This window comes from Micromonospora sp. NPDC048843, assembly GCF_040649965.1.
In the GTDB taxonomy this organism is placed as follows: domain Bacteria; phylum Actinomycetota; class Actinomycetes; order Mycobacteriales; family Micromonosporaceae; genus Micromonospora; species Micromonospora hortensis.
The window spans coordinates 1-56,560 of the sequence record NZ_JBEZGJ010000008.1 but is presented as its reverse complement, the minus strand read 5'-3'; the positions used below and the strand labels follow the sequence as shown (position 1 = coordinate 56,560).

At 71.6% G+C, this 56,560-nt stretch carries 54 protein-coding genes and 1 pseudogene (1 of these 55 cut by a window edge); 26 read left to right on the top strand and 29 right to left on the bottom strand.

Annotation, left to right across the window (positions count from 1 at the left end):
• The 3 genes in view from AB0C20_RS03800 to AB0C20_RS03790 are tightly spaced (each overlapping or abutting the next) and all read right to left on the bottom strand, a layout consistent with a single transcriptional unit that may run on beyond the window.
• Positions 1-730 carry the start of a hypothetical protein gene (locus tag AB0C20_RS03800; RefSeq protein WP_357567253.1) on the bottom strand. It extends 1,295 nt beyond the left edge of the window, so only the first 730 of its 2,025 coding nucleotides appear in the window; it begins with the start codon at positions 728-730; its stop codon lies beyond the left edge, outside the window.
• On the bottom strand, positions 727-978 hold the full coding sequence (locus AB0C20_RS03795; RefSeq protein WP_238684662.1) for a hypothetical protein: 252 nt from the start codon (positions 976-978) through the stop codon (positions 727-729). The genes AB0C20_RS03800 and AB0C20_RS03795 overlap by 4 nt, the downstream gene beginning before the upstream one ends.
• Positions 975-1,268: a DivIVA domain-containing protein gene (locus tag AB0C20_RS03790; protein WP_357190747.1), complete on the bottom strand. Its 294-nt coding sequence runs from the start codon at positions 1,266-1,268 to the stop codon at positions 975-977. Before AB0C20_RS03790 ends, AB0C20_RS03795 begins: the two co-directional genes overlap by 4 nt.
• Positions 1,269-1,570: 302 nt before the next feature.
• Here AB0C20_RS03790 and AB0C20_RS03785 point away from each other — a divergent pair, with 302 nt between their 5' ends.
• Positions 1,571-2,665 carry an XRE family transcriptional regulator gene (locus AB0C20_RS03785; protein ID WP_357190749.1) on the top strand — a complete coding sequence of 365 codons (1,095 nt, stop codon included), beginning with the start codon at positions 1,571-1,573 and terminating at the stop codon, positions 2,663-2,665.
• Here the strand turns inward: AB0C20_RS03785 and AB0C20_RS03780 are convergent.
• On the bottom strand, positions 2,628-3,200 hold the full coding sequence (locus AB0C20_RS03780) for an NUDIX domain-containing protein (protein WP_357190751.1): 573 nt from the start codon (positions 3,198-3,200) through the stop codon (positions 2,628-2,630). The genes AB0C20_RS03785 and AB0C20_RS03780 overlap by 38 nt on opposite strands.
• A 154-nt stretch (positions 3,201-3,354) precedes the next feature.
• On the opposite strand from AB0C20_RS03780, the gene AB0C20_RS03775 reads away from it, so the two are divergent.
• Together AB0C20_RS03775 and AB0C20_RS03770 are read left to right on the top strand one after the other, a co-directional pair.
• Complete coding sequence (locus AB0C20_RS03775; RefSeq protein WP_357190753.1) at positions 3,355-4,686, top strand: AAA family ATPase; 1,332 nt, start codon at positions 3,355-3,357, stop codon at positions 4,684-4,686.
• An 88-nt stretch (positions 4,687-4,774) separates the two neighbouring features.
• A complete protein-coding gene (locus AB0C20_RS03770) occupies positions 4,775-5,269 on the top strand; it encodes an RloB family protein (RefSeq protein ID WP_357190755.1) in 495 nt (164 codons plus the stop codon).
• Positions 5,270-5,284: 15 nt separating this feature from the next.
• On the opposite strand, the gene AB0C20_RS03765 is transcribed toward AB0C20_RS03770, so the two are convergent.
• A complete protein-coding gene (locus AB0C20_RS03765; protein WP_357567251.1) occupies positions 5,285-6,112 on the bottom strand; it encodes a DUF3152 domain-containing protein in 828 nt (275 codons plus the stop codon).
• 177 nt (positions 6,113-6,289) lie between these two features.
• The gene (locus AB0C20_RS03760; RefSeq protein WP_357567250.1) at positions 6,290-7,462 is read right to left on the bottom strand and encodes an ROK family transcriptional regulator; all 1,173 of its coding nucleotides are present in this window, start codon (positions 7,460-7,462) and stop codon (positions 6,290-6,292) included.
• Between the two features lie 163 nt (positions 7,463-7,625).
• On the opposite strand from AB0C20_RS03760, the gene AB0C20_RS03755 reads away from it, so the two are divergent.
• The 6 genes from AB0C20_RS03755 to AB0C20_RS03730 are packed head-to-tail and all read left to right on the top strand — an operon-like array spanning position 7,626 to position 12,625.
• Positions 7,626-8,354 carry an amino acid ABC transporter ATP-binding protein gene (locus tag AB0C20_RS03755; protein ID WP_210781094.1) on the top strand — a complete coding sequence of 243 codons (729 nt, stop codon included), beginning with the start codon at positions 7,626-7,628 and terminating at the stop codon, positions 8,352-8,354.
• Positions 8,355-8,373: 19 nt separating this feature from the next.
• The gene (locus AB0C20_RS03750; protein WP_357004004.1) at positions 8,374-9,342 is read left to right on the top strand and encodes a glutamate ABC transporter substrate-binding protein; all 969 of its coding nucleotides are present in this window, start codon (positions 8,374-8,376) and stop codon (positions 9,340-9,342) included.
• A 16-nt stretch (positions 9,343-9,358) separates the two neighbouring features.
• Positions 9,359-10,003, top strand: coding sequence for an amino acid ABC transporter permease (locus AB0C20_RS03745; protein ID WP_112582064.1), 645 nt, complete (start codon positions 9,359-9,361; stop codon positions 10,001-10,003).
• Complete coding sequence (locus AB0C20_RS03740; protein ID WP_238684672.1) at positions 10,000-10,869, top strand: amino acid ABC transporter permease; 870 nt, start codon at positions 10,000-10,002, stop codon at positions 10,867-10,869. Before AB0C20_RS03745 ends, AB0C20_RS03740 begins: the two co-directional genes overlap by 4 nt.
• The gene (locus AB0C20_RS03735; protein WP_357567248.1) at positions 10,866-11,885 is read left to right on the top strand and encodes an asparaginase; all 1,020 of its coding nucleotides are present in this window, start codon (positions 10,866-10,868) and stop codon (positions 11,883-11,885) included. Before AB0C20_RS03740 ends, AB0C20_RS03735 begins: the two co-directional genes overlap by 4 nt.
• On the top strand, positions 11,882-12,625 hold the full coding sequence (locus AB0C20_RS03730) for a copper homeostasis protein CutC (RefSeq protein WP_357567247.1): 744 nt from the start codon (positions 11,882-11,884) through the stop codon (positions 12,623-12,625). Before AB0C20_RS03735 ends, AB0C20_RS03730 begins: the two co-directional genes overlap by 4 nt.
• A 71-nt stretch (positions 12,626-12,696) precedes the next feature.
• Here AB0C20_RS03730 and AB0C20_RS03725 read toward each other — a convergent pair whose 3' ends face one another.
• Complete coding sequence (locus AB0C20_RS03725) at positions 12,697-13,233, bottom strand: hypothetical protein (RefSeq protein ID WP_357567246.1); 537 nt, start codon at positions 13,231-13,233, stop codon at positions 12,697-12,699.
• A 46-nt stretch (positions 13,234-13,279) separates the two neighbouring features.
• The gene (locus AB0C20_RS03720) at positions 13,280-15,733 is read right to left on the bottom strand and encodes a glycoside hydrolase family 2 protein (protein WP_357567244.1); all 2,454 of its coding nucleotides are present in this window, start codon (positions 15,731-15,733) and stop codon (positions 13,280-13,282) included.
• A gap of 110 nt (positions 15,734-15,843) precedes the next feature.
• Between AB0C20_RS03720 and AB0C20_RS03715 the strand changes: the two genes are divergently transcribed.
• Positions 15,844-16,863, top strand: a complete 1,020-nt coding sequence (locus AB0C20_RS03715) for a LacI family DNA-binding transcriptional regulator (protein ID WP_357190770.1) — start codon at positions 15,844-15,846, stop codon at positions 16,861-16,863.
• Positions 16,864-16,869: 6 nt separating this feature from the next.
• Here AB0C20_RS03715 and AB0C20_RS03710 read toward each other — a convergent pair whose 3' ends face one another.
• Positions 16,870-19,242: a GGDEF domain-containing phosphodiesterase gene (locus AB0C20_RS03710; protein ID WP_357567242.1), complete on the bottom strand. Its 2,373-nt coding sequence runs from the start codon at positions 19,240-19,242 to the stop codon at positions 16,870-16,872.
• 217 nt (positions 19,243-19,459) lie between these two features.
• On the opposite strand from AB0C20_RS03710, the gene AB0C20_RS03705 reads away from it, so the two are divergent.
• Positions 19,460-19,852 carry a PH domain-containing protein gene (locus AB0C20_RS03705; RefSeq protein ID WP_357190774.1) on the top strand — a complete coding sequence of 131 codons (393 nt, stop codon included), beginning with the start codon at positions 19,460-19,462 and terminating at the stop codon, positions 19,850-19,852.
• Here the strand turns inward: AB0C20_RS03705 and AB0C20_RS03700 are convergent.
• Positions 19,846-20,772 carry a 2-hydroxyacid dehydrogenase gene (locus AB0C20_RS03700; RefSeq protein ID WP_357190776.1) on the bottom strand — a complete coding sequence of 309 codons (927 nt, stop codon included), beginning with the start codon at positions 20,770-20,772 and terminating at the stop codon, positions 19,846-19,848. The two genes, AB0C20_RS03705 and AB0C20_RS03700, sit on opposite strands and share 7 nt — an antisense overlap.
• Positions 20,773-20,958: 186 nt before the next feature.
• Between AB0C20_RS03700 and AB0C20_RS03695 the strand changes: the two genes are divergently transcribed.
• The 3 genes from AB0C20_RS03695 (at position 20,959) to AB0C20_RS03685 (ending at position 25,706) form a co-directional block, all read left to right on the top strand.
• On the top strand, positions 20,959-22,776 hold the full coding sequence (locus AB0C20_RS03695; protein WP_357567241.1) for a GAF domain-containing SpoIIE family protein phosphatase: 1,818 nt from the start codon (positions 20,959-20,961) through the stop codon (positions 22,774-22,776).
• 92 nt (positions 22,777-22,868) lie between these two features.
• Positions 22,869-24,041, top strand: a complete 1,173-nt coding sequence (locus AB0C20_RS03690) for a PQQ-dependent sugar dehydrogenase (protein WP_357567240.1) — start codon at positions 22,869-22,871, stop codon at positions 24,039-24,041.
• A 60-nt stretch (positions 24,042-24,101) separates the two neighbouring features.
• Positions 24,102-25,706, top strand: a complete 1,605-nt coding sequence (locus AB0C20_RS03685) for a metallophosphoesterase (RefSeq protein WP_357190782.1) — start codon at positions 24,102-24,104, stop codon at positions 25,704-25,706.
• A 33-nt stretch (positions 25,707-25,739) separates the two neighbouring features.
• Here the strand turns inward: AB0C20_RS03685 and AB0C20_RS03680 are convergent, their stop codons facing one another.
• The gene (locus tag AB0C20_RS03680; protein ID WP_357190784.1) at positions 25,740-28,097 is read right to left on the bottom strand and encodes a pyruvate dehydrogenase; all 2,358 of its coding nucleotides are present in this window, start codon (positions 28,095-28,097) and stop codon (positions 25,740-25,742) included.
• A 122-nt stretch (positions 28,098-28,219) separates the two neighbouring features.
• Positions 28,220-29,719: an Asp-tRNA(Asn)/Glu-tRNA(Gln) amidotransferase subunit GatB gene (gene gatB, locus AB0C20_RS03675; protein WP_238670992.1), complete on the bottom strand. Its 1,500-nt coding sequence runs from the start codon at positions 29,717-29,719 to the stop codon at positions 28,220-28,222.
• A 121-nt stretch (positions 29,720-29,840) separates the two neighbouring features.
• Between gatB and AB0C20_RS03670 the strand changes: the two genes are divergently transcribed.
• Both AB0C20_RS03670 and AB0C20_RS03665 read left to right on the top strand, forming a co-directional pair.
• Positions 29,841-30,086: a hypothetical protein gene (locus AB0C20_RS03670; protein ID WP_357567238.1), complete on the top strand. Its 246-nt coding sequence runs from the start codon at positions 29,841-29,843 to the stop codon at positions 30,084-30,086.
• Entirely contained in the window at positions 30,083-30,679 is a 597-nt protein-coding gene (locus AB0C20_RS03665; RefSeq protein WP_357567237.1) for a hypothetical protein, read from the top strand. The genes AB0C20_RS03670 and AB0C20_RS03665 overlap by 4 nt, the downstream gene beginning before the upstream one ends.
• A gap of 75 nt (positions 30,680-30,754) precedes the next feature.
• On the opposite strand, the gene gatA is transcribed toward AB0C20_RS03665, so the two are convergent.
• The 4 genes from gatA to ligA all read right to left on the bottom strand — a co-directional run bounded on the left by gatA (position 30,755) and on the right by ligA (position 37,653).
• A complete protein-coding gene (gatA, locus tag AB0C20_RS03660) occupies positions 30,755-32,248 on the bottom strand; it encodes an Asp-tRNA(Asn)/Glu-tRNA(Gln) amidotransferase subunit GatA (RefSeq protein ID WP_238684688.1) in 1,494 nt (497 codons plus the stop codon).
• Positions 32,245-32,550, bottom strand: a complete 306-nt coding sequence (gene gatC / locus AB0C20_RS03655) for an Asp-tRNA(Asn)/Glu-tRNA(Gln) amidotransferase subunit GatC (RefSeq protein WP_091393256.1) — start codon at positions 32,548-32,550, stop codon at positions 32,245-32,247. The genes gatA and gatC overlap by 4 nt, the downstream gene beginning before the upstream one ends.
• A gap of 145 nt (positions 32,551-32,695) precedes the next feature.
• Positions 32,696-35,362 carry an EAL domain-containing protein gene (locus tag AB0C20_RS03650; RefSeq protein WP_357190793.1) on the bottom strand — a complete coding sequence of 889 codons (2,667 nt, stop codon included), beginning with the start codon at positions 35,360-35,362 and terminating at the stop codon, positions 32,696-32,698.
• A gap of 155 nt (positions 35,363-35,517) precedes the next feature.
• Complete coding sequence (gene ligA / locus AB0C20_RS03645) at positions 35,518-37,653, bottom strand: NAD-dependent DNA ligase LigA (RefSeq protein ID WP_357567236.1); 2,136 nt, start codon at positions 37,651-37,653, stop codon at positions 35,518-35,520.
• 475 nt (positions 37,654-38,128) lie between these two features.
• Between ligA and AB0C20_RS03640 the strand changes: the two genes are divergently transcribed.
• Entirely contained in the window at positions 38,129-38,665 is a 537-nt protein-coding gene (locus AB0C20_RS03640; RefSeq protein WP_357190797.1) for a type II toxin-antitoxin system PemK/MazF family toxin, read from the top strand.
• A 291-nt stretch (positions 38,666-38,956) separates the two neighbouring features.
• On the opposite strand, the gene AB0C20_RS03635 is transcribed toward AB0C20_RS03640, so the two are convergent.
• From AB0C20_RS03635 to AB0C20_RS03605, 7 genes are all read right to left on the bottom strand, one after another.
• Positions 38,957-39,967: an ADP-ribosylglycohydrolase family protein gene (locus AB0C20_RS03635; RefSeq protein WP_357184693.1), complete on the bottom strand. Its 1,011-nt coding sequence runs from the start codon at positions 39,965-39,967 to the stop codon at positions 38,957-38,959.
• Between the two features lie 82 nt (positions 39,968-40,049).
• Complete coding sequence (locus AB0C20_RS03630) at positions 40,050-40,415, bottom strand: VOC family protein (protein WP_238684693.1); 366 nt, start codon at positions 40,413-40,415, stop codon at positions 40,050-40,052.
• A 36-nt stretch (positions 40,416-40,451) separates the two neighbouring features.
• A complete protein-coding gene (locus AB0C20_RS03625) occupies positions 40,452-41,456 on the bottom strand; it encodes a methionine synthase (protein ID WP_357567234.1) in 1,005 nt (334 codons plus the stop codon).
• Between the two features lie 37 nt (positions 41,457-41,493).
• Positions 41,494-42,567, bottom strand: a complete 1,074-nt coding sequence (gene mnmA, locus AB0C20_RS03620) for a tRNA 2-thiouridine(34) synthase MnmA (protein ID WP_357184685.1) — start codon at positions 42,565-42,567, stop codon at positions 41,494-41,496.
• Positions 42,568-42,802: 235 nt separating this feature from the next.
• Positions 42,803-43,978, bottom strand: a complete 1,176-nt coding sequence (locus tag AB0C20_RS03615) for a cysteine desulfurase family protein (protein ID WP_357184682.1) — start codon at positions 43,976-43,978, stop codon at positions 42,803-42,805.
• Positions 43,979-44,082: 104 nt separating this feature from the next.
• Positions 44,083-44,736, bottom strand: a complete 654-nt coding sequence (locus AB0C20_RS03610) for a class F sortase (protein WP_357184679.1) — start codon at positions 44,734-44,736, stop codon at positions 44,083-44,085.
• Positions 44,733-45,563, bottom strand: a complete 831-nt coding sequence (locus AB0C20_RS03605; RefSeq protein WP_357567232.1) for a DUF4397 domain-containing protein — start codon at positions 45,561-45,563, stop codon at positions 44,733-44,735. The genes AB0C20_RS03610 and AB0C20_RS03605 overlap by 4 nt, the downstream gene beginning before the upstream one ends.
• Before the next feature lie 230 nt (positions 45,564-45,793).
• On the opposite strand from AB0C20_RS03605, the gene AB0C20_RS03600 reads away from it, so the two are divergent.
• A complete protein-coding gene (locus AB0C20_RS03600) occupies positions 45,794-46,396 on the top strand; it encodes a sigma-70 family RNA polymerase sigma factor (RefSeq protein ID WP_357184673.1) in 603 nt (200 codons plus the stop codon).
• Entirely contained in the window at positions 46,350-47,207 is an 858-nt protein-coding gene (locus AB0C20_RS03595; RefSeq protein ID WP_357184670.1) for an anti-sigma factor, read from the top strand. Before AB0C20_RS03600 ends, AB0C20_RS03595 begins: the two co-directional genes overlap by 47 nt.
• 93 nt (positions 47,208-47,300) lie before the next feature.
• On the opposite strand, the gene AB0C20_RS03590 is transcribed toward AB0C20_RS03595, so the two are convergent.
• The 4 genes from AB0C20_RS03590 to AB0C20_RS03575 all read right to left on the bottom strand — a co-directional run bounded on the left by AB0C20_RS03590 (position 47,301) and on the right by AB0C20_RS03575 (position 50,450).
• On the bottom strand, positions 47,301-48,260 hold the full coding sequence (locus AB0C20_RS03590; RefSeq protein ID WP_357567231.1) for an electron transfer flavoprotein subunit alpha/FixB family protein: 960 nt from the start codon (positions 48,258-48,260) through the stop codon (positions 47,301-47,303).
• Between the two features lie 15 nt (positions 48,261-48,275).
• Entirely contained in the window at positions 48,276-49,055 is a 780-nt protein-coding gene (locus AB0C20_RS03585; protein ID WP_112582103.1) for an electron transfer flavoprotein subunit beta/FixA family protein, read from the bottom strand.
• 187 nt (positions 49,056-49,242) lie between these two features.
• Complete coding sequence (locus tag AB0C20_RS03580) at positions 49,243-49,656, bottom strand: hypothetical protein (RefSeq protein WP_210781064.1); 414 nt, start codon at positions 49,654-49,656, stop codon at positions 49,243-49,245.
• On the bottom strand, positions 49,653-50,450 hold the full coding sequence (locus AB0C20_RS03575; RefSeq protein WP_357567229.1) for a GNAT family N-acetyltransferase: 798 nt from the start codon (positions 50,448-50,450) through the stop codon (positions 49,653-49,655). The genes AB0C20_RS03580 and AB0C20_RS03575 overlap by 4 nt, the downstream gene beginning before the upstream one ends.
• A 42-nt stretch (positions 50,451-50,492) precedes the next feature.
• Here AB0C20_RS03575 and AB0C20_RS03570 point away from each other — a divergent pair, with 42 nt between their 5' ends.
• The 3 genes from AB0C20_RS03570 to AB0C20_RS03560 are packed head-to-tail and all read left to right on the top strand — an operon-like array spanning position 50,493 to position 51,625.
• Complete coding sequence (locus AB0C20_RS03570; RefSeq protein WP_357184657.1) at positions 50,493-50,885, top strand: DUF202 domain-containing protein; 393 nt, start codon at positions 50,493-50,495, stop codon at positions 50,883-50,885.
• Positions 50,882-51,187, top strand: a complete 306-nt coding sequence (locus AB0C20_RS03565) for a DUF202 domain-containing protein (RefSeq protein WP_357184654.1) — start codon at positions 50,882-50,884, stop codon at positions 51,185-51,187. The genes AB0C20_RS03570 and AB0C20_RS03565 overlap by 4 nt, the downstream gene beginning before the upstream one ends.
• Before the next feature lie 27 nt (positions 51,188-51,214).
• Entirely contained in the window at positions 51,215-51,625 is a 411-nt protein-coding gene (locus AB0C20_RS03560) for a PLD nuclease N-terminal domain-containing protein (RefSeq protein ID WP_357184651.1), read from the top strand.
• A gap of 48 nt (positions 51,626-51,673) precedes the next feature.
• Here AB0C20_RS03560 and AB0C20_RS03555 read toward each other — a convergent pair whose 3' ends face one another.
• Positions 51,674-53,296, bottom strand: a complete 1,623-nt coding sequence (locus tag AB0C20_RS03555; protein ID WP_357184648.1) for an acetolactate synthase — start codon at positions 53,294-53,296, stop codon at positions 51,674-51,676.
• Positions 53,297-53,418: 122 nt separating this feature from the next.
• Positions 53,419-54,192 (bottom strand): enoyl-CoA hydratase-related protein, encoded by a 774-nt coding sequence (locus tag AB0C20_RS03550; RefSeq protein ID WP_357567227.1) that lies wholly within the window; start codon positions 54,190-54,192, stop codon positions 53,419-53,421.
• 98 nt (positions 54,193-54,290) lie between these two features.
• Between AB0C20_RS03550 and AB0C20_RS03545 the strand changes: the two genes are divergently transcribed.
• The 4 genes and pseudogenes from AB0C20_RS03545 to AB0C20_RS03530 all read left to right on the top strand — a co-directional run.
• Positions 54,291-54,770 carry a DUF6232 family protein gene (locus AB0C20_RS03545; RefSeq protein WP_357567225.1) on the top strand — a complete coding sequence of 160 codons (480 nt, stop codon included), beginning with the start codon at positions 54,291-54,293 and terminating at the stop codon, positions 54,768-54,770.
• Between the two features lie 448 nt (positions 54,771-55,218).
• Positions 55,219-55,701, top strand: a complete 483-nt coding sequence (locus AB0C20_RS03540; RefSeq protein ID WP_357184641.1) for a DUF6232 family protein — start codon at positions 55,219-55,221, stop codon at positions 55,699-55,701.
• Entirely contained in the window at positions 55,698-56,087 is a 390-nt protein-coding gene (locus AB0C20_RS03535; RefSeq protein WP_357184638.1) for a hypothetical protein, read from the top strand. The genes AB0C20_RS03540 and AB0C20_RS03535 overlap by 4 nt, the downstream gene beginning before the upstream one ends.
• Before the next feature lie 46 nt (positions 56,088-56,133).
• Positions 56,134-56,560 (top strand): annotated as a pseudogene (locus tag AB0C20_RS03530) (hypothetical protein); the annotation flags it as partial.

The window sequence follows — 56,560 nt, the reverse complement described above, 5'->3', positions numbered from 1 at the left end:
ACTTGGCCACGTCGGTGCAGGCCAGCGACTCCGGCAGGTCCCGGCACCAGCCGGGCGAACCGAGCGGCACCGGGGAGCCGGGCACCTCGTACCGAATGGCCCAGCAGAACCCGGCATCCTGCCGGCGGGCCTCGACGACCAGGTCGAGCAGCAGCAGGTCGGCCAGCGCACACAGCCGGGCCAGCCGTGCGGCCGGGTCGACGGTCGCCGGGACGGTGGCTCGGCCGAGCACCAGCCGCCAGGGGGCGTGATCGGCCCGCAGGATGGCGTGAGCCTCCAGCTCGTGCCGAAGCGCTGCGGGCAGGTCGGGCTGCCACTGCCGGTCCAACCACAGCGAAGGCACATCGGCCTCGTCCAGGACCGCGCCGACGGTGGCGGCGAGTTCGCGTACCCGGGAAGCAAGGTCGACCACCCAGTGGCCCGCCGGGTCGCGGTGGGGGTCGAGGCCGCCGGGCACGACCTGGTGGGACGCGACAGCGCCGGTGTCCAGGTTCGCGACGGTGACCACGAGCTGCGCCCGCCGCCGGCCGCGCCGCCCGCAGCGATAACAGGGGTACGTGACGGTGCCCGCGCCGCGACACTGCTCGCAGCTCCGGTACGCCTCCCGGCGTGGCCCGAGCACGTCGGCGTCGGCGAGAAACCGGTCACCGTAGGTGGTGCACCGGCACGGCTCCAGCGTGAAGGTCATCCCGTCGCAGTCCGGGCAGACGACGACGGGCACGGCGGTCACCGACACCGCCGGGCCGCGCAGTCACCGTCGTGTTCCACCCGCCGCACGCACCGCCGACCGCCGTCGAGCGGCAGGTCGCAGAAGACCCGATGGCGTACGCCCTGGGCGTCCTCGGCGGACACCGTGGTCTCACCGGCGTCCACTTCGGTGAGGAAGCTCAGGGAGCGGGCCAGGGTGCCGGCGAACTGTTGGGCGGCCGGCAGGTCGGCGGCGGTGAACGGCAGGTGCGCCACCCAGCGGGCGCTCATCCGCGGGCCGCCGAGTCCTCGCGGGCGCGCCGTGACTGCCAGCACCTCAGCGCATCCTTGATCCGCTCGGTCTCCCGCCGGCTGCTGCCCAGCGCCGCGTACACCTCGGCCAGATCGTGGGCGACCCGGTCGAGGAACTCGGCGACCTCCACGGCGTCCACGCCACGCCTGCCGCGGCGGGTAAACCGGCGTCCGCGGACCTGCCAGGGCTTCAGAGGTACGTAGTTGGCCGCCCGATAGGGCGCCGGCCGGGGTGGCTCGGCCCGGAGATGACGGAGAAACGCGCGCACGACAGTGCCTTCCTCGGCAGGTGACCCTGGAGGCGACGTCGCCCGAGCAGCATCGCTCAGGCGACGTCGCCCACCCCATCGCCGTAGCTTGTTCAGCGGTACAGCGGCGGAGTGCTGCCCACAGCAGACCGGGTGTCATAGGACTGCGATAGACAACATGGGTTAACCCGCTGCTGTTAACCGCTGCCACTTGGAATAGGGACACGGTTACGGCAAGCTGAACCCGCCACCATCGATCGGCAGGGGCTATGGAAAATCACCTACGCCACGCTCGTCTTGCCAGGGGTTGGTCCCAGGCAAGGTTGGTCCATGAGATCGAGCAGTACGGCCGCCGACGCATGGTCTCGATCGCTTCCACCAACAGCCTTGGGGTATACGTCTCCGAATGGGAGAACGGCCGACGGAAAATCTCAAGCAGTTACGCGGCCATCCTGCGGAGCCTCCTCGGAACGACCGATGACGAACTATTTTCCGATAACGTGCCCGTTGACGACGACGGGAACGGTTACACACGATTGGTCGAACAACTCGAGGCCTCGCACTCGGTCGGTCAATCGATGTTGCACACCCTTCGGCATCAGACGGAGCTTCTTCGCACCATGGACCGTCAGCTCGGGGCGGCCCAGTTTGTCGACCAGATGCAGAGCCATCTGTCCCGTCTTCAGGAGAGCCTGTCGTTTACCGTGCTGCCATCTGCCAGGCAACCGCTCGCCCGCGCGCTGGCAGAAGCCGCATCGCTCGCGGCGTGGCAGGCCCTCGATGTCGGAGCGGCGGATCGCGCCTGGCGCCACTATGAACTGGCGAAGAGCGCCGCACGGGAGGCTGACGACCCGCTTCACCTCGCCCATGCCATGGGCGAGCAGGCATACGTCCTGGCCGATGCCGGTCGACCGGAGCTGGGTGCGCAGCTCGTGCAGGAAGCACAGACTTGCGGAGGAAGTCGGTTGTCGCCTCGACTGTCGTCCTGGCTGGCCGCCGCCGAAGCAGAGCTGTGGGCGCTCAGCCGACGCCCGGACGACTGCCGCCACTCCCTCGACCGAGCGAGCCGACATCTCTCAGGCGTCACAGGAGTTCGCGACCCCAATTTGCCAGGGATTTTCCTCGACGAAACTCACCTCCGCCGATGGCGGGGACATTCGCTGGCGCTGCTGGGCGACCCTCGGTCTATCGACGAGCTGTCGGCGGCTTTGGTAGCGATGGACGACACCTTCGTGCGAGCCGCGGCGGGAATGCGCTGCGATCTTGCGCAGGCGCATTTGGTTCGGGGAGAAGGTGAGGAGGCCCGCTCTCACCTACGGGAAGCATGCTCGCTGGTGAACCTGACCGGATCTGTGCGATACCGACGCCGAATAGATCGGATCAAGGGCTTGACGGTTTGGGCGTCAGGCCAGCAATGACGTGCAGGATGGCGACCAAGGTCCCCGACCCCGCCAACTCGCCGCGCGCCATCAGGTCCGGCATGTCACTCAGCGGCACCCACTCAACGCGACCGGCCTCCTCTGCGTCCGTTGGCGGGCCGACATAAGTGGCTCCACGCCCAACGAAGATCTCATGTGGCGAGTCGACCATGCCGATCATCGGCTGGTAGGTGACCACCCGGGTCAGAGACGAGGGCCGCCAGCCGGTTTCCTCCTCCGCTTCCCGGCTTGCCGCCGCTACCGCCTCCTCGCCCGGTTCGACGATGCCGCCGGGCAGTTCCCATCTCGTTTCGCCGGGAATGAATCGGTAGCGCCGCAACATCAGAACTCGATCGTGCTCGTCGAGCACGGCGACGACGGCGACACGATCCAGCCGAACGACATGGTGGGCGAAGGGTTCGAGTCCTGGCGGCTCCACGTCGACCAGATCAAGTCGCAGCCAACGGTCCTCATACACCGTCCGCTCGCCCAGAATCCGCCATGGCCCCGGCTCGCCCGTCGTATTCTCGTGCACCCCGTGAAGCTACCGTCGCCCACCACACCGGTACGCCGTGACCAAGAGCGCCGCCAGCAGCAAGGCTGGCCTACGTTGGCCCTTTGTGCCGCTTCTCGTGGTTTACTCGCAGAGATGTACTTGTAACCGCCCACAAGCTAGGGGCACGCGGCCAATGCTGCTGAGTTTCCGCTTCGCCAACCATCGTTCGTTTCGCGACGAGCATCAGCTCAACCTGACGCCCGTCTACGGCGACGGGGCCGAGGCTGACGAGCCGGCTCCGCAGGCGGTCCAAGTCGTCGGCATCTTCGGAGCCAACGCGTCGGGCAAGTCGAACTGCCTGGGCGCGCTGGCGTTCATGCGGCACATGGTCGTGGAGTCCGACCGGGCGGTCGAGCCCGGTGTGGGCCTGTCCCGGGAGCCGTTCCGGTTGGATACGGAGATCGCCGTCCAGCCATCGCGCTATGTCGTCGACCTTCGGCTCGGCGGAGTCAGACACACCTATGGCTTCTCGATCGACGACGACCGGGTGCTGGAGGAGTGGCTCTACCACTATCCGCTGGGGCGCAGGCGGCGCGTATTCGAGCGCGACGGCGACGTCTTCAACTGGGGCGAGGAGTCGGGCCGGCGCAGCGACCTGGAGCAGATCGCTGGCATCACCGCGCCAACAGCACTATTCCTCAGCACTGTCGCACGCTTCGGCCAGAGCCGCCCCCAACCGGATCCGACAAACCCACAGCCGTTGCACGACACCTACCGGTGGTTCTACCTGACCGGCCAACGGACTGACCCCAACTCTGGGCTGTCCGCCCTCGTCCGTATCGGCCAATCGGATGCCGACGAGGTACGCCGCTTGGTCGTTGACCTGTTGCAGGCCGCCGATGTGGGGATCGTCGACGTAGTGATCGCCTCTGATTCGGGTGATGATCAGACCGTCTGGTCCGACCTGCCAGCCAGGAGATCGAGCGACCGACTAAAAAGAGCCGTCGCGGCTATCCGGCCCTCACCCCGCGTTCAGTTCGCTCATCAGGGTCCGCACGGCACCGCACTGCTCGACCTGCAGGACCAGTCGACGGGCACCCGGCAACTGCTGACCCTGGGTCTGCATGCCGCGGCGATGCTACGTACCGGCACCACAATGCTGATCGACGAGATCGATGCGAGCCTGCATCCGATCCTGACCGCCAAGCTCATCAGCCTGTTCCGCAGCCCGGCCGCGAACCCCCTTGGAGGCCAACTCATCTTCACCAGCCACGACGCCGCCCTGCTCGGCACCCTCGACGCTGAAGAAATCCTCCGCCGCGACGAGATCTGGTTCGTGGAGAAGGACAACGAGGGTGCCTCCTCGCTGTATCCGTTGACCGACTTCAAGCCCAGGAAAGAAGGTGAGAACCGTCAGCGCCGTTACTTGAACGGCAACTACGGCGCGGTTCCCGACCTGTCCACCGACCTGTTTGAGCAGGCCCTTGCCACCCGTGGAGGATCGGATGACGCCCCGGCAGGGTGATCGGCGTGCCTCGGGCTCGATACGGTCCGGCCGTGGCCGCGAGACCGACCTCCGACGCCGCGCATCGACCCGAGAGCAGCGGACAACCGTGCTGATCGCCACCAATGGTGAATCCACTGAGCGGGACTACTTCAACGGCCTCAAGCAGGAGGCGTGGGTGCGTCCTCGGGTGGTCGTCGTGGCAGAGCGCGGCTCCCCGGTCAACGTGGTACGAGGTGCGGCGCGGCGTCGGCAGCGCGACGATTTCGACGAGGCATGGGCCGTCTGCGACGTCGATGACTTCGCCACCGAGCCGGCGTCCCGCGAAGCTGTAGACGCTGATGTCAACCTGGCCTGGTCCAATCCCTGCTTCGAAGTGTGGCTGCTGCTCCACTATGGCAACTGCAGCCGGTTCGTGGAGAACGCCAAGAGAGCCCGCGACCTGCTGCGGGAGCACGACCCCTCCTGGGACAAGACCAGGCTCGACTTCGGCAACTTCCGCGACCGAATCGAGGACGCCTGTCAGCGGGCTGCTCGACTCGACCCGCCCCCGGATGGCAATCCGTCTACCTCCGTCGGGCACATAATCGCTGCGCTTCGTTAAGACCGGGAAGCCAGGTCAGGACGACGCCCACGGTCCGCTGACGAACTGCCCGTCGCCGACGAACGGGCTGACGTTCGGCACGCACCCGCCCAGGCCCATCGTCTGGGTCATCATGACCGGGGCCGGCTTGCCGCGACCGCCACATTTCATGTGGGCGAAGCCGAGGAAGTGGCCGAACTCGTGATTGATCACACCGGCGTGGTAGTCGTCGATGCTGACCGGGTATCCCGGTGAACCCTGAAGCCAACGCCGCAGGTTGATCATGATGGTCTTGCCGTACTTGCAGGAGTAGACGCCCTCGGTGTCGACGCCGCTCGCGCCGCAGAGGCGGTCCACTGTCCTCGGTGTCGCGAGCCGCACGTCGACGTCGACCTTCGAGGTGCCGACCCGCTGGAAGGACCACGACGCCCGGGTCAGGTCCACTGCTGCGTTGGTGACCGGGTGTTGGGCGGAGGTGGCCCACCCGTTCGGTGCGGCCAACACCTGCTCGATGCTCGCGGCGAACCGGTTCGGCTTCCAGGCGGGGATGTCACCCCAGGCGATGCCCTTCTCGACCGAGACGCTGTAGCGCACCCGCTTCTTTCCCTTGCCGATCACGCGACCGTTGCCGGTGGCGGTGGTGAAGGTGCCGGCGGCCCTGGTGGGGATCTGCTTGTCGGTCGGGATCTCCGGGGTCGGGCTGGAGGTCGGCGTGTCGTCGGGGCTCGGAGCCGAGCTCTGCGTACTCGGGCCGGGTCGTGGGGCTTCGGCCTGCCCGGAAGCCGGTGCCGATGTGCCGCAGGCGGCGGTTGCCAGCACCACTGCCAACGAGATCGGCACGAGCAGCCGTCCGTTGATCCGCACGTCGAAACCTCCAGGAGCAATCACGGGTGAGTGAGGAACACCGGAAGGCTACGTGACTGCCTGTAAGGAAGTTGTCAGGATGATCGGTGCCCGCCGACGCGCAAAAGCGTAAAGATCCGGCATGCAACACCACAGGAGCGTCACCCTAGGTGATGGAAGATGTCACTTTGAGCGAGGTCAGGCGGCCGCTACGACGTGGTCGATCACCAGGTGGGCGGCACCGGTGATGCCGACGTCCTGGCCGGCGGCGACCCGTTCGATGAGCAGGGTCTGGGTGGCCAGCGGGAGGCATCGCTCGTAGAGGGTGGCCCGCATGCTGGCCAGCAGCGGCTCGCAGTCGGCGAGCCGACCACCGATGGCCACCACCTGCGGGTTGAAGAAGTTGACCACCACGGCCAGGATCTCGCCGACGGCGCGGCCGGCCTGCCGGGCGAGGGCGGTGGCCTGCCGGTCACCGTCGTCGATCAGGCGGATCACACCGGTCAGGTCGGACACCGGCACACCCTGCTCCCGGAGCGCGGTGACCAGTGCGGCGCCGCTGGCCACCGCCTCCAGGCAACCGGCGTTGCCACAGGTGCACGGTGGCGCGGGGTCGGCCACGACCCGGCAGTGGCTGATGTCCCCGGCCGATCCCTGCGCGCCCCGGTGCAACCGTCCACTGGAGATCACACCGGAGCCGATCCCGGTGCCAGCCTTGATGTAGACGGCGTGGTCCAACTCGGAGTGCGCGGTGCGGTGCGCGCCGAGCGCCATCAGATTGGCGTCGTTGTCCACGATGACCGGTACGTCGACGCGGCCGGCGCAGAACGCGACGACGTCGAAGCCGTTCCAGCCGGGCATCCGCGACGGGCTGACGATCCGGCCGGTGGAGTGCTGCACCGGGCCGGGGATCCCGATGCCGACGCCGCGGAGCGCACCTACCGCCGAGCCGCCGGCCGCCGGGGCGCTGCCCACCAGCGTGGTGACCTCGGCGAGTAGCGCGCCGAGCACCGCCTCCGGGCCGTCCTCGATGCGGACCGGCAGGGTGCGGGCCTGGACCACCCGCCCGGAGAGATCCAGTGCACCGACGCGGGCGTGATGCGCGCCGAGGTCGATGGCGCCGACCACGGCGCCGCCGGTGGGCACTGCGAGTTGGCGGGGTCGCCGCCCACCCCGGGACCGCCCGGCGCCGGCCTCCTCCAGCAGCCCTTGGTTGATCAACGCCTCGACCCGCTGGGAGACCGTCGACGGGGAGAGCCCGGAGAGGCGGGACAGGTCGGCCCGACTGACGGCCGCACCGGTGGCCACCCAGCGCAGTAGCTCCCGGGGGCCGCCCCGGAGGGCATCGCGTGGCGCGTCGTCAATCGTCACGTCAGCTTCTTAGCACCCTGAGTTTGTTCAAGCAACCGGTTGACTTAGTTTGCTGGCTACCTTTAGATGGCGCTGTTGGTTCGATATGAAGCTGACTTAGTTTTGTAGTCGAAGGAAGTGAGGCCGTCTGGTGGCACCGGAGACGACGGGTGCGAACCGACCGATGGTGTCGGTACGCGGCCTGAACAAGTGGTTCGGTCCGCTGCACGTGCTCAAGGACATCGACCTCACGGTGGCGGCCGGCGAGGTGGTCGTCGTGGTGGGGCCCTCCGGCTCCGGCAAGTCGACCCTGTGCCGCTGCCTCAACCGGCTGGAGACCGCCGGGCAGGGCAGCGTCGAGATCGACGGTGAGCCACTGCCCGCCGAGGGCCGCGCGCTGGCCCGGCTACGCGCCGATGTCGGCATGGTCTTCCAGTCCTTCAACCTCTTCGGCCACAAGACGGTGCTGGACAACATCACCCTCGGCCCGACCCGGGTCCGCCGGATCCCACGACCCGAGGCGCGACAGCAGGCGATGGCCCTGCTGGAGCGCGTCGGTATCGCCGACAAGGCGGACCACCACCCGGCCCAACTCTCCGGCGGGCAGCAGCAGCGGGCCGCGATCGCCCGAGCCCTGGCGATGCAACCGAAGGTGCTGCTCTTCGACGAGCCGACCTCGGCCCTCGACCCGGAAATGGTCAACGAGGTGCTCGACGTGATGGTCTCCCTCGCCGCCGAGGGGATGACCATGATCGTGGTGACCCACGAGATGGGCTTCGCCCGTCGCGCCGCCGACCGGGTGGTCTTCATGGACGACGGCCGGATCGTCGAATCCGGCGCGCCCGACGACTTCTTCGCAGCTCCGCGCACCGAGCGGGCCCGCGACTTCCTATCCAAGATCCTCCAGCACTAGCCCCCAACGGGAGGGTGTCATGTCAATCCTCAAGATGAGCTTCACCGGGCGGCGTTCGCTCGCCCTCACCGCCACCGCCGTGGCGGTGGCCCTCGCCACCGCCGGCTGCGGCGGCGACAGCGGCGGCAGCGCTCCGACGCTGCCCGGCAACCCCGGCCTGGGCGGCGACGGCGTGGTCGCCCAGTCGGTGTACGACGCCGCTCCGGTGGCCACCGACGCGGACATCCCGGCCGGTTCGACGATGGAGGCGATCCGCAAGCGCGGCTACCTGAACATCGGCGGATCCCTGGACGCGCCGCTGCTCGCCCAGCAGAACCCGGTCAGCGGCACCATCGAGGGCTTCGACGCCGACATGGCGAAGTTGCTGGCGAAGTACATCATCGGCAAGCCCGAGGTGAAGACGACGACCATCGGCACCCAGACCCGGGAGGCCATGCTCCAGGCCAAGTCGGTGGACGCGGTCTTCCAGACGTACACGATCACCCCGCAGCGGGCCACCCAGGTCGCCTTCGCCGGGCCATACCTCACCTCCGGTCTCGCCGTCGGGGTCCGCAAGGACGACACCTCGATCAAGAGCGTCAAGGACCTCGCCGGCAAGACCGTGATCGTCGGGGCGAACACCCCCGCCGTCACCGCGCTGCCCTCCGCCGCGCCCGGCTCGAAGCAGATCGCCTTCGGCACCGACCCGCAGGCGTTGCAGGCGCTGCTCCAGAAGCGCGGCGACGCGTACGTGCAGGACTTCACGCTGCTCGCCTCGGGCGCCAAGGCGAACCCGGGGATGAAGGTGGTGGGCGAGCCGTTCACCACCGAGGCCTACGGCATCGGCCTCAACAAGGAGGACGCGCAGTTCAAGGAGTTCGTCAACAACTGGCTGAAGAAGATCCAGGCCGACGGCACGTGGGCGAAGGTCTGGGAAGGCACCCTCGGCTCGGTGGTGGAGGGTGGGGCGCCCACCCCGCCCGCCCTCGGTTCCGCCGACGGCTCCTGAGCAGTCTCTCGTACCGATGGAAGCCCTCACCGCCCACCTGAGCGAGCTTGGCCACGGCCTGGTCACGACTGTCGAACTGACAGTCGTGACCACCGTCGGCGCGATGCTGCTGGGCATCGTCGTGGCCACCCTGCGCATCGCCCCCGTTCCGCTGCTACGCGCCATCGGCACCGCGTACGTGGAGGTGTTCCAGAACCTGCCGCTGCTGGCGCTACTGGTGCTCTTCGTGTTCGCGCTGCCGACCATCGGCATCACGTTCCCGCTGTTCACCTCCGCCGCGATCGTCATCGCCGTGTACGAGGGGGCGTACCTAGCCGAGGCGATCCGCGCCGGGATCAACACGGTCGGTGTGGGCCAGGCTGAGGCAGCCCGAGCCATCGGGCTCACCTTCGGTCAGTCACTGCGGCACGTGATCCTGCCGCAGGGACTCCGGGCGGTGATCCAGCCGATCGGCAACATCTGCATCGCGCTGCTGATGAACACCTCGCTGGCCGCCGCCGTCGGCGTGGTCGAGCTGACCCAGGCGGCCAACACCGTGAACCTGGTCGAGGCTCAACCGATCGCCGTCTTCACCGGCGCGGGCCTCGCCTACATGCTGCTGGCGCTGATCATCGGTCAGGTCACCGGCCTGCTCGAACGAAGGCTGGCGATCGTCCGATGAACAAGACGCAACAGATCCTCTTCGACGAGCCGGGTCCGCGCGCCCAACGGCGGATCCGGATCGCCACGGTGCTGGGTGCCGTTCTCCTGGTCGGCGCAGTGGTCGCGGCCGTCTACCAGTTCGCCAGCCACGGCGAGTTGGCCGCCGCCCGGTGGGAACCGTTCACCACCTGGCCCATCTGGCGGTATCTGCTGAACGGCCTCTGGGCCACGCTGCGCGCCGCCGCCGCGACCGCAGTGCTCAGCGCCGCGCTCGGACTGCTCCTGGCGCTCGGCCGGCTGTCGACGCACCGACCGCTGCGCTGGCTGGCCGGCGCGTACGTGGAGATCTTCCGGACCGTACCCACCCTGCTGCTGATCTACGTGACGCTGTTCGCGCTGCCGCAGTACGGGTTGAACTTCCCGCTGTTCTGGAAGCTCGTGGTGCCGCTGGTGGTCTCCAACTCGGCGGCGTTCGCGGAGATCTTCCGGTCCGGCATCCTGGCGCTGGACCGTGGCCAGACCGAGGCCGGCCTCGCGGTCGGACTGCGCCGGGGGCAGGTGATGGCGTTGGTGGTCCTGCCACAGGCGCTGCTGCAACTCGCCCCGTCCCTGGTCAGCCAGCTCGTCGGGCTGCTCAAGGACACCTCGCTCGGCTTCGTGGTCAGCTACACCGAGCTGCTCTACAGCGGGCAGGTGCTCTCCTCGTACACCCACCTGCTGATCCAGACGTTCCTGGTGGTGGCGCTGATCTACCTGGTGGTCAACGCCTCGCTGTCGAAGTTCGCCCGTGTCCTCCAGGCCCGCAACGGCCGCTTCGGCGGGCGGCGCGGACGGCGGACCGCCGAGCTGCCCCCGCCACTTCTCGAAGGGAACACCCCCCGGTGACCATCTTCCGCTACGCCGAACTGGCCCGGGTCGTGCGCAACGGCTTCGTGGAGAGCCGGCACTACGGCGGCGTCGTGGTGCTCGCCCCGGACGGCACTGTCGCCCTCGCCGCCGGCGTACCCGACGAGCCGGTGCTCCCCCGCTCCACCCTCAAGCCGGTGCAGGCACTGGCCTGCCGGATCGCTGCGGGCGACGAGCTGACCGGCCCGGCGCTGGCCCTCGCCGCCGGCAGCCACACCGGCGACGACCGGCACGTCGAGGTGGTGCGGGCGATGCTGGCCGGGGCCGGCCTGACCGAGAACGCGCTCGGCTGCCCGGAGGACTGGCCGGAGGACGAACCGACCCGGGAACGGCTGATCCGCGCCGACGGACAGCGCGACCGGATCCGGATGAACTGCTCCGGCAAGCACGCAGCGATGCTCGTCGCCTGCGTCGCCCGGTCCTGGAGCACCCATGACTACCTCGACCCCGACCACCCGCTCCAGCGGGAAACCGCCGCCGCCGTCGCCCGGCTTGCCGGCACGCCGATCGCGCACCACGCTGTCGACGGTTGCGGGGCACCGCTGTTCGGCCTGTCGCTGACCGGCCTGGCCCGCACCTTCCAGGCGTTGGTCACCGCGCCCACCGGCAGCGACGAGGCGCTGGTCGCGCAGGCCATGCGCCAGCACCCGGAGTACGTCGGCGGCTGGAACGGGCACCCGAACACCGACCTGATGCGGGCGCTGCCCGGCTTCCTCGCCAAGGGCGGGGCGGAGGGCGTGCTCGCGGTGGCCGCACCGGACGGTCACGCGGTGGCGGTGAAGGCGATCGACGGTTCGCCCCGAGCCACCACAGCCATCGCCCTCGCCGCCCTCGACGCCGTGGGCGTACCGGTGGGTGGGGCCGACGCGCTGCGCCAGGTGCCGGTGCTCGGCGGCGGCGTACCCGTTGGTGCCGTCACGGCCGTCATCGACTGGACCACAGCATCGTCTCGGACCGAAGCGGCATCGCCTCGCACGGAAAAGGAAGAATCATGAACACATTCGAGATCTGCATCGACAGCGTCGAGGGAGCGGTCGCCGCCGAGGAGGCCGGCGCCGACCGGGTGGAGTTGTGCTCCGCGCTCTTCGACGGCGGGCTGACCCCCAGCCTGGGCACCATCGAGACGACAGTGGGCGCGGTCAGCCGGATCCGGGTGCACGTGATCGTCCGTCCCCGGGCCGGCGACTTCATCTACTCGCCATTCGAGGTCGAGGCGATGGAGCGGGACGTCCGGGCCGCGGTGGCGGCCGGCGCACACGGCATCGTGATCGGCGCGTTGACCGCCGAGGGTGACGTCGACGTGCCGACCACCCGCCGGTTGATCGCCGCCGCGGGCGACGCCCGCATCACCTTCCACCGGGCGTTCGACATGACCCGTGACCCGCACGCGGCGCTGGAGCAGCTGATCGAGCTGGGCGTGCACCGGGTGCTCACCTCGGGTCAGGAGGTCAGCGTGCTGGAGGGTGCTCCGCTCATCGCCGACCTGGTGCGCCGGGCCGCCGACCGGATCGTCGTCATGCCGGGCGGTGGCATCACCCCGCGCAACATCGCCCGGATCGTCGAGGCGACCGGCGCCGACGAGTACCACTTCGCGGCCCTGGTCAGCTCGGACAGCCCTGCCGTGCACCGCAACCCCGCGCCGCTGATGGGTGGCAGCCTGAACCGGCCCGAGTACGAGCGTTCGGGCACCTCGGGCGCCCTGGTCGGCCAGGTGCTAGCCGCCGCCCGCGCCTGACCCCGTCGTGAGCTTCGCCGTGCGGTGGGTCTGAAGGAGTCGTCTCCAGACCCACCGCTCGGCGGCCCGTCTCAGTACGCGACCAGGGCGATGATCAGCGAGGACACCGCGCCAAGCAGCAGCGCGGCGCCGGTGCCGAGCCCGACCACCGCACTCACCGCCACCGCACGGGCCCGGGCCACCGGGACCGCCACGACCGCCACGACGGTGACCAGCGCGGCGACCAGGTGGATGAGCCGGTAGCCGAGCAGCTCCGCCACCGGGAAGAGGTGGACGCCCACGACCAGGGCGACCCACGGGGCGATCAGCTCGCGACGCCGCAGCAGGGCGAGCAACCCGGCACCGATGCCGGCGGTACCGAACTCGATGCCAACGACGATGCCGAAGGTACGGCTGGTGTCGGCGTCGAACGCCGTCCCGTCCGACCAGTGACTCCAGGCGAGAAGACCTCCGGCGGTAGCGGTGAGCAGGGCGAGGATCGAACCGGCGATGAGCACCGGCCGCCACCGCTTCGGGGGCGATTCCTGAGCCCAGCCGAACCAGCTGGAGGCGAAGAACCCGAAGACGAACGCTGTCGCCGCCGCGTCTCGGACATGTTCGGTGATCATCGTGCTCCTCGAGGTGTCATCCGCCTTTGCCACGCCTGCCGAGCGACTATCGCCGCTCGATGTCGTTCACACAGCGCAGCACCGGTCGACTGGTCAGAGCCGCCTCGTCCAGCAACCCGTCCGCGTGCACTGTGAACGCCGTCGACTCGCCAGGCAACAGGGTGACCAGTGCCGTGTCCACACTGGCGGAGCCGTCAAGGCGGTCCGGGAAGAGCGTCAGGTCGCGCAGCACCGTGCGGGCCGTGACCTGGACCCGCTGCCCACCGTCGACCGGCTCGACAGTCGCGTCCCAGGCCGCCGCCGGCCAGTCCACCTCCCGGTCCTCGGCGAAGAACCACAGGGCGCGCTGCGCTGTGCCACCGGCCTCCGCGACCAGCACCTCGCGCCGGGCATCCTCCGGCCGCGCCAGGTCCGCCGGTAGCGCCAGCACCACCGAGGAGTACGCCGGGACGTCGAGGTTGACCGAGGTCTTCGCCCTCGGCTCCCCGGCGATCGTGAACCGGGTGACCATGGCCGGTACGGTCCACGCCTCGGCGGTCTCGTTGACAGCTACCAGGGCCAGGCCGCCGTCGCGCGGTTGCACGGTGAGCAGCCGGTCGGCGTACGCGTGGCGCAGCGCGTACCACAGGGGTTTGCGGCGGCCGTCGCCGTCGACTGCCGACCAGGAGGTCACCGGCCAGCAGTCGTTGAGCTGCCAGACGATGGTGCCCGCGCAGACGTCCCGGTGGGAGCGGAAGTGCTCCACCCCGAGCTGGATCGCACGGGCCTGGTTGAGCTGCGTCAGGTAGTGCCAGTCGTCGAAGTCCGCCGGGGCGGGCAGGTGCGCGTCGAGGCCCCGCTGGAGCTTGGCGTCGCCGCCGGCCGCCTTCTGGTGGTGCGCCATGCCCGGTGAGTCGTGCGCCAGTGGAACGTCGCTCAACGCGCGGCGCAGCGTGGCGTACGCCGGTGGAGCCTGGTAGCCGAACTCGGCCACGAAGCGCGGGACGTACTCCCGGTACTTGGTGTAGTCGTCGGTGTTCCACACGTCCCAGATGTGGGTGGTGCCGTGCGCCGGGTCGTTGGGGTGGATCGCCTCGGTGCCCGACCAGGGGCTGCCCGGCCAGTACGGGCGGGTCGGGTCCAGCTCGCCGACGATCCGGGGCAGCACGTCGAGGTAGTAGCCGCGCCCCCAGGTGCGCCCGGCGAGGGCCTGCTGCCAGTCCCAGTCGTGCCAGCCCCAGATGTTCTCGTTGTTGCCGGTCCAGAGCACCAGCGACGGGTACGGCGCGAGCCGGGTGACCTGCTCGGCGGCCTCGGCGGCCACCTCGGTGCCGAACGGTTCCTCCTCCGGGTACGCGGCGCAGGCGAAGAGGAAGTCCTGCTGGACGAGGAGACCGCGCTCGTCGGCGAGGTCGTAGAAGTCCGCCGACTCGTACCGGCCGCCGCCCCAGACCCGCAGCAGGTTGACGTTGGCCGCGAGGGCCTGGTCGAAGCGCTCGGCCAGCCGCTCCCGGGTGATCCGGGTGGGGAACGCGTCGTCAGGGATCCAGTTGACCCCGCGGACGAAGACCGGGACGTCGTTCACCGACAACGCGAACGGGGTGCCGTGCTCGTCGGGTGTGGTGTCCAGCCGCACCGATCGGAAGCCGATCCGGTGTGACCAGGTGTCCAGCTTGTCGCCGTCCGGCGCGTGCAGTGTCACCTCGATCGGGTGGCGCGTCTGCTCGCCGTACCCCCGGGGCCACCACAGCGCGGGCTCGCGGACGGTGAGGGTCAACACGGCAGTGCGCTCCCCGGCCGGGACTACCACCTCGGCGCGGACGCCGGCCACTGCGGCGCGGACGGTCAGCGGGACGTCCGCTACCCGCTCGACCTCGACGTGCACCTCGACCCGGCCGTCGCGACCGTCCATGGTGGCGAGTGGACGAACTTCGGCCAATCGGGCGGTCGACCAGGCGTGCAGGCTGATCTCCTGCCAGATGCCGGCGGTGACCAGTGTCGGCCCCCAGTCCCAGCCGAAGTTGCAGGCCATCTTGCGGATGAAGTGGAACGGCTCCGGGTAGGCGTTCGGCCGGTCGCCGAGCCGCTCCTGCAGTGCCTCGGCGTAGCGGTACGCGGAGTCGAACGTGACGACCAGGTCGTTGTTCCCGTCGCGCAGCAGCGGTCGGACGTCGAACCGGTAGCCGCGGTGCATGTTCGCGGTGCGGCCGACCTCCACACCGTTGACTGTGAGCGTGGCGACGGTGTCCAGCCCGGCGCAGACCAGGTCGACGCGCTCGTCGTCGCCCGCCCGGTGGACGACTGTGGTCTGGTAGACCCAGTCGGTGCGCCCGATCCAGGCCAGCGCCCGCTCGTTGTCGTCGAGGTAGGGGTCTCCGATCAGCCCGGCGTCGAGCAGATCGGTGTGCACGCAGCCCGGCACTGTCGCCGGCACGGACCGACCGGCGATCTCCTCGGGCACCTGTGCTCCGGGGGCCGCTCGCACTGTCCAACCGTCGTAGAGTGCCTGTCGGCTCACCATGTCACCGCACCTTCCCGCATCGAAAGATGCCGAACTGAACCGGATAAGCTGAGAAACGGTACGGTCCGGAGTCCGGGCTGTCAACGGCCAGAGAGCGAAGGAGCACGCCGGTGAAGCGGCCGACCATCGCCGACGTCGCCCAACGCGCCGGGGTGTCCAAGGGCGCCGTGTCGTACGCGCTGAACGGGCAGCCCGGCGTCTCCGAGGCCACCCGGCAGCGCATCCTCGCCATCGCCACGGAGATCGGTTTCAGCCGCAGCAGCGCCGCCCGCGCCCTCTCGGCGGCAACCGCAGGGGCGATCGGCCTGGCCCTGTGCCGACCCGCGCGGACCCTCGGCGTCGAGCCGTTCTTCATGGCGCTGATCAGTGGCGTCGAGGCCGAACTCTCCGCCCGCTCGTACGCGCTGACCCTCCAGGTGGTGGCCGACCCGGACGCCGAGATCGCCGTCTACCGGCGCTGGTGGGGCGAACGACGGGTGGACGGGGTTCTCGTGTGCGACCTTCGGACCGACGACCGTCGCATCCCCGCACTCGAACAACTGCAACTGCCGGCGGTGGTGATCGGCGGCCCCGGCGGCACCGGTGAACTGGCGAGCCTCTGGTCCGACGACGCCGCAGCGCTGACCGAGACGGTGGAGTATCTGGTCGCGCTCGGGCACCGGCGCATCGCACGGGTCGCCGGCCTGCCCGACCTGCGGCACACCGAGATCCGCACCGACGCCTTCGCTGCGGTTTGCCAGCGGCTCGGCCTGGTCGACGCGGTCACCGTCTGGTCCGACTACACAGGCGAGGAGGGCGGCCGGGCCACCCGCCGGTTGCTCAGCTCGGCCGACCGACCCACCGCTGTCATCTACGACAACGACGTGATGGCCATCGCCGGGCTCTCCGTCGCCCAGGAGATGGGCCTGACAGTGCCCGGCGATCTGTCCATCGTGGCCTGGGACGACTCACCGCTGTGCCGGCTGGTGCACCCGCCGCTGACCGCGCTGGGCCGGGACATCCCGGCGTACGGCGCGCACGCCGCCCGGCAACTGCTCGCCGTCGTCGCCGGGCAGCCGGCCGGTCGGGTGCAGGACGAGACACCCCACCTCACGCCGCGCGGCAGCACCGCACCACCCCGGGGCAGATGAACCGGTTCAGCGAGACGCTGAGGGAAACTCCTCGAAGTACGCCTCGACCCGCTCGGCCGTCGCCGGCCGGGCCAGCGCGAACCCCTGCCCGTACCGGCAACCACCCCGGCGCGCCCCCTCGACCTGGGTCGACGACTCCAACTCCTCGGCGACGATCTCGACGCCCAACCGCTCGCCCACGTTGACCACCACGTCGATCAGCGGCGGTTGCCCGTCCGGCCGTGCACCCACCAACTCCGGGCCCACCTTGAGCAGGTCGATCGGCAGGCGGCGGAGCTGGGCCAGCGAGGCGTGCTCGGCCCGGAAGTCGTCCAACGCGGTGCGTACGCCCAACGACCGCAGCCCGGCCAGCCGAGCCACCACTGTCGACAGGTCCCCGGCGACCCTCGGCTCACTCACCTCCACCACCAGCCGTTCCGGCGGCACCCCGTACGCGGCCAGCACTGCCGCGAGCCGCTGGACGAAGTCGGGAGTGGTCAGCTCCCGAGTGGTGACGTTGACCGCCATCCACAGCTCCCGGACGCCCACCGACCAGTCGGACAACTGGCGGCAGGCCCGGTCCAGCACCCACCACTCCAACTCGCCGACCAGGTCCAGGTCCTCGGCGACCGGCAGCAACTCGGCCGGGAGCACAGTGCCGAGCACCGGGCTGCGCCACCGCAGCAGCGCCTCCGCGCCCACCGGCTGTCCGTCGGCCAGGTCGACCACCGGCTGGTAGACGAGGTCCAGCTCGCCGCGCGCCACGGCACCGGGCAGCTCGCGCTCCAGGTCGAGCCGGCGCACCAGCTGTTCCTCCAGGAACGCGTCGTACCACTCCACCCGGTCCCGGCCCAGCTGCACGGCCCGTCGGCGGGCCAGCTCGGCCTGCCGGAGCACGTCCGCCGGCCCGGCGCCGCTCACCTCGGCCAACCCGATGCTCGTCTGCACGCGCAGCATCGCACCGGCCAGCCGGTACGGCGGGCCGAGCGCGCTCAACAGTCGCGTGCCCAGCGCGTACGCCAGCACCGGGCCGGCGGCGGTGACCACCGCGAAGCCGGTACCCGTGCACCCGGTGACCAGATCGTCGGGTGCGATGACCGCGCGGGCCCGGTGCACCGCCTCGGCCAGCACGTCCTCCCGGGCCGTCGGGCCGAACCCCTCGGTGCCGTGCAGGTCCACCAGCAGCAGCGCGCCGGCCGGCGCCGGCACGTCGCCGATCGCGGCCAGGGCGTCCAGCAGGGCAGCCCTGTCGCCGGGGGTTCCGCTCGCCGCCGCGGATCGCCGGTTGAGCCCCGACCAGGCGGAACTGTGATCAGGCGACCAGGTCGAGCCGGCACCCGTCGCGGTCGCCGCGCCCTCCGGGACGCCGAGGGCTCGCTCGGGCAGCGGCTCCGGCGTGCCTGGCCAACGCGCCGGGGCCGCACGGCGGTGTCGCAGCGAACGGCCGGCCGGTCGCCGATGAGCGGCCCGCCGAACGGACGTGGACGTGTCACCGGCGCGCAGCAGCTCGCGCAGCACCAGGGGCGGCACCGCCGCCAGGGCCAACAGCACGCTCGTCCGGTCCGGTGCGCGGCCGGCGCCCAGGTGCAGACCCGCCGCCAGCAGCAGCACAGCCGCGGGGAGCACCAACCGGGGCCAGGCCGCGGCGACCGGCTCCACCGCCTCCGTGTCGTCCGCCGCATCCGCCGCGCCGACCGCGACGAGCAACATCCCGAACACCAACGGGGGTACGGCCAGCAGTGCCACCCGGCCGGCCGGCGCGGACGGCAACGTGGCCAGCAGCACCAGCCCGCCCACTGTGAGCAGGACGCCGCCCCGGCAGAGCGCCGCACCCGAGCGCCGCCGTGGCCCCGCGAACGCGTTCAACGCGGCCATGCCCAACCCGCCGAGCGTCAACGCGGCGACCAGCCGAACCGGGACCGGTAGGCCGTCGGGGGGCAGCAGCAACCAGCCGGCGAGGGCCAGACCGACCGCCGGGCCGGTCGACTCGACCAACCACCGCAACCGAACCGAGGCCGCCGCCCGGGATCGGCCGGGAAGCCGGTACAGACCGGCCGTCGAGAGGGACGCCACGACCAGCGACCCGATCAGCACGGCGAAGGTGTGCCCGATGCCGGCCACTGGCAACACGACGGCGGTGAGACCCGCCGCCACCACCGCCGCGTCGAGGAGCACCCCCGCCGCACGCGGTGTCGGATCGGTGCCGCGTCGGGAGGCCAGCCGGGAGAGTCGCAGCCCGGCGAGCGTGGCGCCGGCACCGGCGGCCAGCGCGATCACCACCGAGGGCGGGACCAGGTCGACGGAACCGGCGAGGAGGAGCAGCGCCACCGCCACGGACGTGGCGGCCTCCGGTGCCGCACGGCGGGGGACGAGAACGCGGAACGGGTACGCGAGGAGCACGGCGGTCGCCTTCGTGAGGGGGCACGGGGGCGGTGCGACGGTGCGGGACATCGGACGTTGCGAGTCCGCTACCCACGATTGGCAACGATGGACGGCCGAATTGGTTACTTGCCGGTCACTCAGGGAAGACAACGACCTGTGTCACTGTACGGCGTACCGCACGCTGCCGGCACCGCCCGCCGCGAGCCGAAACAACCCGAAGTGGGATCATCGGAGGGTGAGTAAGCCCGACACGGTCCGCTTCCGGTACAACCAAGCCATCCTGGTGGCCGCGATCATCGCCTTCGTCGGCGCCCTGCCGCTGGCCAACGCCCGGGACTACCTGCTGCCGGTGCTGCTCGTCCCGCTCGCCGTCGCGGTGTGGGCCTGGCGGGCCGGCACCGACGCCGACGCGCGGGAGCTGCGGATCCGGGCACTGGTCGGGCAGCGTCGGATCGACTGGGACCAGGTCCTCGAGCTGACCACCGACCAGCGCGGGCGCGCGGTGGCCCGGCTCGACGACGGCCGCCAGGTCACCCTGCCGGCCGTCCGAGGGACGGATCTGCCCCGACTGGTCGCGGCGACCGGCCAGCCGCTGCCGGAGGCTCCGGCGGAGACCCCCGGTCAGTAGCCGTCGACCACCGTGTTGATCAGCGGTTGCCCGGCGGCGAACCGGCGGACCTGATCGCCCACCAGCCGGTAGGCCCGTGGCAGCAACCCGCGCACCGACCCGCCGACGTGCGGGGTGAGCAGCACGTTCGGCATGACCCAGAGCGGAGAGTCGGCGGGCAGCGGCTCCGGGTCGGTGACGTCCAACGCCGCCGAGATCCGACCGGTGCCCAGCTCGGCGACGAGCGCCTCGGTGTGCGCCACCGGGCCCCGGGCGGCGTTCACCAGCAGCGCCCCGTCCGGCATCGCGGCCAGGAACGCCTTGTCGATCAGGCCACGGGTCTGGTCGGTGAGCGGCACCAGCACCACCACCACGTCCGCGTCGGGCAGCAGTCGCGGCAGCTCCTCGACGGCGTGCACCCCCTGCTCTGGGCGGGCCGTCCTGGCGACCAGTGTGAAGCTCACGTCGAAGGGGGCGAGCCGGTCGCGCACAGCGGAGCCGATCGAGCCGGCGCCGATGATGAGCACCCGCTTACCGGTCAGCTCGTCGGTAGGGGCGTTCTCCGCGAACGTCCAGCGCCGCTCGGCCTGCGCGCGGACGAACGCCGGGAACGCCCGCAGCTGGGTGAGGATCGCTGTGACGACCCACTCGGCGGTGGACGGGTCGTGTACGCCCCGGGCATCGCAGAGGGTGACAGCCGGCGGTGTCCGGCCGGCCCAGGCGTCCGCCCCGGCGGAGAGCAACTGCACCACGGCCAGGTCGGGCAGCTCCCGCAGCACCGTCGTCGCGTCCGAGCCACCCAGGAACGGCGGCACCCAGAAGCGGACGTCGGCCGCCTCGGACGGCATCCGGTCGGTGTGCTCGAAGACCTCCACCGTCACGTCCGCGGGCAGCTCGCCCAGGAGGTTCAGGCCGGCCTGGTGCGGAATCCATACCTTCACGTCCGCCGACGATAGTCCCCGGCGCTCCGGCTGGTGGAGGCACGGCGGCGAACCGGCGTCCCGGGGGATGGCGCGCGAGGTCGCGGCGGGCGAGACTCAGCACACCGATGTTCGACTCCGACGCGGACGAGGTATAACGAAGGGTCGGAGGGCCGGTCGGCCTCCGCCCCGGCAGACAGGTGCTCGATGACCGACGGCTCCCCCGGCCCCGCCCGGCGTTCGATCGCGCCACCCCCGGTGCTCGGCGACCCGGCGCGGCTGCGCGCGCTCGCCGACACCGGGCTGGACGCCGTCCCGGACGAGGCGTTCGACAGGTTCGCGCGGCTGGTCAGTGACCTGCTGGACGTGCCTGTCGCGCTGGTCTCCCTGGTCTCCGCCGACCGGCAGTTCTTCCCCGGCGCGGTCGGGTTGCCGGAGCCCTGGTCGCAACGCCGGCAGACCCCGCTGAGCCACTCGTTCTGTCAGCACGTGGTGGACATCGAGGTGCCGATGGTGCTGCCGGACGCCCGGCTCTACCCCCGTGTCCGGGACAACCTGGCCATCGACGACCTCGGCGTGGTCGCGTACGCCGGGATGCCCCTGACCGACCTCTCCGGCCGGGTGCTCGGCTCGCTCTGCGCCATCGACAGCAAGCCCCGCGCCTGGACGGCCGCGCAGCTGCGGACCCTGGCCGACCTGGCCGCCGCCTGCTCGTCCGAGCTGCGACTGCGGATCGCGCTCGACGGCGCGCAGGAGGCCCGGCGGCGGGTCGTGCAGGCGCACGAGCGGCTGGAACTGCTGGCCGGGGTCAGTGAGACGCTGGCCGGCACCCTGGACGTGGGCACCGCGCTGCGCCGGCTCGCCGCCACAATGGTGCCGCTGCTCGCCGACTGGTGCCTGCTCACCCTGATCGGGCCGACCGGCCTGCCCCGCGAGGTGGTCTCGGTGCACCGGGACCCGGCCCGCGCGGCGGACGTCGACCGCTTCGGCGATCTGCTGCGCACCGGGCTGAGCGCCGAGTCGATCATCCGGACGGTGCTCCGGACCGGCCAGCCCCGGCTCGGCAGCGTGGCGTCCCTGGCCGACGTCACGAGGGGCACCACCCACCCGGAGATGGCTCCCATCGCCAGTCGGCTGGGCATCGCCTCCTACCTGAGCGTGCCGGTGCGGGGCGTCGGCGGCACGGTGCTGGGGGCGATCACCCTCGTCAACGGCGGCCAACGTCAGCAGTTCGACGACCGGGACCTGCTCACCGCCGTCGACATCGGCCGCCGGGCCGGCCAGGCCGTCGGCAACAGCTCGATGTACGGGGAGCAGCGGCACGTCGCCGAGGTCCTGCAACACAGCATGCTGCCCCGACTGCCGGTGGTGGCCGAGCTGGAGTTGGCGGCCCGCTACCAGCCGGCGGCCGACCGGGTGGAGGTGGGCGGTGACTGGTACGACGCCTTCGTGCAGCCCGACGGCGACGTGATCGTGGCGATCGGGGACGTGGCCGGGCACGACATCGAGGCGGCGGCGACGATGGGCCAGCTGCGCAACCTGGTTCGGGGCAACGCCTTCGGCCGGCCGGATGCGGTCGGGTCACTGCTGAGCAACCTGGACGGCGCCATCCGTGGCCTGCGGTTGCCGATCGCCGCCACCGCGACGCTGGTGCGGATCTGTCCGCAGCACGCCGGTGTGCACGAGATGACCTGGTCCAACGCCGGGCACCCGCCGGCCCTGGTGGTCCGCGTCGGCGGGGCGGTCGAGATCCTCCAAGGCACACCGGAGCCGCTGCTCGGCCTGGCCCGTCCGTCGCCGCGCAGCAGCCACTCGACAAGCCTGGCCACCGGCGACACCCTGCTGCTCTACACCGACGGGCTGATCGAACGGCGGGACCGCTCCATCGACGAGGGGTTGGCCGAGTTGGCGGGCCGGCTGACCGGCACCGACACGCTGCCCCTCGACGACCTGTGCGACCTGCTGCTCGCCTCGATCCAGCACCGCGAGGACGACACCGCGCTGCTGGCCGTACGGGCCCGGTGAGCGGTCCACCGGGGACCACCGAGCGGGCCCATCGGCACCCGTTGCGTCTCGACGGGCCCGGCCGGGTCGCGCGGCGGGCTACCCTGGGCCGGGTGAGAGCCCGTCCCCCGTACCCTCGCATCCACCGCCTCCGGGTGGCCCTCGCGGCGTCCTGCGCGGCGCTGCTGTTCGCCGCCGGTTGCAGCTTCGGCGAGCCGGAGCCCGACCCGGCCGGCGAACCGCCCAACCTGCCGACCCCGTCCGCGTCGGCGAGCCCCGGCGGCGCCGGCCAGCAGGCGGTGGCGACAGTGCTCGCCAAGCGTCTGCGGGTGCCCTGGGCGATCGCCTTCCTGCCGGACGGCGGCGCGCTTGTCACCGAACGGGACAACGGCCGGATCCTCCAGGTCGGGCCCGAGTCCGGGCCGGACGGGCTGACTGTCCGCCCGCTCCAGACGATCCCCGACGTGGCGGCGGCGGGCGAGGGTGGCCTGCTCGGCATCGCTGCCTCCCCCGACTTCACCCGGGACCAGACGGTGTTCGTCTACTACACCACCGAGCGGGACAACCGGGTCGCCCGGCTGCGACTCGGCGGGCAGCCCACCCCGATCCTCACCGGCATCCCCAAGGCCAATGTGCACAACGGTGGTGGGCTGGGCTTCGGCCCGGACAAGCAGCTCTACGTCAGCACCGGTGACGCAGGTCAGCGCCCCTCCTCGCAGGATATGAAGAGCCTCGGCGGCAAGATCCTGCGGATCACCCCGGACGGCAAGCCCGCCGCCGGCAATCCGTACCCCAACTCCCCGGTGTGGTCCATGGGCCACCGCAACGTCCAGGGTTTCGCCTGGGACGCCGCGAAGCGGATGTACGCCGTCGAGTTCGGCCAGAACACCTGGGACGAGATCAACCAGATCACCAAGGGCGGCAACTACGGCTGGCCGGAGGTCGAGGGTCAGGCCGGCGACAGGCGGTTCACCGACCCGATCGTGCAGTGGGCGACGTCGGACGCGTCCTGCTCCGGTCTGGCCGCCACGGACCGGCTGCTGGTCACCGGCTGCCTGCGCGGCAAGCGCCTCTGGGTGATGGAGCTGACCGACACCGGCACCCTACTCGGTCAGCCCAGTGAGCTGCTCACCAACCGCTACGGCCGGCTGCGCGCGGTGGCCGCGGCACCGGACGGGTCGCTCTGGGTGAGCACCTCCAACCACGACGGGCGGGGCGACCCGGCGGGCGACGACGACCGGCTCCTGCGGGTGGTCTTCGCGGGCGGCGACGGCGGACGCAGCTGATTTCGTCACCATCCGTTCAGGTTTACCAAGATCTTCCGACGGGCAGGTCAGACTCTCAGCATGGACGGCCAACGCGACGAGCGGCACGACGACGCCGATGACCGGGACGACCCGGTGATCGGCGACGACCGGCCGCGCCCGACGGGTTGGTGGGTCGGCGCGGCCGGCCCGCTGCGCCGCCTCGGGCTGATCGTCGCCGTCCTCGCCGTGGCCCTGGCCGGTGCGGTGCTCGGGGTGCTGGCCGGTGGCCAGGTGAGCACCGACATCGGCCCGTTCCGGGCCAATCTCAGCATCTCCCCCGCCCGGGACGGCGGCACCACCGTCGACATCCCGCCGCTCGGCGCGCTGCTGCTCGACAGCCACGACGGGCCGACCCATCTCACCGTCCGGCTGGGCGCCCTCGACCAGGGGCGCACCGAGGCGCTGATCGACGACCCGGCCAGCATCAGCCGGGCCAGCCAGAGCGCAGTGGAGGACGTCCGCTCCGGGGTGATGCGCCTCGGCCTGCGCACCCTCGGCGCGTCGGTGCTCGTCACGTTGATCCTGGCCGGGCTGATCTTCCGCGACGTCCGGCGGACCGCCTGGGCGGGAGGGTTGGCCCTGCTGGTCACCGCCAGCAGCCTCGGCACGGCGGCGGCGACACTTCGCCCGCAGGCCATCGAGGAACCGCGCTACGAGGGGCTGCTGGTCAACGCGCCGGCCATCGTCGGTGACGCCCGCCGGATCGCCAACGACTACACCAAGTACGCGGAGCAGTTGCAGCGCCTGGTCGGCAACGTCAGCCAGCTCTACACCACAGTCTCGGCGCTTCCGCTGTTGGAGCCGACCCCGGGCACCACCCGGGTGCTGCACGTCTCCGACATGCACCTCAACCCGACCGGCTGGCAGCTGATCCGGACTGTCGTGGAGCAGTTCGGCATCGACGTGGTGATCGACACCGGCGACATCACCGACTGGGGCAGCGAACCGGAAGCCTCCTTCGTCGCCTCGATCGGCCTGCTGAAGAAGCCGTACGTCTTCATCCGGGGCAACCACGACTCCGGCAAGACCGCCGCCGCTGTGGCCCGCCAGCCGAACGCCATCGTGCTGAACAACACGACAACGACCGTCGCCGGGCTGACCATCGCCGGCATCGGCGACCCGCGCTTCACCCCGGACAAGAACACCTCCCCGGCCGGCAGCGGGTTGACCCAGCAGGTGGCCGACCAGGTGATCGGGGTCGGCAACCAGCTCGCCGCGACCGTCCGCAGCTCACCGCAGCCGGTGAACATCGCGCTCGTGCACGACCCGGCGTCGGCCGGGCCGCTCGCCGGCACCTGCCCGCTGGTGCTGGCCGGGCACACCCACTCCCGGCAGGTCTCCGAGCTGCCGCAGGCACCCGGGCAGCAGCCCACCACGCTGATGGTGGAGGGCTCCACCGGAGGCGCCGGGCTGCGCGGCCTGGAGGGCGAGAAGCCCACCCCGCTGTCGATGAGCGTGCTCTACTTCGACCAGCAGAAGCTGCTCCAGGCGTACGACACCATCACCGTCGGCGGCACCGGGCAGGCCCAGGTCAACCTGGAACGGCGCCTGGTGGAGAACCCGGCCGCCGGCGTTCCCGCCACACCCACACCCACGCCGAGTGGCGGTGTCCCCGCCACACCCACGCCCACGCCGACCGGCTGAGCCGACGGCGACGCCCGCCAGCGGACCGGCGGGTCACCGCAGGGCGATGGCGGCCAGTGCGGCGTTGACGATGCTGCCGGGCAGCAGGTCGTGCAGTTCGTACAGCTCGGCGACGCTGCCGGACTGGCCGAACTCGTCCACACCGAGCGGCACCGCCGGCGCGCCGACCGCCGAGCCGAGCCAGGCCATCGCGTGCGACGCGGCGTCGTGCACACTCACCACCGGCACCCGATCGGCGAACGCGGACCGCAGCGCGCCCGGCACGCTGGGCACCGTGGCCGTCCGTACGCCCTGGCGCAGGGTGCGCTGCCAGGCCCGGTAGAGCCGGTCGAGACTCGTCACGTCCACCACGTGCGCGGCGATGCCCTCGTCGGCCAACTCCGCCGCTGCGGCCAGCACCTCGGGCAGCACCGCGCCGGAGGCGGCCAACTGCACCACCGGGGCGTCGACCAGGTGCGGGTACGCCTGGTGCGCGTCGACCAGCCGGTACGCCCCGGCGACGACCTGCCGGCGCAGCACCGCGTCACCGAGCCGGGCCCGGGCCGCCTCGAACGGCGCCTGGTCCAGCGGTCGGGTGCTCAACCGGAAGTAGTACGCGCCGTCCTCGGCGGGTGCGGCGGTCGCCGCCGGGGCCGAACCACCGGCGATCTGACCGAGCGCGTCGCAGAGCAGCCAGTCGAGGGTGGCCGCGTACGCCGGCTCGATGAAGGTCACACCGGGCAGCTCCAGGCCGACCGACGCGGTGATAGTGGACTGGTGAGCGCCACCCTCCGGGGCGAGGGTGATGCCGGACGGGGTGCCGGCCACCACGAACCGGGAGCCGGAGTAGGTGCCGTACAGGAACGCGTCGAGGCCGCGCAGCACGAACGGGTCGTAGACAGTGCCCACCGGCAGCAGCGGCTGACCGGACAGGTCCCAGGACAACCCGAGCTGGCCGAGCAGCAGGAACAGGTTCATCTCCGAGATGCCCAGCTCGATGTGCTGCCCGGCGGGGCTCTCCGTCCAGCGCAGCATCCGGTCCTCGGTCCAGGAACGCTGCTCAGTGGGGGCGAACACCCCGGTCTTGTTGATGAACCCGGCGAGGTTGGTGGAGGTGGCCACGTCCGGGGCGGTGGTGACCAGGTAGCGGCCCACCTCCCGGTCCCGCGCCAGGTCCACCAGCACCCGACCGAAGACCTCCTGGGTGGAGATCGGCTTGTTGGCGCGTACTCCAGTGCTTTCCGGGACGGTGACCCCCAGCGCACGCTCGCGCGGCGCGCGGGACAGCGCCTCCCGGCGGGCGCCGGCCTGGATGCCGGCGGGTGACGCCGGGTCGAGGCGGTCCCACTCGGTCTCGGCGGTCAACCCCTGCGCGGCGCGCAGCGTGTCGACCTGCTCGGAGCTGAGCAGCGCGGAATGGTTGCGCGGATTGCCGGCGATGGGCAACCCCCAACCCTTGACGGTGTACGCGAAGACGACGCTGGGCCGGTCGGTGACCGCGTCGCACTGGGCGTACGCGTCAAGCATCGCCTGAAGGTCGTGCCCGCCCAGGTCGGTGACGAGCGGGCCCAGCTCATCGTCGGAGACGTCGGCGATCAGCTCGGCGATGCCGGCCGGAGCGCCGTCCAGGAACTGCTTGCGCAGCGCCGGCCCGACCAGCCCGAACAGCGACTGGTACTGCTCGTTCGGCATCGCGTCGATCCAGTCGCGCAACGCCTCGCCGCCCGGCCGGGCGTACGCCTCGGCGAGCCGACGGCCGTACTTGACCTCCACGACGTGCCAGCCGGCCGCCTCGAACTGGCCCCGCCACTGGTTGATCCGAATGCCGGGGACCACCCGGTCCAGCGACTGGCGGTTGAAGTCGACGAGCCACATGACGTTGCCCAGCCCGGTGGTCGCCGGGTCGGCCACCGCCTCCCAGATGTTGCCCTCGTCCAGCTCGGCGTCGCCGATCAACGCCACGAACCGGGAGTGCGGGCGGGCCCCGAAGTGCGCGTCGACGTACCGCCGGGTGGCGGCGGCGAAGAGCGGCGCCGCCGCGCCCAGGCCGACCGAACCGGTGGAGAAGTCCACATCGTCGGGGTCCTTGGTGCGCGACGGGTACGACTGGAGGCCGCCACGGGCCCGCAGCCGGGGCAGGTAGGAGCGGTCCAGGTTGCCGAGCAGGTACTGGATGGCGTGGAACACCGGGGACGCGTGCGGCTTCACGGCGACCCGGTCCTCGGCGTCCAGGTGCGCGAACCAGAGCGCTGTCATCGCCGTGACCAGGGAGGCACTGGACGCCTGGTGGCCGCCGACCTTCACGCCGTCGCCGGTGGACCGATCATGGTTGGCGGCGTCCACGATCCGGGTGGCGAGCCAGAGCACCCGCCGCTGGATCTCGTCGAGGACATCGAGGTCGTGCTTGGTCACGGTGGCTCCATCCAGGCGTCGCCGTTGACGCCCTCGCGAGGGGTGCGGGGTGGCCGCGTAGTCGGCAGGGGGTGGCGGAAGGCCGCCGCCGGGTCGCGGCAGCGGCCTTCTTCGGGTTGGTCTCAGCCCTGAACGCCGAGGCGCTCCAGGATCAGCTCACGCAGGGTCTTGGCGTCGGCCTGACCACGGGTGGTCTTCATAACCGCGCCGACCAGAGCACCGACCGCCGCGACCTTGCCGCTGCGGATCTTGTCGGCGATGCCGGGGTTCGCGGCGATCGCCTCGTCCACGGCGGCGGTGAGCGCGCCGGTGTCCGACACGACCTCCAGGCCCCGGCTGGTCATGATCTCGGTGGGCGAGCCCTCACCGTCGACCACGCCCTCCAGCACCGTGCGGGCCATCTTGTCGTTGAGCTTGCCGGCGTCGACCAGACCCTGAAGCTCGGCGACCTGGGCGGGGGTGGCACCGATCTCGGCCAGCTCCACGCCGCTCTCGTTGGCCCGGCGGGACAGCTCACCCAGCCACCACTTGCGGGCCGCGGCCGGGGTGGTGCCGGCGGCCACCGTGGCCTCGATCAGCTCGACCGCGCCGGCGTTCAGCACCGACTGCATGTCCAGGTCGGAGAGGCCCCACTGCTCCTGGAGCCGACGCCGGTGCACCCGCGGCAGCTCCGGCAGGGCGGCCTTCAGCTCGGCGACCCAGGCCGGGTCCGGGGCGATCGGCACCAGATCCGGCTCCGGGAAGTACCGGTAGTCGGTGGCCGTCTCCTTCGAGCGACCCGGGGTGGTGTCACCGGTGTCCTCGTGGAAGTGCCGCGTCTCCTGCGTGATCCGGCCGCCCGCGTCCAACACCGACGCCTGCCGCAGCATCTCCGAGCGGACCGCCCGCTCCACCGACCGCAGCGAGTTGACGTTCTTCGTCTCGGTACGGGTGCCCCACTCCGCGCCCGGCAGGTTGAGCGAGGTGTTCACGTCGCAGCGCAGCGAACCCTCCTCCATCCGCACGTCGGACACGCCGAGGGTGCGGATCACGTCGCGCAGCTCGGCGACGTACGCCTTGGCCACGTCGGGGGCGAGCGCGCCGGTGCCCGTGATCGGCTTCGTGACGATCTCGACCAGTGGGATGCCGGCCCGGTTGTAGTCGACGAGCGACTCCGTCGCGCCGTGGATGCGGCCGGTGGCACCGCCGACGTGCAGCGTCTTGCCGGTGTCCTCCTCGAGGTGCACCCGCTCGATCTCGATCCGCACCGTCTCGCCGCCCACCTCGACGTCCAGGTAACCGTCGACGCAGATCGGCTCGTCGTACTGGCTGATCTGGAAGTTCTTCGGCATGTCCGGGTAGAAGTAGTTCTTCCGGGCGAACCGGCACCACTCGGCGATCGAGCAGTTCAACGCCAGGCCGATCCGGATGATCGCCTCGATGGCCGCCTTGTTGGCCACCGGCAGCGAACCGGGCAGGCCCAGGCACACCGGGCAGACCCGGGTGTTCGGCTCGCCGCCGAAGTCGGTCGGGCAGCCGCAGAACATCTTGGTGTTCGTGCCCAGCTCGACGTGGGTCTCCAGGCCGATCACCGGTTCGAAGCGTGCAACGACCTCGTCGTACGCGGGCAGTGTCGTGGTCATGAGACGCTCCAGGCGCGATCCGGGACAGAACCTGTCCAGCCTAATGGGGTTGCCCGATCAATCCTCGGCCGGGTTTCGTCCGGCACGCGTGGCGTCACCGACAGCGGGGTACGGAACGACAATGACGGATACGGGGAGAGAGTCAGGAGCGCAGGCCCGACCGGTGCTCGTCGGGGTGGTCGCGGTGTGGGCGGTGGCCGTCGTGGTGACGCTGATCAGTTGGTTCGCCGCCGGGGAGGACCGGAACCCGGACACGGCCGCCGATTTGGTGATCGGCATGGTGCTGCCCGGGGTGGCGGCGGTGGCGATCGCGTACGCCGGCGTGCACCTGGTGAACCGGCGGCGTCGGAATCAGGGGCGGCCGTGACCACCGAGGAGAGCGTCGCCGCTGAGAAGCAGGTGGCGAAGGAAGACAGGGCCGCGGCGCAGGTTCCGGAGAACCGGGGCCGGCAGCGCCCCCGGAGCACGTACGTTGTCGCCGCGTTGGTAGTGGTCCTCTTCGCCGTGCTGGGCACCGCAGCATTTGTCGGCCGCGGCACCGTGAAGTCCGATGACCTGCTCGTGACGTTCGCGTGGATGCTGATCCCGCCGCTGGTCGGCGCGGTCGTCGCCCTCGCCTTCGGCCGCCGGCTGATGAGGCGGATGCCGCAGACGGCCGGTGCCGACCCGGCGACCCGACGGCGGATCGCGCAGACGCTACGCGACGGGTCCACCGACGACCCTCGTCTGGACGCGCTCGCTCGCAAGGAGGCTCGAACCCGGGTCAGTCAACGCTGGCTGCTGCTGCTGTTCGTGGGAGGTCTTCTCACCCAGGTGGGGCCCCTGGTGAGCCCGGTCCGCCCGTTCGGACGCGTGCTGGCCGCACTGCTGATCCTGCTCTGGGGAGGTGCCGCCTGGTGGCGCTGGCGTGGTCTGCGAGAGGCCCGCCGCTACCTCGCCGGGCCGCCGACCCAGCCCTGATCGACGCCCAACCCGCCAGATGCGCGATCGGCGCCGAGGGGCAAGCCCCTCGACGCCGATGCGGTGAATTCCGTTCTAGAGCGCCGGCGGGGTGAACGTGCCGACGGCGGACTCCAACGCGGCGGCGACCCGGTACATCCGGTCGTCGGCCATCGTCGGGGCCATCACCTGAAGGCCGACCGGCAGCCCCTCGGAGAGCCCACAGGGCACCGAGATGCCCGGCCCGCCGTACAGGTTCGTCGGGATCGTGTACAGGTCGGCCAGGTACATCTGGTACGGGTCGGCGGTCCGCGCGCCCATCGGGAACGCCACCGACGGAGTGGTCGGCGAGATCAGCGCGTCGACCCGCTCGAACGCGGCGGTGAAGTCCCGGGTGATCAGCGTCCGAACCTTCTGCGCCTGCCCGTAGTACGCGTCGTAGTAACCCGACGACAGCGCGTACGTGCCGATCATGATGCGGCGCTTGACCTCCGGGCCGAAGCCGGCCTCCCGGGTCAGCGACATGACCTCCTCCAGCGACCGGTTGCCGTCGTCGCCGACCCGCAGGCCGAACCGGACGCCGTCGAACCGGGCCAGGTTGGAGGAGCACTCGCTCGGGGCGATCAGGTAGTACGCCGGCAGGGCGTACGCGAACGTCGGGCAGGACACCTCGACGACCTCGGCGCCCATCTTGGTCAGCGCGTCCACCGACTCACGGAACGCGGCCATCACGCCCGGCTCGGCACCCTCGCCCACGAACTCGCTCACGATGCCGAGCCGCACACCGGTCAGATCACCGGTAGCTCCGAGTTTCGCCGCCGCCACCACGTCCGGCACCGGCTGCGGGATCGAGGTGGAGTCGCGCGGGTCGTGCCCGCCGATCACCTGGTGCAGCAGGGCCGCGTCGAGCACCGTACGGGCACACGGGCCGGGGGTGTCGAGCGACGAGGAGAAGGCCACCAGCCCGTAACGGGAGGTGCCGCCGTAGGTGGGCTTGGCACCCACGGTGCCGGTGACCGCGCCGGGCTGGCGGATCGAGCCGCCGGTGTCCGAGCCGATCGCCAGCGGCGCCTCGTACGCGGCCAGCGCGGCGGCGCTGCCACCACCCGAACCACCGGGGATCCGGCTCAGGTCCCACGGGTTGTGCGTCGGGCCGTACGCCGAGTACTCGGTGGAGGAGCCCATGGCGAACTCGTCCATGTTGGTCTTGCCGAGCATCACAGTGCCGGCCTCCCGCAGCCGCTGCACGATCGTCGCGTCGTACGGCGGGCGCCAGCCCTCCAGGATCTTCGACCCCACGGTGGTCGGTACGCCCCGGGTGGCGAGAACGTCCTTGACCGCGACCGGCACACCCGCGAGCGGGCCCAGCTCCTCGCCGGCGGCCCGGCGCTCGTCCACCGCGCGAGCCGCGGCGAGCGCGCCCTCGGTGTCGACGTGCAGGAAGGCGTGCACCCGGTCGTCGACAGCGGCGATCCGGTCCAGGTGCGCCTGGGTCACCTCGACGGCCGAGGTCTCGCCCCCGGCGACCAGGCTCGCGATCTCCGTCGCGGTCATTCTGGTCAAATCGCTATTGCCGGTCAGCTCGCTCATGAGGCCACATCCTCGGTCAGGATCCGCGGTACGCGGAACCGCTGGTCCTCGGCGTCGGGCGCGCCCGACAGCGCTTCCTCCGGGGTCAGGCACGGCGTGACGACGTCCTCGCGGAAGATGTTCGTCAGCGGCACCGAGTGCGAGGTCGGCGGGATGTCCGCGGCGGCGACCTCGCCGACCTGGGCGACCGCCTGGAGGATCACGTCGAGCTGGCCGGCGAACGTGTCCAGCTCCTCCTCGGTGACGGCGAGCCGCGACAGGCGCGCCAGGTGCGCGACCTCCTCGCGGGAGATGGCGGCCATCCGTGCCCCCTTCTGAATTCCTGCTGGTCGGGCGGTGTGCCGGCCGCGCGACAGGTGGAGCGTGACACGCGGTGACCGGAGCGAGTCTATTGTTCCGCTCCGCTGCCGCGTCTCCGACTCCCCCTCCGGCGGCCCTCGTGCCGGGTCAGCGGGTGGGGCGGCGAGCGACATCCGGCTGTGGGAGCCCTCCGGTCGGGCGGACCGGCCGGTACCGGGCCAGCCAGGTGACCAACTCCTCGGCCGGCATCGGCCGGGCGTAGAACCAGCCCTGAGCGGCGTCGCAGCCGGCGGCGTGCAGCATCCGCCAGGTCCGCTCGTCCTCCACACCCTCGGCCACCACCCGCAGCCCCAGCGCGCCGGCCAGCTCGATCATCGACCGGACGATGGCCGCGTCGTCGGCGTCGTCGGCCATGCCGAGGACGAACGACCGGTCCACCTTCACCTCGGACAGCGGCAGGCGGCGCAGGTGCTGGAGCGAGGAGTAGCCGGTGCCGAAGTCGTCCAGCGCGATGGCCACCCCGATCCGGTGCAGTCGGGAGATGGTGGCCAGCACCCGACGCGGGTCGGCCATCAACGCGCCCTCGGTGATCTCGACCTGAAGCCGCTCGGCCGGCACCCCGTAGCGGGCCAACCGGTCGGCGATCTGGTCGGCGATCTCGCCGGTGTGCAGGTCGCGCACGCTCACGTTCAGCGCCGCGCGCAGGCCGATGCCGGCCGCCGACCACTTGGCGAGCTGCTCCACCACGTCGTCGACGACACGACGGGTGAGCAGTCGCATCACGGCGCTCTGCTCGGCGACCCGGATCAGTTCCTCCGGGTCGACCATGCCCCGCCGGGGGTGCCGCCACCGCAGCAGGGCCTCGACACCGACCACCTCGCCGGTCGCGATGGCGATCTGCGGCTGGTAGTACATGGTGATTTCCCCGGCGTCGTCGGCCGGCTCGTCGTCCGCGTGCGCCCACCCGGTCGATTCGAGTGGCTGCCCAGGCGTACCCGGCCCGACATCCCGACGAGCCCCGTTGCGCCCCTTGCCTACCGCGCTCCCGTTCGGGGACCGCCGACCGATCACGCCACCGGCGCGCCGCTCCCGGGCCGGGCCGGAACGGGTGCCGGCGACAGTGGCACGAGCGTTGCGGCCCCGGATCGGGTCGGCTCCGGTGGCGATCCGGTTGATCAGTTCATCGGAGTGCACCAGCTCGGCGTCGGTGCTCCGACGGCGTGCCCACCACCGGGCAGCTCCCGGCCGTGCTGTGGCGACCGCCGACGCCGGGTCCGCCGCTGGCGCGGACCGGTCCGACGCCGCTGTGGGCAGCGCACCCTCGGCCGGGGCGCCGGTGGGCAGCGCCGCCCCGTCACCGCCGCGCACCTCCGCCGACGCCACAAGGGGTACGTCGGCAGTCCGCTCGGCGTCGCTCGGCACGCCGTGCCGGCCGTTCCCGTCCGGCTCCGCACCCTCGCCCTGAACTGCCGACTCGGCGTCGGCGTCTAACGGCCCCTCGACCGAGGGGCTGGTCTCCAGCACGCGGCGCAGGTCGGCGAGGAGGCCGAGTCGCTCGGCGGAGTTGTGGTCGGACTCCGGGGCGTACACGGCCACCGTGTCGTTGCGGTGCTTGGCGTCGTACATCGCCACGTCGGCGTGGCGCATCAGGGTGGCGAAGTCCTCGCCGTGCTCTGGGAAGAGGGCGATCCCGATCGACCCGCCCACGTCCAACGGCAACCCGTCGAGCGGCACCGGCTCGGCCAGCGCCTCGACCACCCGGTCGGCCAACTCCCGCGCCTGACCGACGTCGGCCAACCCGGTCATCACGATGGCGAACTCGTCACCACCCAGCCGGGCGATCATCTGTGGTCGGGGCTGCATGTCGGTGAGCCGGGCGCTGACCTCGACCAGCAGCCGGTCGCCCACGGCGTGCCCGAGGGCGTCGTTGACATTCTTGAAACGGTCCAGGTCGATCAGTAGGAGCGCGAGCTGCCCGTCGGGCTCACCGCGGGCGGTCCGCTCGGCGTGCAGGTGCACCTGCTCGGCCACCTCGGTCAGCAGGGCCTTGCGGTTGGGCAGCCCGGTCAGCGGGTCGGCGGCGGCGAGGTGCTGCTGTTCGTTCGTCAGCCGCGCCATCCGGTAGACGGCGAAGAGCGGCACCAGCACCAGCGGGATCAGCGCGGCGCTGACCCGCGCCGCCGCGACCAGCACCGGGGCGAGCAGCAGCAGCGAGCCGGTGGAGAGCAACTCGAAGCCGAGGCCCTGGCGGACGGTCGGCCACCAGCGATCCCCGAAACGCAGCCGCACCGCCCAGCTCACCAGCCCGTAGTTGACGACGAACCAGGCCAGCGCGGCACCGCCGACAGCGGCCACGTCGGTCCAGTGCAACCGCCCACCGGAGAAGATGGTGCCCGAGCCGAGCTGGATGACCCCGTACGCGGCGGCGAGGGCACACGCGTACTGGCCGACGTTGAACGCCGTGCGCCACGCGGCGTGCCGCATCCGCCAACCCGAGACGACGACACCGACCGCCTGCACCACCACCGCCGGGCCGAGACCCCAGCCGAGCAGGATCGCGAAGGTGAAGCAGGTGGACGGGAACACCGCCGACGTCTGCCGGCGCCCCGGTGGCACGAACGGGCGCGCGTCGCAGACCACTGCGAGCGCGGCCATCGTCCAGAACGCCACCGGCAACTGGGACAACTCGCCGGGGAGCCGCGCGAGTGGAACGGCGGCGGTCAGCGCGGCGACCGCCAGGATGCCGGCGACGAAGGCGGCGAACGGTGCGACCCGTCCCGCAGGAAGCGAGTTGCGTGGGTCGGCGACCTCCACCACACCTCCCGACCGACCATCGGCGTGCCGGTGCGCGCGCCGTGACCCAATGAAACGCCCTCGGCCCCCAATTTCCCGGTATGACAGTCACGAATCGGTCGTAGTCGTAATTAAGTTGGTATACGCGGCCAGCCGCGCGGGAGCTGTCGTCGGGGTCAGCCGCCGATCTGGGCGACCTCCCGGGCGGCGTCCGGGCCGGCGTCCAGCAGGAGGCGGAACCCGTCCTCGTCGAGCACCGGCACCTTGAGACTGGCGGCCTTGTCGGCCTTTGACCCGGGATTGTCCCCCACCACCACGAAGCTCGTCTTCTTGGAGACCGACCCGCTGACCTTGCCGCCCCGGCTCTGCACGGCCTCGGCGGCCTGGTCGCGCGAATAACTGGCGAGCGTGCCGGTCACCACCACCGTCAACCCCTCCAACGGGCGCGGCCCCTCGTCGACCGCCTCCTCGGCCATCCGTACGCCGGCCTCGGCCCACTTGCGGACCACCTCGCGGTGCCAGTCCACAGCGAACCACTCGCGGATGCTGGCAGCGATGGTCGGCCCGACCCCGTCGACGGAGGACAGTTCCTCCTCGGTGGCAGCATCGATGGCGTCCATCGAGCGGAAGTGCCGGGCGAGCGCCTGGGCCGCGGTCGGGCCGACGTGCCGGATGGAGAGCGCCACCAGCACCCGCCACAGGTCCCGTTCCCGGGCGACCGCGAGATTGTCCAGCAACTTGGTGGCGTTGCTGCCCAGGGTGCCGTCCTTGTTGACGAAGAACGGCGACCGGGACAGCTGCTCGGCGTCGAGCTGGAACAGGTCGCCCTCGTCGCTGATGATCTCCGCGTCGAGCAGGGCGGCGGCACCCTTGTAGCCGAGCACCTCGATGTCGAAGCCACCCCGGCCGGCGAGGTGGAACACCCGCTCCCGCAACTGCGCCGGGCAACTGCGGGTGTTGGGGCAACGGATGTCCACGTCGCCCTCCTTCGACGGCGCGAGCGGGGTGCCGCAGGCCGGGCAACTGGTCGGCATGACGAACGGCCGGGCGTCGGCGGGCCGCAGATCGACGACCGGGCCGAGCACCTCGGGGATCACGTCTCCGGCCTTGCGCAGCACCACCGTGTCGCCGATCAGCACCCCCTTGCGCTCCACCTCGCGGGCGTTGTGCAGCGTGGCGAGCGCGACTGTGGACCCGGCCACGCGCACCGGCTCGAGCACGGCGAACGGGGTGACCCGGCCGGTGCGCCCCACGTTGACGTCGATGTCGAGCAGCTTGGTGGTGACCTCCTCCGGCGGGTACTTGAAGGCGATCGCCCAGCGGGGGGCACGACTGGTCGACCCGAGCCGGCCCTGGATGGAGACCGGATCGACCTTGACCACCACGCCGTCGATCTCGTGCTCGACGTCGTGCCGGTGCTCGGCGTAGTAGGCGATGAACTCCGCCACGCCGGCCAGGTCCGGGACGACCCGCCACCGGTCGCTGGTCGGCAACCCCCAGGACTTGAGTGCCGCGTACGACTCGGACTGCGCCGTGGGCTGGAACCCGCGGCGGGCGCCGATGCCATGCACCACCAGGCGCAGCGGCCGGGTGGCGGTGACCCGTGGATCCTTCTGTCGCAGGCTGCCGGCGGCGGCGTTGCGGGGGTTGGCGAAGGGCGCCTTGCCCTGCTCCACCAGACCCGCGTTGAGATCGGCGAACGCGGCGATCGGGAAGTAGATCTCGCCTCGGACCTCCACCAACTCGGGGACATCCGGGAATTCGGCGGACGCGACGAGCTGGCCGGGCACGTCCCGGATGCTGCGCACGTTTGCCGTGACGTCCTCACCGGTACGCCCGTCGCCTCGGGTGGCGGCCCGGACCAGCCGGCCGTTCTCGTAGGTCAGGTTGATCGCCAGCCCGTCGACCTTCAGCTCGCACAGGTAGGGCACCGGGCCGCCCGCGTCCCGTTCGACCCGCTCGGCCCAGGCCGCCAACTCCTCGTCGGCGAAGGCGTTGTCGAGCGACAGCATCCGTTCGGCGTGGGTGACCGGTGTGAAGTCGGTGGAGAAGGTGCCACCCACCCGCTGGGTCGGCGAGTCGGGAGTCCGCAGCGCCGGAAACTCCTCCTCCAGTGCCTCCAGCTCGCGCAACTGCCTGTCGAAGTCGGCGTCGGGGATGGTCGGCGCGTCCAGCACGTAGTAGCGGTACTGGTGCTCGGTCAACTCCTGACTGAGCGCGGCATGCCGTTCCCGGGCCTGCGGCGTCGGCTCAGCCCCGGCCGCCGCCTCCTGCGCCGGGCTGACCTGCTGACCGATCTGTTCCTCGGACACACCGCCACCTTCGGACACGCCTGCGACCTCCCTGATCACGCTACTCCGGCACCGTATCGGGCCGGTGGGACAATCCGCCGCCCACCCGCGCCCGAAGCGACCCCGCCCTCAGCCGGATCCGGTGATCACGTGATGCGCAGGAGCCATCGACGGGCCGATCCAGCTACCCACCATCACGTGATCAAGGTGACGGCCGAGTGCCACCGGGCATGGCGGCGTCGAGGTGCGCGTGCGGTGGGGCGGTGGTGCAGCGCGGCCGTGGGGCGGCGGCGGTGTGGGGCGGCGGCGGCGTGGTTGGCGGGCGGCACGGACCGCGGCGGCGGTGTGGTTGGCGAGCGGCACGGACCGCGGCGGCGGTGTGGTTGGCGGGCGGCACGGACCGCGGCGGCGGTGTGGTTGGCGCGCGGCACCGGTGGCGGCGTGCAAGGATCGCCGGACGGTGCGACCGGCGGGTCGCCGCGACACGGAGGTACGGATGCCCGAGGCACTGCTCTGGGCGGTGGCGATCCTGCTGGCCGTGGCCGCTGGCTGGGCGTGGAACAGTTGGCGGCACCGGGTGGCCAACCGGCGTCCGGGCACCCGGCCGGGGCGGGGCGGCACCGGTGGCCGTCGTTCCACCCCACCACGGCCCCGTGGCGCCGAACGGCCGTCCACCAAGCCCCGCTCGCGCGGCACCGACCGACACGGCGACGCCCCCGCGCCCGGCGAGATCTGGTGGGCCGACGTGCCGTACGCCGACGGCAGCGGGTCGAAGGTGCGCCCGTGCCTGGTGCTGCGCGCCGACTCCCGGGGCGCCGACGTCCTGAAGATCACCAGCCAGGACAAGAGCGACCGAGACGACCACGTGCGGATTCCCACCCGGGACTGGGACCCGGGCGCGGAGCACGACAGCTACCTCAGCCTCACCGAGCCGATCCGACTCAACTCGGCCGCTTTCGCCGACCACGCCGGCCGCTGCGACGCCGACCTGTGGCGAAAGGTCCGCAGCCTGCGCCACCTCCCCACCTCCTGACCACCCCCTCGTGGCCACCCCTCGTGGCCGCCCGCCCCTTCACATCCTCACGGCCTGGCTCTGCTCATGGTCGACTCGGGTTCCTGAAAGTCGCGGTGTCCTGAACTCCCGGATACCCCGGTTTGCAGAAACCCGAGTTGATCATGACTGCGCGGTCGCGCCGGTCGGGGCCGGCTGAGCCGAACCGGACCCGACCGGGCCGAGGCGGACCCGACCGGGCCGAACCGGACCCGACCGGGCCGAGGCGGACCCGACCGGGCCGGGGCAGGCCGGGCCGACCCGGCCGCCCGGTCAGTCCCAGGCCGCGCCGAGGGTGGCCAACTGGTCCGCGTACTCGATGCGGTTGGCCCAGTCGCGCGGCCAGGCGGTCATGCCGACGGTCGCGCCCACGAACGCGCCGGCCAGGGCGGCGATCGAGTCGGAGTCACCGGCGGTGGTCGCGCCCCGGGCCAGCGCCGCGATCGGGTCGTCGGCGTGCCGTACGGCGCAGAGCAGCGCGGTGGCCAGCGCCTCCTCGGCCACCCAGCCCTCCCCGGTGGCCTGACACGGGTCACTCCCGTCGTCCGGTTGTGCCAGGGCGTTCGTCAGTCGGCCCAGCACCGCCAGGCACTCGTCCCAGCCCTGGGCGATGAACTCCTGCGGAGAACCGGAACCGGCACGCTGCCAGAGGTCGCCCAGCCACCGCTCGGAGTAGACCAGGCGCTGGGACAGTGCCCGCTCGGTGAGCAATGCGGGAAGGTCGGGCAGCGGGACGCCCGCGCGCAGAGCGAAGACCGCGTACGCGGTGAGTTCGCTGGCGGCCAGCCCGGTCGGGTGGCCGTGAGTCAGCCCGGCCTGCAACTGGGCCAACCCGGCGAGCGTGTCGAGGTCCACGTCGAGCAACCCGACCGGGGTGACCCGCATGTTCGCCCCGCAGCCCTTCGAGCCGACCACCGTCGCCTCCTGCCAGCGCACCTCACGGCTCAGCTCGGCGCAGGCGCGCAGGCAGGTCATGCCCGGGGCACGGTTGTTGTCCGGGCTGACCGCCCAGGCCAGGAAGCGTTGACGCAGCAGCGGCTCCACCGCCTCCGGCGTGAACGACGGCGCCTCGTGCAGCGCCCAACCCACCGCGAGCGCCATCTGGGTGTCGTCGGTGACCAGTGCCGGCTCGCCGGACAGCTCCCGCGGGCCGGTCGGGCCATACCGGCGCTCGATCTCGGCGACGGTCAGGAACTCGGTCGGCTTGCCCAGCGCGTCACCGTAGGCGAGGCCGAAGAGTGAACCGGAGGCGCGAAGCGCAGAGGTATGGATCACGGCGGCCATGATGCCCGGCCGCCGCAACCCACGGCATGCTCAGGGAGTGTTGTCGGAAGTGTCGGCCCGACCGACACGTCCGAAACCCGCCCTAGTCCCAGCAGAGGCAGAACGGGTGGCCGGCCGGATCGGCGTAGACCCGGAAGCCCTCGCCCTCACCTGGCAGCCGCCGAGCACCCAACGCGAGCGCCGCCTTTTCGGCGGCCTCGATGTCGTCCACCGTCACGTCGAGGTGGAACTGCTGTGGGCGCTCAGGATCCGGCCAGGCCGGTTGACGCAGGTTGAGCGCCTGTTGAAAGGCGAGGCGCGGCTGGTGACCGGGTGGGCCGCCCAGCACCACCCAGTCGTCGTCGGAGTCACCCTCGGCGAGCGGTACGCCGAGCAGCTCGGCGTAGAACGCCGCCAACGCCCGCGGATCCGGGCAGTCGATCACCACTGAACGCAGCTGTCCAATCATGACCGTCATCCTGCCCACCGGGTACGACAGGAAACCTCAGTCCTCGGCGAGGCGTCGGCCGGCGTCCCGGCACGCGGCGAGCACCGCCCGCGCGTACTCCGGGGTGGCGCCGGCGAGGCCGCAGGCCGGGGTGATCACCACCTGCTCGGCGAGTTGGCGACGAGGGAAGCCGAGGCGGTCCCAGACCTGGCGTACCCGATCGGCGATCTGCGCGGAGGTCGGCGCGCCGCCGGCCGACGGCGGCCGGGTCGGCGCGGCCCCGGCCAGCAACCCGAGGCCGGCGTCGATCGCCTCGCCCAGCGGGTCGAGCTTGGTGACCAGGTCCAGGTCGAGGGCTACCGCGATGGCGCCGGTGGAGCGGATCAGCTCCAGCGGCACGTCCGGGGCGCAGCAGTGCACAAGCGTCGGCACGCCGACCGCCTCGACGACAGTGCGCAGCAGGGCGGCGGCGTCCACCGAGTCGACCGGCCGGTACGCGCCCAGCCCGCTCTCGGTCGGCACCCGCCCGGCCAGCACTGTCGGCAGTGACGGTTCGTCCAGTTGCAGCAGCACCGATGCCTGGGGCAGCCGGCGGGCGACCGCCGCGACGTGTGCGCGCAGCCCTTCGGCGAGGGAGCCGGTCAGGTCGCGGACCGCGCCGGGATCGCGCAGCATTCGGCCACCGATCGGCAATTCCAGGGAGGCGGCCAGCGTGAGCGGGCCGGCGGCCTGCACCTTGATCGGCCCGGCGTACCCCTCGGCCTGCTCGGCGAGCTGGTCCAGGTCGCGTTCCATCAGGTCACGGGCCCGACGCAGGTCGCGGCCCGGGCGTGGGGCGATCCGCCACCGCCCCGCGTACACCTCGACGGGCAGCTCGACGAGCAGCCCGGCGGACCGACCGATCATGTCCGCTCCGGGGCCACGGGCCGGCAACTCGGGCAGGTGCGGCAGCTCGGGAAGTTCACCGAGGACCACCCGCTGAGCCTCGCCGATGTCGGTGCCGGGCAGCGAACCAATTCCGGTTGCCGCGCCGGCCGGCCAGGGCCACGCCTGATCTGTCACGGGCGAAGGCTATCCCGCGAACACCCAGGCCGTGCGGTCAGCCGGTGATGGTCGCGGAGCCGAGGACCACGTCGCCGGCCGGGTCCGGTCGGTACGCCACCACGGCCTGACCGGCGGCGACGCCGCGTACCGGTCGGCGCAGCTCGGCGTGCAGCCGGTCACCGGCGAGGGCGACGGTCGCCGGCACCGCGTCGCCGTGCGCGCGCAACTGCACCTCGCACTCGACCGGGGCGTCCGGACGGGCGCCGCCGGTCCAGACCGGACGTACGGCGTGCACGTCGGACACGTCCAGGGCCTCGGCCGGACCCACGGTCACCGTGTTGGTCTTCGGCGTGATGGAGAGCACGTAGCGTGGCCGGCCGTCCGGGGCGGGCCGGTCCAGGTTCAACCCGCGACGCTGCCCCACCGTGTACGCGTAGGCACCGCTGTGATTGCCGACGACCGCGCCGGTGGAGGCGTCCACCACGTCGCCGGGCGCCTCACCGAGCCGGCCGGCCAGGAAGCCACGGGTGTCCCCGTCGGCGATGAAGCAGATGTCGTGTGAGTCAGGCTTGTCGGCCACGGCCAGGCCACGCTCTGCGGCCTCGGCGCGGACCTGCGCCTTTGTCGAGTCACCGAGCGGGAAGATCGACCGGTCGAGCTGCTCGCGGGTGAGCACGGCGAGCACGTACGACTGGTCCTTGGCCAGGTCGACACTGCGCCGCAGCAGCCCGTCCGCGCCGAGGCGGGCGTGGTGCCCGGTCACCACTGCGTCGAAGCCCAGGGCCACCGCCCGGTCCAGCACCGCCGCGAACTTGATCTTCTCGTTGCAGCGCAGGCAGGGGTTCGGCGTACGACCGGCGGCGTACTCGGCGACGAAGTCGTCGACCACGTCCTCGTGGAAGCGGTCGGCCATGTCCCACACGTAGAACGGGATGCCGATCACGTCGGCCGCTCGCCGGGCGTCCCGGGAATCCTCCAGGGTGCAGCAACCGCGAGCGCCGGTCCGATAGGTCTGTGGGTTGCGGGCCAGCGCCAGGTGCACGCCGGTCACGTCGTGCCCGGCCGCCACCGCCCGTGCCGCCGCCACGGCCGAGTCAACCCCACCCGACATCGCCGCCAGAACCCTCACTGACCCACTCCCCTTCCCCGTCCCCGCCCGTTCCCCACAACAACCCTATCCACCAGCCCCGAACCCACCCCCACCCCACAAACCCCAACGACCAACCCCCAACACCAACCCCGAACGCCCACGCCCACGCCCACGCGATCTTGCACTTTCTGCTGCGACATATGCCGCACAAGACGCGAACGGACGACCGAAAGTGCAAGATCGCGGAAATCAGGGGGTGGGGGCCCGGGGGGGGTTAGCGGGGGGTGCGGAGGGCTGCGGCTCGACGGGCTCGTTCCACCGCTGCCGGGAGGGCCGCGATGAGGGCGTCGATGTCGGCCTGGGTGCTGGTGTGCCCCAGTGTGAAGCGCAGCGAGGAGCGGGCGCGGTCGTCGTCGGCGCCCATCGCGAGCAGCACGTGCGAGGGCTGGGCCACGCCGGCCGAGCAGGCGGAGCCGGTCGAGCAGGCGATCCCCTGCGCGTCGAGCAGGAGCAGCAGCGCGTCGCCCTCACAGCCGGGGAAGGAGAAGTGCGCGTTGCCGGGCAGCCGGTCGGTCGGGTCACCGTTGTAGATCACCTCGGGCACCGCCTGGCGGACCCGCTCGATCAGGTCGTCGCGGAGCGCGGCCACCCTGGCCGCGTACTCCTGCTGACCCTTCACTGCCGACTCCACAGCGACCGCGAAGGCGACGATGCCGGCGGTGTCCAGGGTGCCGGAGCGGATGTCGCGTTCCTGGCCGCCGCCGTGCAGCAGCGGCGTGGCCGGCACGTCCCGGGCGAGCAGCAGCGCACCCACCCCGGTCGGCCCGCCCAACTTGTGCCCGGTGACGGTCAGCGCGGCGACCCCGCTGGCGCCGAAGTCGACGGGCACCTGACCGACCGCCTGGATGGCGTCGGTGTGGAAGGGCACACCGTGTTCGGCGGCGACGGCGGCCAACTCGGCCACCGGCTGGACGGTGCCCACCTCGTTGTTCGCCCACATCGCGGTGACCACTGCCACCTGGTCGGCGTGCGCGGCCAACTCGGCGCGCAGGGTCTGCGGGTCGAGCCGACCGACGGCGTCGACCGGCAGCCAGCCGACCTCGGCGCCCTCGTGCTGGGCCAGCCAGTCGACAGCGTCCAGCACCGCGTGGTGCTCGACGGCGCTGGAGACCACCCGGCGACGGTCGGGCCGGGCTGCTCGGCGGGCCCAGAAGATGCCCTTGACCGCGAGGTTGTCGCTCTCCGTGCCGCCACCGGTGAAGATCACCTCAGAGGGCCGGGCGCCCAGCACCGCTGCCACCTGTTCGCGTGACTCTTCGACCCGGCGGCGGGCACGGCGGCCCGCCGCGTGCAGGGAGGACGCGTTGCCGACCTCGCGGGCGGTAGCGACGTACGCCTCCAGTGCCTCATCGAGCATGGGAGTCGTCGCCGCGTGATCCAGGTAAGCCATCGCCGTTCAGCGTACGGCCGACACATTGGGGACCGGATGCCGGAGGGGACTGCACGCAACGGCCGGGGTGGAACTCCACCCCGGCCCGATGCGCGCGGACCCGGTCAGGCGGGCACCGCGGTGACGACGATGTTGTCGCGGTACTTGCGCGCCTTGGCGTCGAACGGCCCACCACAGGTGATCAGGGTCAGCCGCGGCTTGCCGTCGCGGGCGAAGTACCGGTCCAGCGGGATCTTGGTCTTGGCGTACTCCTCCCGGGCGACGACCCGGTAGCGCCGTGCCTCGCCGTCGCTGCCGGTCGCTGTCAACGTGTCGCCCTGGTCCAGCTCACGCAGTCGGAAGAACGCCCCCTTGCCCTGTTTGGCGCTGTCCACGTGACCGGCGATGACCACCGAGCCGACCTCCGCCTCCAGGCCGGGGCCGTAGCGGTACCAGCCGATCTGGTCGACGCTCGGCGGCACCTCGAACTCGTTGGTCCGCTCGTTGATGCCGACCGCGTTGACGGTGGCGGTGACGCCGATCTCCGGGATCAGCAGCCGTACCGGCGGGATGATCTTCGGGCCGGCGGGCAGTTCACCCGCGGTCACCGGCACCGACGGGGCACTGGCGGCGGTCGGCGCGGGGCTGGCCAGCGTGCTCGCCTCCTCGGCCCCCACCGTCCCGGCCGGCTGGTTGGCGCACGCCACCAGAGCGGCGGCGGTGAGCGCGGCAACGCCGGCGGCCAGGGCCGCCAGCGCGCCGCGATTGCGCACCGTCACTTGCGGCCGGTCCGCGCGGTCGCCATCCGCACCCCACCACCAAGCAGCAGGAGTACGCCGGCACCGGCGAGCACGTACCACCAGGTGTCCACGCCCGTGCCGGCCTGGCCGCCGTCACCGCTGGGCACGCCGCCCGGGGCGGAGTGCAGGCCGGTGATGGTCTGGGCCACCACGTCGAGGGTCTTGCCCTCGGCGGAGCCGATCGCGTAGACGATCGTGGCGGTGCCCTCCTTGAGGTTGAGGTCCGCCGGGCCGATGGCCACGGTGTCGGTGCCGGCCAGCACCACGTCGGCCTTCACCTCGCCAGCGTCGACGTCGCCCTTGGCCTCGTTCGGGTTGGTGAGGTCCTCGAAGACCGGGGTGCCACCGGCGCGCACGTCGACCGCCGGGGCCGCGGCGGTGTGCCGGACGATGAGACGCGCCTTGCCGGCGTCGACCTTCGAGACGTCGTTCACGAACGGGGTGATCTTCGGCTTGCCAGCGGCGTCGAGGTGGGCCGCGATGCTGATGTTGGCACCACCCGGCACCGCGGCGTTGTCGACTTTGAGGATGGCGCTGCCGATCGGCTCGCCCGGCTTGGTGAGCGCGATGTCGTAGTCGCCCTCCTCCAGGTTCAGCGGGCCGGCGACGTCGCCGGGCTTGAAGTTGTCCAGCGTCTTCTTGCCGTTGACGTAGACGTCGACAGGGGTGTCCGGGATGCCGTGCACGACGGAGACCTTCGACGTGGCGGCGTACGCGGGGCTGGCGGTGAGGGCACCGACGCCGGCGAAGGCCAGCGCGGCGACCGCGCCGCCCGCGGCGACCCGACGGAAGTACGAGAGCTGCATGTCTGCCTCCTGATATTTGGTGCTGATTCGTCAGGCCTGGCTTGCAGAACGGGTTACGCCGGCTCTCGGTCGGGCGGATGCGCCCCGGAGGCACTTTTCTTTTCCGGCCCCAACCGCATCCGGAACGGGGTCGGGAGACGAAGAGCTGGTGAGATGACATCGACCGGGGAAGTGGGGCGGGGACTGTGGCAGCTACAGTCGGGCATGCCCCATCGAAGGCGAGCCGCCCGATGACGGCGCTACGACAGGAACCGGACCCTCCGGTGGACGACCTCGACCGCAGGTTCCGCGACGGCGACGACGTGGCGCTGCGCGAGGCGTACGACCGCTACGGTCGTGCCGTGCTCCACCTGGCCACGTCCATGCTGGCGAACCGCAGCGACGCCGAGGACGTCACCCAGGCGACGTTCGTCGCCGCCTGGCTGGGTCGCGACACGTTCGACCCGGCCAAGGGGTCGCTGATCGGTTGGTTGCTCGGCATCGGCCGGCGGAAGGTGATCGACCGGATGCGCGCCTCGGCCCGGGAGACCCGGGTGGTGGAGACGGTCCGACAACTGCCCGAGCAGGCGCAGACCCAGCCGGATCCGGACCGCGTGGTGGACCGGTTGGTGATCGCCGACGAGCTGGCTCGTCTCCCGGACGACCAGCGACGGATGCTGGAGTTGGCCTTCTACGACGACCTGACACACCAGCAGATAGCCACTGTGACCGGCGTGCCGTTGGGCACCGTGAAGAGTCACATCCGACGCGGCATGGCGAGCTTGAAGCGCAGATGGGAGGTGGACGGTGCAGCACCTGGACCACGACCGGCTGGTATTTCTGGCACTCGGTGAGAGCGAGGCGGACAACGGGGAGAGCACCCACCTCGGCACCTGCGCGCTCTGCCGGGCGGAGGTGGCGACCCTTCGGCAGGTGGCGGGGCTCGGCACCGAGACGCAGGGCCTGGCCGACCTGGCCGACCCGCCGGAGCACATCTGGGACGGCATCGAAGCCCAGGTCAGGGCTGCGGAGGCCGGGCCGTTGCTGACCGAGACCCGTCGACACCGACTGCCCGAGCAGGCCGACACCACGACGGCCGAGCAGGCCGACTTCACGACGGCCGAGCAGACCGACTTCACGACGGCCGAGCAGACCTTTGGCGCTGCGGTCGGGTCGACGGTGACCCGACTGGACCCGACGCGGCGATCCCGCCGGGGTCGCGGCTGGTCCGGTTGGGTGGCCACCGCGGTGACCGCGGCCGCCGCCGCGGCGATCGGCGTCGTGGGCACCGTCTCGGTGCTCCGACCTGACGATCCGACGCCCACCCCGCCGCCGGTGGTGGTGGCGAGCGCGCCGCTGGCGGCATACGGGGCGACCCCGCCGACGGCCAAGGGGGACGCCCGGGTTTTCCAGGACGGCCAACTACATCTGCATGTGGCGAATCTCCCGAGCGTCGCGGGGTACTACGAGGTCTGGCTCATCAATCCGACGACGATGGAGATGTTCTCGGTCGGCACCCTTGGTGGCGGCTCGGACGCGCTGCTACCCCTGCCCCCGAATGTCGACCTCAAGAGCTACTCGGTGGTCGACGTCTCCGCCGAGCAGTACGACAACAACACCCGCCACTCCGGCGACAGCCTGCTGAGGGGCTCTCTGACGGGCTGATCGGCGGGCCGGCTCAGCTCCCCGGCTCGCCGATCAGCTCCCATACGAAAGTGGCCGCCCGTTCACACGGACGGCCACTGACGTATCGCCTGCCTACTTGCGCTTGCGGATCTCCTCGGCGGCCTGCGGGACGATCTTGAACAGGTCGCCCACCACCCCGAAGTCGGCCAGCTCGAAGATCGGCGCCTCGCCGTCCTTGTTGACAGCGACGATGGTCTTCGAGGTCTGCATGCCGGCCCGGTGCTGGATGGCACCGGAGATGCCGAGGGCGACGTAGAGCTGCGGGGAGACCGTCTTACCGGTCTGGCCCACCTGGAACTGGTGCGGGTAGAAGCCGGAGTCGACGGCCGCGCGGGACGCGCCGACGGCGCCGCCGAGCAGGTCGGCCAGCTCCTCGACCAGCTTGAAGTTGTCGGCGTTGCCGACGCCCCGACCGCCGGAGACGACCACGCCGGCCTCGGTCAGCTCGGGGCGGGAGCCCTTCTGCTCGGCGACCCGCTCGACGACAGTGGCCAGCTTGTCGGTGTCGGTGACCGTCACGGTGAGCTGCTCGATCGCCGGGGTGGCCGCCGCCGGGGCGGGGGTGACCGAGTTGGGCCGCACGGTGACCAACGGCAGGCCCTTGGTGACCTTGGACTTGACGATGGTGGAGCCGGCGAAGGCGACCTGGGTCGCGGTGCCGTCGGCGTCCAGGCCGACCACGTCGGTCAGGATGCCGTTGTCGAGCTTGACGGCGAGCCGGGCGGCGATCTCCTTGCCCTCCTGGGCCGACGCCAGCAGCACGGCGACCGGCTGCACTCGCTTGACCAACTCGGCCAGCACTGTCGCCTTGGGGGCCACCAGGTAGCCGTCGATCTCGTCACCCTCGGCGGCGTAGATCTTCTCCGCGCCGTACTCGCCCAGCTTGCCGCTCAGCGCCTCGGCGGCGCCGGCGCCACCGAGCACCACAGCGCTCGGGGCGCCCAGCTCACGCGCGAGGGTGAGCATTTCCAGGGTGACCTTCTTGACGCCGAATTCCTTTGTGGCTTCGACGACGACGAGAACCTCGGACATGTCAGAACCCCCCTCTCACACGAACTTCTCGGTGGCGAGGAACTCGACCAGCTTGACGCCGCCCTCGCCCTCATCAGTGATCTTGGCGCCGCCGGAGCGCGGGGGGCGCTTGGTGTGCTCGACGACGGCGCTGGTGGCGCCGTCGAAGCCCACCTCGTCGGCAGCTACCCCGAGGTCGGCCAGCGAGAGCGTCTGCACCGGCTTCTTCTTGGCGGCCATGATGCCCTTGAAGGAGGGGTAGCGCGGCTCGTTGATCGTGTCCCAGACGGAGACGACGGCCGGGGTGGCGGCGGTGACCACCTCGTAGCCCTCCTCGGTCTGCCGCTCGACGGTCAGCGTCGCGCCGTCGACGGTGAGCTTGCGGGCACCGGTGAGCGCCGCGACGCCCAGCCGCTCGGCGATCATGTGCGGCATGACCTGGACCCGGCCGTCGGTGGACTCGGCACCGCAGATGACCAGGTCGGCATTGAGCTGACCGAGCGCGGCGGCGAGCACCTTCGAGGTGGCGACGGCGCACGAGCCGTGCAGGGCGTCGTCCAGCACGTGGACGGCCTTGTCCGGGCCCATGGAGAGCGCCTTGCGGATCGACTCGGTCGCCCGGTCCGGACCCATGGTCAGGATGGTGACCTCGCCGCCGTGCGCCTCCTTGATCTTCAGCGCCTCCTCGATGGCGTACTCGTCCATCTCGTTGATCACGTTGTTCGCCGAACCGCGGTCGACGGTGTTGTCGTCATTGCGCAGGTTGCGGTCCGCGCCCGAATCAGGCACCTGCTTGACGAGTACGACGATGTTCATCGCGCTTCGACGACCCTCCTGTGTGGTGTTGCGATTCGCTCGCCCGGTCTGGGGCGCAGCGTCGCGCGTCGGTCGACGCCAGGTCAACCGAGGGCGGTTGTGCAGTTGCCCACGGCGCAATGTTACCTGCCAGTAGGTTGCGCTCCCGCAGCACTCAGAGTGACACAGCTCACCGACGCGCAGCCGGTCAGGCCGGCTCGGCCAGGGCGACCCGAATCTGGTCGATGGCCGCCGCCTCGGCGGGCGCCACCCCGTCGTGCGCGCGGGCCACCTGATCCGCCGCGGCCAACACCAGTTCGCGGTACGCGTCCACGTCCCGTGGGGACTTCTCGCGCAGGATCCGCACCGCCTGCCCCAGCGCCGGCAGCACCACCGACTCGATCTCCAGCTGCGAGTCCCGGGGAAGTCGCGGCAGCGGGCCGGTGGTCAGCGCCTCCTTGACCGTGCCACTGGCGTCGGCCAGCGCGCCGGACGCGGCGATGCTCTCCCGGATCACCCCCAGGACACCGGGGTCGGCGTTGGAGACCAGGAAGACGGCGCCGAAGGCACCCGTCTTGAGGGTCAGCCGCTCCTCGTCCGTCAACCGCTGCTCCATGATCACGGAGTGTAGACGTACGGGGTGGTGGTGGTGACCGCGACGAGGCCGAGCCGCTGCAGGATGGGCCGGCTGTCCTCGGAACAGTCGACCTGCATGAGCGTCCGACCTCGCTGCTCGGCCAGCCGCGCCCGGTAGTTGACCAACGCCCGGTAGATGCCCCTGCGCCGCCACTGCGGCAGGGTCGAGCCGCCCCACAGGGAGGCGAAGCCGGTGTTCGCCGGGAACCGCACCCAGCCGGCACTCACCACAGTCCCGTCCGCCTCGGCCACCACGACGGTGATCGAGTTCGGGTCGGCGTCGATCTCCTTGCCCAGGCCCCACACGAGGTGCGAGCGGTCCTCCTGCCAGACCTCCTCCTCCATGGCGGCGATCCGCTCCAGGTCCTCCCGGGAGGTCACCTCACGCAGACGTACCCCCTCGGGGACGACCGGTAGCGCGGCGGCGAGCGGCGCGACCGGGCCGACCACGACGGTCTCCCGGTCCGCCGGCACGAAGCCGGCCGCGCGCAGGCGGTCCGCCAGGTCCGCCGGTTCGTCGTGCTCGTTGAGCTTCCACTCCGCCGACTCGCCCCGCTCACCGCACAACCGCGCCTGCCGGGCGATCAGCTCGTCCAGCGCGTCGCCGGTCAACCCGCCCAGGTCGCGGTAGGTGATGAACCCACCGGAGTCGAGACCGGTGATCCGGACCAGCGGCCCGTCCCGCTCCACGGTCACGCCGGCCGGAACCGGGTCGGGGATCTCCGGGCGGAGCTGGTTGTCGTAGGCGGTCCGCAGCGTCAGGATGTCGAGATCAGTCACCGGCCCAGGCTAAGCGGGATGGGAAGCGGATAATCTCCCACTGTGCGGGAGACGATCAAGCGGTGGTTCGACCCGGCGGAGCTGGGCTCGGTCGGTGAAACACCGGACTACCGCTTCTCCCTGGCCAACGAACGGACCTTCCTCGCCTGGCTGCGCACCGGGTTGGCGCTGGTCGGAGGCGGGTTGGCCGCCGCGCAGTTCCTCCCGCCCCTGCCGATGAGCCACCTGCGCGAGGTGATCGCTGTGGCGTTGCTGCTGCTCGGCGCGGCGGTCGCGATCCGCGCGGTGGACCACTGGGCGCGTACCGAGCGGGCCATCCGGCTCGGTCAGGAGCTGCCCGCGTCCCGGTTCCCCGCCATCCTGGCGCTCGCCGTCGGCGTCGGCGCGTTGCTGCTGGTGGCCGCCGTCCTGATGCGGGCGGTCGGTGGGCGGTGAGCACCGGACGCGACCCGGGGCTGCAACCGGAGCGGACCCGGCTGGCCTGGCGGCGCACCCTACTCACTGTGACCGTGGTGAGCGTGCTCGCCGTCCGGCTGGCGTCGACGGGTGACCCGACCGGTGCGCTGATCGCCGGCGGCACCGTTCTGGTGTGGGGCGCCCTGCTGGTGCTCTGCTGGCCCCGGGGCACTGGCACCGGTCCGGCCCGCACCGGCGGCCGGACACTGCCCCTGGTCACGGTGGGCACTGTGGTGCTGGCGTTACTGGGAGTGCTGCTGGTGCTGCGCGGACTGTGGTGACGCGCGCGGGTGCGTCATCATGGGTGCATGGCCCGGCTTGGCGTACTCCTCTTCCTGGTGCAGATTGTCCTCGCCGTCTGCGCACTGATCAGCTGCCTCTCCGCCGAGGAGGGCAAGATCCGTGCCCTTCCCCGGATCGCCTGGGTGCTGATCATCTTGTTCTTCCCGCTGGTCGGCTCGATCGCCTGGTTCATCGTCGGCCGGGAACCCAGCCCCGGCGCCGGCAAGGGCTGGCCGGTCGGCGGCGGCGAGCGGCAGCGCCCTCGGCCGGTGGCCCCCGACGACGACCCGGAGTTCCTGCGCTCCGTCGAGGAACGCGCCCAGCAGCAGGACCAGGAGCTGTTCCAACGCTGGGAGGAAGACCTGCGGCGACGCGAGGACGACCTGCGCCGCCGCGACGGCGAGCCGCCGCGCGAGGGCGACCGACCGGAGGTGTGAGCGCGCCGCCGCCGCCGGCGCAGGAGCGACGGCGGCGGCGGGTACGACTCAGGCCAGGTTCGACGACCGGGGGTACGCGTCGGTCGGGTCGGTGAGCACGTTCACCAGGTACGGCACTCCGGAGTCGAACGCCCGCTGGAGCGCCGGGCCCAGGTCGGCCGCCTTGGCGACCGTCTCCCCCGCCCCGCCGAGTGCGCTGACCACCGTGTCGTACCGCAGCTCCGGCTGGAGGTCGGCGGCCACGTCGTAGCCGTACATGGCCCGCATCGGGTGCTTCTCCAGCCCCCAGATGCCGTTGTTGCCGACGACGATCACCACCGGCAGCTTCTGGCGGACCAGCGACTCGACGTCCATCAGCGAGAAGCCGGCAGCGCCGTCGCCCATCAGCACGCAGATCTGCCGGTCCGGGTGACTGACCCGGGCGCCCATCGCGTAACCCATGCCGGTGCCCAGGCAGCCGTACGGGCCCGGGTCCAGCCAGGTGCCGGGCTGGGCCGGCTCCAGGTACCGCCCGGCGTACGACACGAAGTCGCCGCCGTCGCCGATGGTGATCGCGTCCGGGGCGAGCGCTCGACGCAGCTCGCCGTAGATCCGGGCCGGGCGGATCGGGTCGGTCTCGGCGGCCATCTCCGCGGCGTCCCGAGCCTTTGCCGCGTCCTCGGCGACCCGCAGGTCGGCGATCCAGTCGGCGTGGTCGGCCCGGTCGCCGGAGTGATCGGCCAGCGCGGAGAGGATCAGGCGCAGGTCACCGGCGGGGGCGGCGGCCGGCTGCACGTGCGTCGCCCGCTGGCTGGGGGCGTCGACGATGTGCACCACCTTGGCGTCACCGAAGTCACCGAAGCTGAGCCGGAAGTCCAGCGGGGTGCCCACCACCACGACCACGTCGGCGCCGGAGAGCGCGGCCCGACGGGCCTTGGCGAACGCCAGCGGGTGCTCCGGCGGGAGCGAGCCGCGACCCATGCCGTTTGTGAAGACCGGCACCTGCAACGCCTCGGCCGCCTCGCGCAGCGCGGCGACCGCGTCGCCTGCGTACACGTCGGAGCCGGCGATGATGACCGGCCGCTGCGCAGCGGCGATGAGCAGCGCCGCGCGGCCGACCTCCTCCGGGTCCGGGGCGATCGGGTCGACACCCGTCACGGTCGGCAACTCTGCCTCCGCGACCGAGAAGACCGTCTCCAGCGGAAAGTCGAGGAAGGCCGGACCCCGGTGCGGGGTGAGCGCGGCGTTGAGCGCCGCACCCACCGCACGCGGGATGTCGTCGGTGCTGAACACCGTCTCGGCGTGCTTGGTGACCGGGGCGACCAGCGGCAGGTGGTCCATCTCCTGGAGGCTGCCCGAGCCCCAGCGGAACGCGGGTGCGCGCCCCCCGAGCACCAGCACCGGCGAGGCGTTGAAGAACGCGCTGGTCATGCCGGAGATGCCGTTTGTGACACCGGGCCCGGCGGTGAGCACGGCGAGGCCGGGGCGGCGCTGGAGCTTGGCCACCGCCTCGGCGGCGAAGACCGCGGACTGCTCGTGCCGGACGTCGTAGATCGGGAAGTCGGTCTTGTACGCGGCGTCGTACAGCGGGAAGACGTGCCCGCCGGACAGCGTGAACATCTCCCGTACGCCGTGCGCGCGTAGTGCCGCGAGCGCCAACTCGCCGCCGTGACCCTCGATCCGCTCCGTCATGTCGCTCCCATCGTCCGTGGCCGGGATCACAGGTTACCGGCCAGTCACTTGGCAGTGCGACCGTGGCCCCGGCCAGTGGACGTTGCCGAGGTCAGAGCGTCGTCGGGGCGGGAAGCGACGGCTCAGCGGCCGGTGAAGCCCGGCTTGCGCTTCTCGACGAAGGCCGCCATGCCCTCGCGCCGGTCGTCGGTGGCGAACAGCGCCGCGAAGAGCTGACTCTCCCAGGCCAGACCCGAGTTCAGGTCCATGTCCAGGCCGCCGTCGACCGCCAGCTTCGCCGCGCGCAGCGCCTGCACCGGCCCGGTCAGGTACGGAGTGATCATCGCGACGGCCGTGTCGTACACCTCGGCGGCCGGCGCGACCCGGTCCGCCAGGCCGATGCGCAGCGCCTCCTGCGCATCCACCATCCGCCCCGACATGATCAGGTCCTTGGCGCGGGCCGGGCCGACCAGGCGGGCCAGCCGCTGGGTGCCGCCCGCACCCGGGATGATGCCCAGCTTGATCTCCGGCTGGCCGAGCTTGGCGTCCTCGGCTACCACTCGCCAGTCACAGGCCAACGCCAGCTCACAGCCGCCACCCAGGGCGTACCCGGTGATCGCGGCGACCACCGGCTTGGGAATGCGGGCGATCGCGCCGAGCGCGCTGGACAGGTTCGCAGCCCGGTCGGCCATGTCCACGTAGGACATGTCGGCCATCTGCTTGATGTCGGCGCCGGCGGCGAAGACCTTCTCCCCGCCGTACACGATGACGGCGCGGACCTCGGGATCGGCGGTGGCCGCCGTGGCGGCGGCGCGCAACTCCTCCTGCACCTGGGTGTTGAGCGCGTTCATCGGCGGCCGCTCCAGCCGGATCGTGCCGATGCCGTCAGTGGTCTCCAGCCGAACGAACTCGCCCACGCTGCCCTCACTTCCTCGTCGAAGTCGCGTGCCAACCTTACGACCCGACTCGTTTGGGTAAGTAGTGTGGTGTCAGCCCCGTGGGCGGGAGTCCAGCCATGATCACGTATTACGACGACAGGTCGGTGCAGGTCACCTCCACCACCGTCAGTGTCGACGGTCGCAGCTACAAGCTGGCCGACATCACCATGATCTGGCATCGCCGGGGCACCCGATCCTGGCGCGTGCTGGTGGGACGGGGTGCTATCGGCGCCGCGCTCGCCGGCCCGCTGGTCGCGGCGGTGCTCGGCATCGGCGTGGCCGTCTGGCTGCACCGCTCACCCACCGTGACGATCGCGATCGTCGGCGCGTCGGTGCTGGTCGGGTTGGCCGTCGGGCCGGTCGCCGATTTCCTCTTCGAACACCTGGACCGCTCGTACGCCCGGGGCAGCCGCCAACTGGAGATCTGGGCCCGTTGGCGGGGTCAGCCGGTACGTCTGCTGCGCACCGGTGACGCGCTGCGCTTCGGGCAGATCTACCGGGCGGTGCAGCGCGCGGTCGAGCACAGCCAGCCAGCCCACCCCGTCACGCACCGCTAGCCAGTTTGGTTCCGCTTCACGTCCCGACCTGACCGGGGCCGGTCGTCACAGGTGGGACCTGCGCAGCGGACGCGGGCGCAGCGGACGCGGGCGCAGCGGACGCGGGCGCAGCGGAGGCGGGCGCAGCGGAGGCGGGCGCAGCCTTCCTGCACTGCCTATGGAGCTGATATCACAAACGAATCGGACCGTTGGCCTTGCGGCGCCGCTGTGCGGCTGGGCGGCTGTGCCGCTGGGCGGCTGTGCCGCTGGGCGGCCGTGCCACATGGCCGCAGCGCGACGCGTGATGTCGCAGACGATTCAGCTCCAAAGGACCACTGCAACATCACCTCTACCCCGCCGGACGGCCTCCGTCGAATCCTCTGCGCAGACTGGTCGATCCCCTGCGAAAGAGGCCACGTGCCAAGGTCCGAGCGAGGCGCGGTTTGCCTGTCGGTGGTTAGGCTTAGTGATGACCCTCTATTACCGGGACGACGCGGTGCAGGTGACCTCCGAGTCGATCCGGGCGGGCGGTCACGTGATCGCCCTGTCCGACGTGACGTTCGTCTGGCACGACCGGGGGCAGAAAACCCTCGCCGTACGCGGCCGTGTGCTGGGGCGCGGAATCCTGGTCCTGCTGCTCTCGCTGCCGCCACTGGTCGCCGTGGTCTGCGTGCTGTCGCTGGCCTGGTCGGCTCAGGACCGGGGCAACTGGCAACTGGCGCTGATCATTCTCGCTGCCTGCGCGGTGGGAGCGCTGGCGTTGATGCCGTTCCTGGAGATCCCGTTGGGTTGGCTGGACCGCTCCTACGAGCGCGGCAACCATGTGCACGAGTTGTGGGTGCAGCACCACGGTCGGGAGGACCTGCTGGTGCGCACCCCGGACGCGCTACGGTTCGGGCAGATCTACCGAGCCGTGCAGCGCGCCGTCGAACAGCAGGGAGACCATCGATGACCACCCGCCGCGGCGAGGCCGTCGCACTGGCTGGCCTGCTCGCGGCAGCCGGCGTCACCCATCTGCTGCGACCCGGCGTCTACGACCCGATCGTGCCGCGCGCGCTGCCCGGCCCACCCCGATTCTGGACGTACGCCAGCGGGGTGGCCGAACTGGCGGTGGCGGCGGCGGTCGCGAACCCTGTCACCCGGCGGGCCGGCGGTCGGGCAGCCGCCGCACTCTTCGTCGCCGTCCTGCCGGCGAACGTGAAGATGGCAGTGGACTGGCGGCACCGACGCCCGACGAAGCGGGCCATCGCGTACGGCCGGGTGCCGTTGCAGGTGCCGCTGATCTGGTGGGCGCTGCGGGTGGCCCGCGCCGACACCGCCGGTCGACGGCCCCGCTGACCAGCTCCGTCGGGCGGTTGTGGCACTGCCGACGCACACTTGACCCATGGCGATTCCCCTCCCCACCCCGGCCGCCGTGGTCGGCCTGACCCGCTCCGCTCTCGACCAGGCGCTCGGCTCCGCGGCCTCGATGGCGGCCGTGCCCGCCCGCGCGTTCGCCGTGCTGGACGGTGTGGAGGCGCTGGTGGCCCGGATCAACGGCGTGGTCGACCGGATCGAGACAACACTGGACCGGACCGACCAGGTGCTCACCGACGCCGAGGCGGCGGTCCGCGAGGTGGCCGTCATCAGCGCCGCCGCGACCACCGCCATCGACACGGCCACCGAGGTGGCCACCGCCGCCGCCGTGGTGGTCGCCGAGGCCGAACGGGTCTCCCGGGCGGCGGGCACTGTCGTCGCCGAGGCCGACCGTGTCGCGAACCGCGCCGCCACCACCGTGGGCACCGCGACGGCGGCCCGAATAACACCAAGCC

Excerpts from the sequence above, each read along its gene's own strand:
- AB0C20_RS03795 (WP_238684662.1), bottom strand. The coding sequence starts at position 978 with ATGAGCGCCCGCTGGGTGGCGCACCTGCCGTTCACCGCCGCCGACCTG.
- AB0C20_RS03775 (WP_357190753.1), top strand. The coding sequence starts at position 3,355 with ATGCTGCTGAGTTTCCGCTTCGCCAACCATCGTTCGTTTCGCGACGAG.
- AB0C20_RS03755 (WP_210781094.1), top strand. The coding sequence starts at position 7,626 with ATGGTGTCGGTACGCGGCCTGAACAAGTGGTTCGGTCCGCTGCACGTG.
- AB0C20_RS03750 (WP_357004004.1), top strand. The coding sequence starts at position 8,374 with ATGTCAATCCTCAAGATGAGCTTCACCGGGCGGCGTTCGCTCGCCCTC.
- AB0C20_RS03745 (WP_112582064.1), top strand. The coding sequence starts at position 9,359 with ATGGAAGCCCTCACCGCCCACCTGAGCGAGCTTGGCCACGGCCTGGTC.
- AB0C20_RS03740 (WP_238684672.1), top strand. The coding sequence starts at position 10,000 with ATGAACAAGACGCAACAGATCCTCTTCGACGAGCCGGGTCCGCGCGCC.
- AB0C20_RS03730 (WP_357567247.1), top strand. The coding sequence starts at position 11,882 with ATGAACACATTCGAGATCTGCATCGACAGCGTCGAGGGAGCGGTCGCC.
- AB0C20_RS03725 (WP_357567246.1), bottom strand. The coding sequence starts at position 13,233 with ATGATCACCGAACATGTCCGAGACGCGGCGGCGACAGCGTTCGTCTTC.
- AB0C20_RS03720 (WP_357567244.1), bottom strand. The coding sequence starts at position 15,733 with ATGGTGAGCCGACAGGCACTCTACGACGGTTGGACAGTGCGAGCGGCC.
- AB0C20_RS03695 (WP_357567241.1), top strand. The coding sequence starts at position 20,959 with ATGACCGACGGCTCCCCCGGCCCCGCCCGGCGTTCGATCGCGCCACCC.
- AB0C20_RS03685 (WP_357190782.1), top strand. The coding sequence starts at position 24,102 with ATGGACGGCCAACGCGACGAGCGGCACGACGACGCCGATGACCGGGAC.
- gatB (WP_238670992.1), bottom strand. The coding sequence starts at position 29,719 with ATGACCACGACACTGCCCGCGTACGACGAGGTCGTTGCACGCTTCGAA.
- AB0C20_RS03670 (WP_357567238.1), top strand. The coding sequence starts at position 29,841 with ATGACGGATACGGGGAGAGAGTCAGGAGCGCAGGCCCGACCGGTGCTC.
- gatA (WP_238684688.1), bottom strand. The coding sequence starts at position 32,248 with ATGAGCGAGCTGACCGGCAATAGCGATTTGACCAGAATGACCGCGACG.
- gatC (WP_091393256.1), bottom strand. The coding sequence starts at position 32,550 with ATGGCCGCCATCTCCCGCGAGGAGGTCGCGCACCTGGCGCGCCTGTCG.
- AB0C20_RS03640 (WP_357190797.1), top strand. The coding sequence starts at position 38,129 with ATGCCCGAGGCACTGCTCTGGGCGGTGGCGATCCTGCTGGCCGTGGCC.
- AB0C20_RS03635 (WP_357184693.1), bottom strand. The coding sequence starts at position 39,967 with ATGGCCGCCGTGATCCATACCTCTGCGCTTCGCGCCTCCGGTTCACTC.
- AB0C20_RS03630 (WP_238684693.1), bottom strand. The coding sequence starts at position 40,415 with ATGATTGGACAGCTGCGTTCAGTGGTGATCGACTGCCCGGATCCGCGG.
- AB0C20_RS03615 (WP_357184682.1), bottom strand. The coding sequence starts at position 43,978 with ATGGCTTACCTGGATCACGCGGCGACGACTCCCATGCTCGATGAGGCA.
- AB0C20_RS03605 (WP_357567232.1), bottom strand. The coding sequence starts at position 45,563 with ATGCAGCTCTCGTACTTCCGTCGGGTCGCCGCGGGCGGCGCGGTCGCC.
- AB0C20_RS03600 (WP_357184673.1), top strand. The coding sequence starts at position 45,794 with ATGACGGCGCTACGACAGGAACCGGACCCTCCGGTGGACGACCTCGAC.
- AB0C20_RS03590 (WP_357567231.1), bottom strand. The coding sequence starts at position 48,260 with ATGTCCGAGGTTCTCGTCGTCGTCGAAGCCACAAAGGAATTCGGCGTC.
- AB0C20_RS03585 (WP_112582103.1), bottom strand. The coding sequence starts at position 49,055 with ATGAACATCGTCGTACTCGTCAAGCAGGTGCCTGATTCGGGCGCGGAC.
- AB0C20_RS03560 (WP_357184651.1), top strand. The coding sequence starts at position 51,215 with ATGGCCCGGCTTGGCGTACTCCTCTTCCTGGTGCAGATTGTCCTCGCC.
- AB0C20_RS03555 (WP_357184648.1), bottom strand. The coding sequence starts at position 53,296 with ATGACGGAGCGGATCGAGGGTCACGGCGGCGAGTTGGCGCTCGCGGCA.
- AB0C20_RS03545 (WP_357567225.1), top strand. The coding sequence starts at position 54,291 with ATGATCACGTATTACGACGACAGGTCGGTGCAGGTCACCTCCACCACC.
- AB0C20_RS03540 (WP_357184641.1), top strand. The coding sequence starts at position 55,219 with ATGACCCTCTATTACCGGGACGACGCGGTGCAGGTGACCTCCGAGTCG.
- AB0C20_RS03535 (WP_357184638.1), top strand. The coding sequence starts at position 55,698 with ATGACCACCCGCCGCGGCGAGGCCGTCGCACTGGCTGGCCTGCTCGCG.